This window comes from Novosphingobium sp. FW305-C-30-35 (assembly GCF_058783135.1).
Genome location: NZ_JBYSYJ010000004.1, coordinates 1 through 54733, shown reverse-complemented (window position 1 = coordinate 54733; position 54733 = coordinate 1). Strand labels below are relative to the sequence as shown.

Sequence of the window (54733 nt, the reverse complement as noted above, 5' to 3'; positions counted from 1 at the left end):
GTGTCGCGGTCGGCTGCGGCGAGGACGAGCTTGGTCCGCGCGAGCGAGGCGAGGTTCTGCGCGCCTTCCTTGCCGTAGGTCTCGGCCAGTTTGGCGAAGGAATGGATGCCGAGCACGAAGGCGCCGCCGAAGCCGCGCGCGGTCTGCAGGCCGTCCTCGATCGCCGGCAGGCGGTGCAGGGCATGGACCTCGTCGAAGAAGAACCAGGTGCGAAGATCGCGGGTGCGCGGCAGGCGCATCAGGGTGTGGACCGCAAGGTTCATCCACAGCGACAGCAGCGCCCGGTTGAGCACCAGTTCGTTGTGCGAGGAGGTGATGAACAGGATCGAGCCGGGCTTGTTCCCGGCCCGGATCCAGTCGGAGATCGAGAAGCGCTCCTTGCCTTCGGGAAGGAAGCGCAGTGCCTGTGCGTTGGTGTTGAAGACGGCGCGAATGGATTCCGCCATCTTGGCGGCTTCGGGCGCGGTCAGCGGGTCGGCGACAGTATGCTCGAGAAGTTTGTGAACCTCTTTGAGATCGGCCATCATCAGGCGGCTCGCGAGCGCCTGGTTGGTCGCCTCGCCAAGCTTGATCAGCTTGATGCAAGTCTCGACGAACAGCGTTCGCGCAGCCAGCATCCAGAACGGCTCGGCGCCTCCGCCATCGGCAGGCAGTAGAGCAGCGGCGATGCCGGTGAAATCGGCGTGGTTCGTCGCCTCAGCGAACACCGACCAGGATGGGCAGCGCTCGTCCATCGGGTTGAGGATGGTGTCGGTCTGCGGGTTGTAGAACGCCTCGACATAGGCCCCGGTGAGGTCGAACACGACGGCCCGATCGCGCCGCGCGCGCATCTGCGCAATGAGCGCGCGCATCTGGGTCGTCTTGCCCGTCCCGGTCGAGCCAATCATGATCGTGTGGGCCTGTTCGGTGCGCCAGGGGAAGGGCACCCCCGCGATCGAATAGACGTGATGGATGCCCGCCTCCTTGCGCGTCGCGAGGCTCATTTTCATGACCTCGTCGAAGCTCTTGCCGGGGAGGCGCTCGGCGATCTCTTCGCCGAGCATGTCGCGGTTATGAGCGTTGATGACATCGGCGAGTTCGGCGGCATCGACCAGCATGGCGCCGCGCTGGTGCCGCTCCTCGAGGATCGACTTTCCGCGCCGCTTGGAGAAGTCGACGAACCACACCGCGATCGGCACGGCGACGAAGAGCGAGATAAACAGCGAGCCCCAGATTGCCCGCATCAACTTGTTCCAGGCGACGACGACATCGGGGTGCGAGGCGACCATGCCAACAGGAGCCCGGACGACTTCGCCGGAAGGGAGGGTGAGGTTGAGAATCTTGGCGTGCGAGAACTCCATGAAGGTCCATCCAGCGGCGTAGATCCGCATCAGGATCATCTGGATCTCTTGGCTCTCGAGCAGCAGCGCGAGGACGATCGAAAGCGCGATGCAGAAGGTGAAGAACCACACCATCAGCGGCATCTTTGCGGAGGCGAACCACATCATGAATTCGTGGGTGATGAGTTGTGAGCCGCGGGTGAAATCGCCGGCATTGCGCGGCATGTTCCCGCGCGCGGAATGGTGCTGCAGCTTGCCCGGCCGCGCCCGGTCCGACCAGGTGTCAGGACGGCGCACAGAGCGCCTCCATCCGGCGTTCGGCTTCGGTGATCAGCGCGGTATGGGCATCGGGGTACTGGCGCTGCACGATGAGGTCAGCGACCAGGAACAGATACTCGGCCGAGAACTGCCGGCGGCGGTCCGCCTCGCTGGTGCCGGACATGACGCCCAGGAACTGCTCGAGCGCGATTCGCAAGAGGTTCGATCGGGAGACGTTTTGCGCGGTTGCGGCGGCCTGCGCCGCATCGGCCAGCGGCTGTGGAAGCCGGAGGGTAATCAGAACTGTTTCAGTCATCACCACGCCCTTCGAAAGGGCCTGGCGGAGATTGCGCGACAACAGTTTTAGGCCATCGGCGGGCCCTTGGCAAGAAAGCGGTTGGGGACCAAATGGCGTATTACATTGTAATACCGATGAAATCGCGGAATTCCGGGACTTTACCGGCAGGATACAGCAATGTAATACGATGTATTACCAAAGACCCACTCTGTACACACACGCATTTCCGCCATTTTCCGTACGGCCCTGCCGTGTAGGGTGTGCATTTCTTCCCCTCAATCCGATGCCTTGTGTCTGGTGGGTGGTTGCTGGTCTTTGATGCGCATAGAGTCGAGCCTTGACCGCTTGTCCGGGAGCCAATGAACGCCGCTGATTACAGCACGGGCAGCACGATTTATTTGCAGGACCGATGGCAAAGGGCTTGCCACTGACGGCGCAGCTTGGAATCCTCGCGCACGGGAGGTTTCAGCGCCAACCCACGAGGTATCATCATGGCCAGGAAAGGAAGTCTTGAAGCGGAACGACAGGCGATCGCAAAGGAGCGGAGTGCGCTGGAAGCGCGCGAAGCGAAGCTGCGGGATAGCGAGCAGGTTGCCATGGCCGAACTGCTGAGGAAGTCAGCACTCGGCAAGGCACCTTTCGAGCGGGTCGAAGCATTTTTCGCCGCGCTCGGAAAGCTCGGTCTGGAGGAAGCAGAAAGGCGCCTGCGGGCAAGCTGAAACCGGTCTCGGCAGAGACCAGCGCAGCCGGGGTTCCCAAAGTGCACTGCCTGCATCCGCAGGCAGTTGAGGGGGCCCCGGCTGTGCTTTATCTGGGCACGCAAAAAAGGGGGCCGGAGAGCCCCTTGTCGGTGCCCTCCGGCGCAGCGGTCGATGAACATTTCAGAACGGGCAATCCGCATCCCAGTCGGGATCCATGACGACGCTCATGAAGCTCGCGGCGCGGGCGATGTTCGCTTCGTCAAAGTCGTCGGCCATCATGCCCGGCACGGAATGGATGATCCGGTCGATAAGGTCCTGGGGCAGGGCGTTGTAGTCGCCCTCGTCGATGGCGCTGAAGGAACCGTCGTCGTTCTCGATCACGTGGCTGTCGAAGAAGCTGTGCTGGGCGCGGATAGTCGCGGCGCGGACCGCGGCGTCATAGCTGATGGGGTCGAAAGCCGGGATGTCGAGGGTCTTGGTAAGAGCGTTCATATGAGCCTCCTGTCAAAGGAATTGAAGAGGTCTCCTCCGGGATGGCCGAGCTTGGCCCGGGTCAGGAACGGGCCGCCCGCGGCCCGCCGCGCGAGCGGGGGTGGGGGAGCCGATTTTTTCGCCTTCTTCAGGCGTAAAAATTGGGGGAACCGCCCTTCTTGACGCGGGCCAATGGCGGCCATCATGCTTGGAATTCTGCGAGAGTGTTTAACCCTGTTGGGGAGCACCACTGGTGGCCTCAGGCACGGGTCTCGCCCGCCCGGTCGATGCGAAGCCTTCGCAGCGTTCTTGTTTGCCGCATCGCGGGTAGCGATGCTTAGGCGCCAGCAGGCCGGCAGACCATTACTGGCGGGGGCAAGAAGCGAGCGAGCCGGGCCATTAAAGTGTGTGTGCGGGTCGACACAAAAGAAGGGCATCCGGCGGTGAGGCCGGACACCCTTCATGCTTGATGCAATCGGAGCAGGCGCCGATCAGAACGGCGGGAGTTCATCGCCATTGACGGTGCCACATGCCGTGCGCTTCATCGCAGGCCGCTCAGCTTGCGCCGGGGTCTTGGACCGCGCCGCCGGAGCCTCGTTCTGGAGGGACGCATCGCGCACGATGTGGAGCGGCACGCGCGCTTCACGCAGCCGGTCAGCAAGGTTCGCCTGGATGCCGCCGCCGCTGCACACCACCGCCTCGACAGGCTTGAAGGCGAGCATGCGCGCATTGCGCTGATAGGGGGCGGATGCTCCCCGCGAAGCGTCGGGCTTGCACAGGATCACCGGCACATTGTGGCGCGACGCCCAGGCCGCCGCGATCACGTCCGCACCCTTGTTCTGCGCGGTCGTCGCCAGCACCATCGAGGGCACCCGGGAATGGATCGCATCGAGATAATCCTCAACGAGTGCGATCTCGGTGAACTGCTGTCCGCCCGAGAACACCACGACCGGGCCCGATGGGGCAAACTGCTCGCGCCGCTGCGCTTTCTGTGCCGCGAGATAGTCGCGTGCTTCGATCATCGAGGCATTGGTCTTGGACGAGACCCGCGAGCCCCGCACCGGCGAGAAGGGCCGACCGGTTTCCACGAGGTAGATCTTCGCGGCGTGGTCACGCATGCATTCCATCGCATCGCGGCATTCGGCAAGGCTGCGGGCCTGCATGGTGAGGTCCTCAAGATCGGTCGCATAGACCTCGCTCGGATCGTACTCGCGCAGCTTCTCCTGGAGCCGGTTCGCCATCGCGTCTTCGCGGTCGTCAAGGCGTTTGGCGACGACATGGAAGCTGTTGGCGATGCCCCAGGCGACTTCGCTTGCGAAGTCTTCCATCCGGGTGTCGCGGAACAGGTCGAAGACCGTTGCCAGCATCATCTCGATCGCCGCCTGCGCCACTTCCGGGTTGGGCATTTCAGCTGCGCTTGGCTCATGCTCGATCGAGAGCTTGGCCAGTTCGGTCTGCTCCATGAATGCCCGGGCATAATCGGGCGTGGCGATTTCGCGCGCATAGTGTTCGGCAAGGTCGGCAAAGTTCGAGAAACGGTCCGTCATGATAACCTCCAAAAGGAACTTTCTCTCATCACGCTGATGAAAGATGCCCATCGGAAGGACGCCGGAGTCAGGCAGTCAGGGACGGCGGCGCGCACGCGCTGCCGCCGCGAGTAGCGGGCGTGGGGGGAGCCGATTTTTGCTCGCAAGGCGCTAGCCGCAGCAGGCCAAAATCGGGGGGCACCCGCGATCCTTGACGGCCGCCAATCTCCCAGGCGTCATGCTATGGCGATGCTGATTTCGCTCAGCCACCGAGATGAGAGATAGATTACGGTTTTGCCCCCGAACCCCATTTGGGCGTTCGGGGTTAACCGCAAAACGCCATGTCCTCTGCGCCCCGCTTGATTGCCGTGGCCGAAGGATGTCTGTGGGTTGTCGCGGGGCGCGCTGGCTGCGCCGTGGTCGGCGGAGCCCGCAACAAATGACGGACCCCTTGTCGGAGCCAGTCAGTCGCCCCGTGGCCCGGTGCATCGCACGGGCGCGGGACGGCGACGGAGGCGAAGGCAAGAGTGCCGGCGGCCCAATGCAGGAAACCCCGCACCCGCAGGAGCGCGCCAGCAAGGCGCGCGGGACCGAGTGCGGCAATCTTGACGGGGCCGCTCCTTATTTTCGGACCCGCGATGTCTGGCACCCTGCTGATCGTCGTCATCACCGAACGCCGGTGATGGTGATGGTAATGGTGGTGATGATCAACAGGCATGCGCTGACCATGATCATGATGGCCATCGAAGGGCCTTTCGCGGTGGTATGGTTTGTTAGAAATATGTGTGCTAGTTTCTAACGAAAGGAGCATACGAATCATGTCCGCCATGGCCGACAAGATCATGAAGCGCGTTCGCGCGAAGGGGCGGGGGTGGGTATTCACCCCCAAGCATTTCATCGACTTCGGCACACGCGGCTCGGTCGACATGGCACTGTCGCGCCTGGCGAAGAATGGAGAGATACGCCGGATCGGGCGCGGCCTCTACGACTATCCGCAGTTGCACGACAAGCTGGGCGCGCTGACACCAGATGCCGAGATGATCGCGCAGGCCGTATCGGCGCAAAGCGGCGACCGGCTCGCGCCCTCGGCAGCAGCAGCGGCCAACAAGCTTGGCCTGTCGACACAAGTCCCTGCCAGGGCGAGCTATGCGACGACAGGACGAACCCGCGTGCGCCAGGCCGCTGGCCGAAGCGTCACGCTCAAGCACAGCCGCGCACCAGTGCTGGGCAATGCCTCTGAGGCTGCTAACGGCGTGGTCCAGTTCCTGGCCGGGCTCGGGCGAGACAAGGTCGATGCCGATGCGATTTCGCAGCTCGCCGCGCGGCTCGACGACAAGGACGTGCAGGCGCTGATCAAGGGCCGCGCGCAGATGCCGGGTTGGATGGGCGATGTCGTGCTGAAGATCGGGGCGGCGCACCATGGATGAATTTGCCCGGCGGCCTGCCGAGGAGCGGCGGGTGTTCTTTGCCGAAGCAGCCGCGCGCCGCGATCTCACGCCGCTCATCGTCGAGAAGGACTTCTGGGTGTGCTGGACCCTGCGCCAGCTGATGGGCGTGCCCGAGCTGGCCAAGGTCCTGACCTTCAAGGGCGGGACCTCGCTCTCGAAGGCGTTCGGGATCATCAAACGATTTTCAGAGGACATCGATCTCACCATCAATCGTGCAGCGCCGCTGCTCGGCGAGGTCGCTTCGCCGATGGCAAGCAACATCAGCGGCAAGGAACGCGAACGGCGCGCCAGGGCGCTCGGCGCTGCCGCGCAAGAATGGGTTGGGACGATCCTCCTGCCGGCACTCGCCCAAGCGATCGCGCAAGCCCTGGGCACCCGTGATGGTTGGAGCATCGAGGCGGATTCCGAAGACAAGGATCGGCAGACCGTCCTGTTCAACTACCCGGCATCCTCGGGCTACGGCCTCGACTATGGCAACGCTTATGGCGGGCGTACCGGCTACGTGCAGCCGCGGATCAAGCTCGAATTTGGGGCAAGGGGCGATCCCGAGCCATTCGAGCTACGGGACATCCTGCCCTATGTCGCCGAGGACTTCCCGGACGAAGTGCCCGATGCGGTGACCGCCGTGCCAACGCTTGCACTCGAAAGGACCTACTGGGAAAAGGCGACGATCCTGCATGCGCTGCACCACAGCGGCAAATTGCGGCCAGGTCTGTCGCGGCACTTCTATGATGTGTTCATGCTCGATGCTGCCGGCATCACGGAACGGGCGCTGGCCGAGCGTGTGCTTCTGGAGCACGTCGTCAGGAACAAGAGTCTGCTCTTCGCAGATTCCAAGGCCTCCTACGGAACGGCGCAGCTCGGCACACTGCGGCTTTCGGTCACTGACACGATGCGCGAGGAACTTGCGGCGGATTACGCAGCCATGGCGGAAATGTTCATGAAGGAGCCTCCGGCTTTCGAAGAACTCGTGTCCCGCCTTGTGGATATCGAGCGGCGGATCAATGCGGTCGACTAGCCCTCACGGGCACCGGCAACGCGATAACAGAGGTCAGGAGACGCCTCGGATGGAATTTGACGACCAGATGCTGCGCTTCTTCGGGACCGATGATCTCGGTGCGGTGTCACCTGCGGCGATGGCGAGCGGCATCGAACGGATGCAGGTCGAGCTTGGCCTTGAAACCGACAAAGGCCGCCGGTTTGCGATGTGGTCGCTGCTCTACATGTTGGGCTCTGCGCCGGACCTCGATGTTGCGTTCAAGGACGAACGCGACCGCGATGCGGCGCGCATGTTCATGGATCTGCTGGATCAGGCAAACGATACCACACAGAATTGATCGAGCCTGGGAAACGCCAGCCCCAGGCTTATCCCACATTCGGGCAATCAGCGCGATTTGTGGGAAAAGCGGCCCGCCAAAGGAGAGCGATGACATCTTTAACTTGCGGGGAGTGACATCTCTAAGTTGCGCTTACAATCGTTCGAATTGATAAGAATAATTATGTTAAATGAAATCAGAGACTTGGCGGAAATCAGCGGTTCAGCTGGCGTCTGCCGAGCCGAAGGCAACGCCGAGCTTCTTGCGTTTTGCCGGGGTCGCGGCGGCCTTGGGCTGCGCCTTGGGTGCAGCTTCGGGCGCTGCGTTGGCCTCAGCCTTCGGGCTTTGCCCTGGCTTGCGGCCAAGGCCGATCCTGACCGCCAGTTCCTTGCGCTTGGCGGCATAGTCGGGTGCGACCATCGGGTAATCGGCGGGCAGGCTCCAGCGCGTCCGGTATTCGGTCGGTGTCATGGCGTGCTCGGTGCCGAGGTGACGCTTGAGCATCTTCATCTTCTCGCCGCATTCGAGGCAGGTGACGGCGTCAGGCTTGACCGAGGCGCGGATCGAGACGGCAGGCTTCCGCTCTTCAACGGCCGGTTCCGCCGCCTGTCCAAGCGCGGCAAGCGAAGCGTAGACCGCCTGGATCAGGCCCGGCAGGTCGGCGGGCGCCACGGAGTTGTTGCTGACATGGGCCGAGACGATGTCGGCGACATGATCCAGCAGTGCTTCGTTTTCCATCCGGGCGAGACCCTTTCCAATCTACGATCGGGGGTTCCTAGGCCATCGGTCGCCACTACGCCAGTCGACGAAGGATTCAGGCCGCGAAGAGCTCGCCCTGGGGATTGGCAGCGCCCGGACCCTGACGCCGCAGCGGCGCAGGTTTGCGCAGCAGGGCAAGGACGCTCGGCTTGACCACATAGACCGCATGGCGCCCGCCGCCGCGGTTCTTGTGGTTGGTGGCGTAGCCCGCATAGTGCCGGCTCATCAGCCCGGCGCGGACCAGATCGGAAATCGCGCGGCTGACATTGGCGCGGCCCACGGCCTGCACCTGCTCCTCAACCGCGACCTCGATCCGCGCCGCGTCAAACTCCGGCTTCCCAGTCAGCTCGGCCTTCAGCCCCCCGGCAACGCGTGCGCGCAGCGCAGCGCGGCGGGCGGGCTGCGCGCTCATCGGCAGAAGCTGGGAGCAGAGCCATTCGCGCAGAAGCACGGGCACGCCACTCTGGGCGACGAAGGGCCCGGCCTGCCCGTGCCCATCGGCAATTTCGGCGACCAGTTGGAGGACGAGAAACGCGTAGCGCGGGCGGTTCGAGGCTTCGACCAGGACCGCGTAGATCCCACCGACGCCAGTGATTTCTTGGGCTCGTTCCATCGATCAGTATTGAGCACAAAAGGTGAATCCTGTGAATCCCCTATTCGCCCTGCGCTGTCGATTGTCGCCCGTGACACTTCGCCCGGTGCCCCCACCTGGCTTGCGCGGCCGAGCGTGCTGTCCTTGCCCCGCGACCACGTTAGTGATCGTGTAGGCATGATCGATGAACCGACCCGTCCCGTTATGTCACGGACGCAGCGCAACATGACACTATGCCCGAGGGCAAAGTGTCACAGATGCCATGCCCGGAGGGGCGCAAGCCGCCGATCCGGCAGGCAAAAAATGGGGCCAGCTTGCGCCGGCCCCTTGGAAAGTTTTGGGAGAGGATGCCTGAAAGGCACCCTCCATATGGGTTTGCACGCTCCATGCTGCAAGTGCGAAATAGACGCCGCGCGTTGCCTTTTTCGCAATCGGTGTTTCGCCCGTCGCAGCGTCAACATGAGTGATGGGGGGTGGTCTTGGCCCAATGGGAGGCGGCGCTGCCGCCTCCCGGGCTCGGGTTTAGAGGAAGAGGACTTCCTCGGCGACGATCTCGACCGCGTAGCGTTCGACGCCCTCGCGGTCGGTCCACTTCGAGTAGTGGAGGCGGCCCTGCACCTCGACCAGGTCGCCCTTCTTCTTGTGCTTGGCGACCGAGGTGCCGAGGCCGTTGAAAGAAGTGACGCGGTGGAACTCGGGAATCGTCTCGGTGTAGCCGGCCTCGTTCTTGACCGTCTTGCCGTCGACCAGCTTGGGGCGATCGGTGACGAGGGTGAACGAAGTGATCGCGGTCTCGCCGGCGTGGCGGGTTTCAGGAGCGGCGGCAATGCGGCCGATCAGGATGACGAGGTTCTTCATGGGGTATCTCCGTGGCTTGAACTCGGCGGAACCGCCCGCCGATGAACAGGTCAGGCGGCGCCGATAGGCCCGGGCCCGCACCGCGCGCATGCGCGGGAAACCCAAAAGCGAGGAGTGGTGCGGCAAGCCCGCAAGGGCTTCACGGTCCGCTGCTTTTGGGTTGCGGCCAGGGACTGGCGCCGCATCGGTTCATCGGCAAACGAAGGGCGGTTTCGTCAGGTCAGGCCCGCGAATCCCCGCAAAGGTCAGACCCGTCAGTCTCGGCCATTTCGCCGAAACCTGCTCCCACCCGCCAGCGCCCGCGGCAGCGGGGATTGTCGTCCTCGACTCCGCATCATGCCGGGCAGAGACGAGTGGTTCATACGAGGCCGTCCCCAGCCCTCCCCGTTCAGCGTTACGGCTACGGCCTTGCCCCCGGTCTGTTGCAAAAGGAGGCGCCCGCAGGCGGGCAAGGCTCGCCCCCTTCGATAGGGACCCTCAGCGCCAGGGCCTCGCGAGGCCTTGTGCGATCAAATAGTCGCCTGCGTCGACGCCGTTCACCGAGACCGTGGCGAGCGTCCGCCCATAGGGGTCGGTGCCGAGCCGCTCGCGGCCGCAGCGGATGGTGTCGCCGTCGTGGACGGTTGGAGAAAGACACAGGACGGCGGCGGCAAGCAAGACGGGCATGCCCGCAAGCCTAGCGCCCCTTGCCCTTCGCGCCAATGGCCCCGATCGTCACCCGCAGGGCCGGCATCCATGCCGGCGAGCTTGGGTGGGCGGCGGTGCGAAAGCGCCGACGCGCGCCCTAGCGAGTAGAGCGGGTTGCCCCCAGCCCGCGCGGGGCGCGGGCGCCGGGGTGCCCCTTTCCTTTTTCCTCTGCATTAATCGCCGTGATCAAAAGTGGACAAATCCCAGCAAACAAGTCCAGGGCCGCTGCTCCGGCAGAAGCGGACCACCGACGCTAGTGGATTCAAGGGTATTCATCGAACCGAAGCGATCATGGATTCCAATCGGGGATGAACTGTGATTCAATGACGGCGCTGATTGCTCCCCATGGAGGCTGTTGGTTGAAGAGATCGGTGACCTGAATGGCAGAACATAGTGCAATCGAGTGGACGGACGCGACATGGAACCCGGTTACGGGTTGCACGAAGATTACTGCCGGCTGTGACAATTGTTATGCGCACCGCTTTTCGGAGAGGTTCAGGGGCGTTCCCGGCCACCCCTTCGAAAATGGTTTCGATCTGACGCTCCGGCACGAGCGTGTTGACCAACCATTGCGTTGGCGCCGCGGACGAATGATTTTTGTGAACTCGATGAGCGACCTCTTCCACAAGGAAGTGCCCAAGGCGTTCATTGATTCCGTGTTCGACACTATGGAAAGTGCAGACTGGCACACCTACCAGGTGTTGACCAAACGGAGCCCACGGCTCCGCGACTATATGTCGAAGCGGTATGCCGACCGCGAGCCCCCGGCGCATATCTGGACAGGTGTTTCGGTCGAGGACCAAAACGGTGCGGCGCGGATCGCGCATCTCCGCCAGGCGCGCTCAGCTGTGCGGTTCCTGTCGGTCGAGCCGCTGATCGGTCCGGTCGGGCCAGTCGATCTTACGGACATACATTGGGTGATCGCGGGGGGGGAAAGCGGCCCTAATGCGCGCGTGATGCAGATTGAGTGGGCCCGCGAGATTCGCGACGCTTGCCGCGAACAGGGCGTGCCGTTCTTCTTCAAGCAGTGGGGAGGCTTTCGGCCGAAATCGGGCGGGCGAGAACTCGATGGCCGGGAGTGGAGTGAGTGGCCTGCCGCAAAGCGGATGGTCGGCTGAGTGCTGGATTCCCGCTGGTACGAAGGCCGCGAACAGGCACTCGTCAAGCACACGTTCCTCGACGCCTATATGCCGGCACAGATCCCCAAGATCGTCAGCTGGGCCGATACGTTCTGCTACGTCGACCTGTTCGCCGGACCGTGGCAATCGCAAAGTGGCGACTATTCCGACACCAGTTTCGGGATCGCCCTCAAGCGCATGAGCGAGGCCAAAGCCAAGCAAGCGGAATTGGGACGCTCCGTTCGCATGGTGGCGCACCTCGTGGAAAAGGATCCGAAAAATCACGCCGAGCTTGTCGAAGCGGTGAAGCGATTTCCCGCGGTCGAAGTGCATTGTTACCAGGGCATGGCCGAACAACACGCGGCCGCCATAGCTGCCGCCTTACCCGCTCGCGCCTTCCGCTTTGTCGTGATTGACCCGAAGGGTGTCCCCGACATCCGGAAATTCCAATGCCTGATCGCACCTGAGCGAACAGAGGTCCTGCTCAATTTCATGTTTCAGTTCGCGAACCGCTTTGCCGGGTCGCAGGACCGCATGCCGACGCTTGAAGGCTGGCTTGGCGACCTAGAGGGCGGAGCCGAATGGAGGTCGGAATTCGTCGAACTTCGCGGAGCCGAGCGGGAAGCTGCGATTTCGGAGCGTGCACGCCAGGTACTGAAACGGATGGGCACTTACGCCTTTGCTCCCGCATTGACCGTCGATGAGACTGAGGTCGATCGCACGCTGTACAAGCTGATCTACCTCACCCGGCACCCGGCTGGCATCAGAGTGTTTCGGGACGCTCACCGCCGAGCACTCGAAACCCAGTCGGCTTACCGGACTGCAAAGAAGGCCGAGGTTCGAAAGAATGCTACCGGCATGGATGACCTGTTTGCGCAAGTTACGGTCATGGAGCCGGGCGAACGCAGTGCCAAGGCAATCGCGGATGGCGAGGCGCAAGCGCGCGCTCTGCTATTGAAGCGCCTTGGTGACAATGCCGCGGGCCTTGAATGGAAGGCGCTTTGGCCTCCTGTACTGGATGCATGCGTCGTCACCTATGGGGCACTCGGCGACATAGCCCGCGAACTCTGGTCGTCTGGCCAAGTCGAGATCCCGGACTGGCAAAGCAAGGCCGTAAGGCGGCCGAAAGACGAATTCCATTTCAAGTTGCCTGCGGCGGGATAGGTTCATATCCGAGCACCTGCTAAGCTCTCAGTTGAGGTGAGCCATTGGATCGGGAGCCCTGAAATGAGCAACGATTACGCGATGCCAAGCGCATTGCAGGTAGCAGAAGCCATGGCGGAAGTTCTTCGCAGGAAACTTGCCGATCATATCGCTCAGGAAATCGTACTCACCCGGGACGAAGCTGCACTCTGCCTTGGCCTGGCCGAAGGAGTGGCCGAGAATCTCGGTGGCTCCCACGATCCCGGGGATCGATAGACACCTCCTTGTCGCCGATGGATTGGTGACTTAAGCTAACCCCTGCGAGCCCACCCGGGGCCGCGTAAAACGAAGGAGATGCGCGAGAGGTCGAACGGGCAGCGTCGATCGCGAGAAATTGGAGATACCCCAATGATCCAGCGATACCGTGTGCTCGGCCGCAGCGTGGTCGAAGGCGATGAACTTCAGCACGTGCTGCGCGAAGCCTACGAGCGCAAAAGCCCGGTCCATTGCGAATGCCGCAAGGGAAGCGAACTCCCCCTCTACATTTCGCACCGGCAGAATGGCTACGTGCTCGCGCGCTGGCCGGGCTCGGGCGCGCGCCATGCGACCGCCTGCGATCACTACGATGCGCCCGATTACCTCACCGGCATGGGCCAGGTAAGTGGCAGCGCCGTGCGTGACGATGAGACAAGCGGCGAGACCAGCTTGAAGCTCGGCTTCCCGCTTTCGCGCGGGGCCGCCCGGCTCGCGCCCGCGGCGCTGACCAACGACAAGCCGACGGTGAAATCAACAGGTCAGAAGCTCTCGATGCGCGGGCTGCTGCACGTCCTCTGGGACCGTGCCGAACTCACCCACTGGCATCCGAAGATGGCGGGCAAGCGGACCTGGTTCGTGGTGCGCCGCGCGCTGCTCGAGGCGGCGGCCAGCTGCCGCGCCAAGCAGGAAGCCCTGCCCCACGTCCTATTCGTGCCCGAGAGCTTCAAAGTCGAGGAGAAAGAGGAAATCCGGGTCCGCCGCCGCGCGGCGCTTGCCCGGGTCTATGCCTCACGCGATGAAATGATGGTGGTGGTGGGCGAGATCAAGGAGATCGTGGCCGCGCACGGCGCGGAAAAGATCGTCCTGCGCCATGTCGGCGACATGCCGTTCGTGATGGACCAGGACATGGCGCGGCGCTTCCACAAGCGGTTCGCGGGCGAACTCGCGTTGTGGCAGGCGCAGGACAGTCCGAACGGCAAAAGCGGCCACCTGGTTCTTGCCGGCTCGTTCGCGCGGCGCCGCGAGGGCACCTTCGATCTCATCGAGGTCGCGCTCATGCCGGTGACGGCGGAATGGCTGCCCTATGAGACCAGCGACGAACGCTATCTCGTCGGAAAGGCAGTCGCGGAAAAGCGGCGGTTCGTGAAGGGCCTGCGCGTCAATCTCGATGCCGACACTCCGATCGCCAGCCTGGTGCTCAAGGACACCGGCGAGGAAGCGATCGCCATCCACATCCACGACCGCGACAATGAGGTCGCAGAGCCGCTGGAAGCGCTGCTCGCCGGGCAAGGCGTAGCGCACCTGCTGTGGAAGGAAGGCGAGCCGCTCCCGGCCCGCGTCAGCCGGGCGCCGCGGCGAAGCTGGGACGGGCAACAGGCGGCCTGAGCGGGCCCAGTCGCCTGTGCCGGGCAGCGGCTTCGTCGGCAGCAGATCGAGACGCCGGGGCGTGTCGTGGTCCGCCCGCAAAGCTTCGAGCCGCGCCGCGACTTCGCGCTCGTGCTGGGTGATCTCGATGCAATTGAGGCCGACGATGGTCCAGACCGGCAACTCGGGCCGCTCGGTCACGTGGACCGAGTAGGCGATGGGCAGCTTGTCGGGATAGAGCCAGAGCAGCAGCACCGGCAGCGCGGCGAGGTTGGGTGTGCCGTCGATCGCGGCCAGTGTCATCACGCCTTTGTCCCGATCGTACCGGCAGGTGATCCCGAGGGGTTGCGGGTGCCCGGCAAGGCCGAGGATCGTCTCGCGTGGCCGAGCGCCGAAGATCGTGTCGAGTTCGGTGGGCGGCTCGGCCTCGGCGTTCTCAGCCACCTCGGCGAGGAACAGTTCGACCGCGGCAAAGCGCGCGGCTTCCTCGCGGGTGCAGGCAAGTTCGAGTGTGAGCGTGATCGAGGACATGGCGGGGACTTTCGTGTTGACGCGCGCCGATGCGTCCCGTTGCCAAGGCAAGAGATAGAACGGCGGACACGGGCGGAATTGAACGGGTCAGAGCACGAGGTGGCGCTCGACGTGCGAGCGTTCGCGCGGCCTCTGGAGGTTGAAGACGGGGACGCCGTGGCTGGCGGCGATGCGCAGCGCCTGGCCGGTGCCGCCCGAGGCCTCGCCGTCGGCGGTCCAGCACAGCACGAATTCCGCCGGGCTATCGAGCCCGGTCCCCAGCACCTGGAACACATTGCGGGTGTGGAGCGCCTGGACGAAAGCCGAGAGCCCGGCAAAAGCCAGGTGGTGCGCGGCAGCGATCAAGCGCGCCCTCCCCCAGAGCTCGGCCCCAAGCGTATCGGGATGGAACGCGCTTGCCGAGCCGCGCCAGCCCGCCGTCGGCAGGAAGATCTGCGCATTGCGGCCAGCCCCGCGTTCGAACGCACTGTCGGCGCCGATCGCGTGGCCCGAGCGCAGGACATAGCCGCGCTTGGTGAGCGCGAAGGCAGCGCGGGTCATCAGGTGGAGCACTTCGGGCGGCGTCGCGCGCGCACCGATCCCGGCATAGAAGCGAGGCATGGGCTTGAACTCCTTAAAGGAACGCCCAGCCTCAAGCCCCCTCCCCTTACCCGCTGTCGGCGGCAACTAGAGTGGCAGGGCCGTAGGCGGCCAGCAGGTTGCGGTGGAGCACCGCGTTCTCAGCGGGAAAGAAGCTGCCGTCGGCGCTCGCCCGGGTGATCTGGAGCGCGGCGGCGATAACCTCGCGGAACGGCCGCAGCACCGCGCGTGAACCCTCGTAGGTCACGGGCTGCGGAAAGCCCGCCGCGATCCAGGTGGCCGGTTCCACCAGGTCGTCGAGCCAGGCCTGCGCGTCTTCGGGTAGAGGCAGGTCTGCCGAGACCAGCCAGAGCGTCCGGTATGTCCCGAAATCATGGGCATTGGCTATAAGGGCGAAGCCGAGCGGCAGCGGCGGCTCGCCGTTGAGGGCAATGATCGCGGCCTTGTAGGCGAGTAGTTCGAGCGTGTTCGCCGCGGCAAAGTCCGCGCATTGCCCGAGCTGCGCGCAGGGCTCATCGGCGGGACCGGCACCGAGTTCGAGGATCCGGTGCCGGCTCATGACGCGGCGCCCTCTGGGCTATCGGGATACCAGGCGAGTTCCACCGTGTCCGGATGCGCTGCCTCGAACTCGGCGATGCGCGCATGGGTGATGAGGCCCTCTCGATCCCTCAGCCCGACATAGGCGCCGTAGAAGCGACCGCCGGCAGGAACGAACTGGGCGTGGACGTCGTCACACACCGCCTCGGTGACGAAGAAACCCGGCACACCGGCAAGGTGCGCCGGCGGCAGGACACCGAGCATGTCGTCGAAGAAGGCCTCGCTCACCCGCGATAGCGGGAAGCGGGCGAGCACTGCCTCGCGCGAGGAGGCCAGCATGGCTTCGTCAGTCGCGGTCATCGCTCGCACCTCCGGTGACTATAAAGGCCGGGATCGCCAGCTCGGCGCGGGCCATCTCGCGCTTGAGATCGCGCAGCCGGGTGAAGCTGTTGATCCACGACGGCGGGAAGAGGACGTACTCGTCCTCGCTCGCGGTGTAGTCGCGCATCGGGCCGTGCCCGTCGAACAGGACGATTTCGGGGAGATAGGCGCCAAGGCACCCGCCCGACCAGCGGCGGAACGGCAAGCCGTGCTTCGCGCAGAAGGCGTCGATCTCGGGGATTTGTCCGCCATTAAGCTCGCTGCCATAGAGCTCGAGCGGCTCGCCGCCGGGCAGTGCCGCAGGATCGAACGGTTCGCCGTCCCACTCGGTGCGCAGGTCGTAGTCGGCCGCGTGCGCGGCGAAGGCTTCGAGATGTTCGCGCGGCAGTGCGCCGCCGATGGTGATGTGGACGGGGGCTCGGTCGCCCATGGGCTTGGTCCTTTCGCTTGGGTCTGATCCGACCGGCGAAGCCCCCCTCCCCTCAGCCTGATGTCGCCGCGGACCTCCCTGCCCCCCAGCGCTCGGCTGTGCGATCGACGGCGAGTTCACTGGAACAGGTCTGGCAAAGCGCGAAGGCTTCAGCAGGTGTGCCCGCGAGCCACTGCTCCCAGTTTTCTCGGGCGAGGACGACGGGCATGCGGTCGTGTACGTCGGCCATCTGCGCGCAGCCGTCGACCATGACCATCGAATAGGCCGCGCCCCATTCCTCGGTCGGGCGCCAAAGGCCTGCGACGGCAAAGACCTCTTCGCCCGCCAGCGAATACCAGGTCCGGGTCATCTGGCCCTTGATGCCCTCGGCCTCGGCCCAGGCGGTGACGGGGATCAGGCAGCGGCGGCGCTCGAAGCTGGGCCGCCAGAGCGAAGTCCCGAGCTTGTCCGCGCGCGCGTTGTTGACGGGCTTTGGCTTCAGCGGTTGACCGTTCTTGCCTTTGAGGACGAGCGGGAAGCCCCAGGTCATCACCCGCGTCTCGCCGTCGGCAACGACGAGGCCGGGATAGCCCGGGTAGACCTCGGCGGCGAAGTTCGCGCCCGCGCCACGGCGCGCGCCGAACAGCCGGGCCACTTCCGCTGGGGCCTTAGTCATGCGGTACAAGTTGCACATGCCCGGATGCTTTGCGGACCGCCCTGCCCTGTCAATCGGGAGGAGCAGCGACACCAGCCATCTTGCAAATGTGTTCCCTCTATGTTCTTTTGTCGGCATGGAACGAATCGATACGCCTGCTGTCGCTCATGCGATCCTGGACGCCCCGGGCTGGGCGCGGGTCGGGATCACGGCCCCAAGCTCCTGCCTGCGCGAAGATGCCGCGCTCGAACTCGCGCGGGTGATTGCCGATGCGGTCGATGCGCCGGTCAGTGCGCCGTCACCGGAACAGTCCAGCCTGCCGCTCTGAAGCGCGCCTGCTCAGCCCGCCGTACTAGCCAGCAGCGCCTCGATCTGCGGGTCGAGCGGAAATCCGAAACGCCGGGCGATCTCGGCGGCGTGTTCGAAGTCGGCCGCGCTGACGTGGAGCATGCAGGCAAGATCCGCGAGCGTCTCGCCCTCGCGCGGCGCGGACAGGGCATGAAGATGCCCGTGCGTCTGCGTTACGGCGAACGGCCAGGTCATGGCGACGCCGACCACCTGCTCGGCAAGCACGACCAGCGTGTCGCCGGTGCGGATGGCCTCGTCGCACTGGACGGCGTCATAGGCATTGCCGGTACTGGCAAAGGCGTGATGGCGCCGGGTGGTGAAGGCAAAGCGTTCGCTGTCGGTCAGCATTTTGGTTCTCCGGATATCCCCATGCAAAAGAAGAGGCGGAACGCCGGGCGGGGGGCAGTGCCGGCGTTCCGCCTCAGGCCGCGCGGGGGGCTCATCCGCGGCCTTTGCACAGAGACGGGGACCCGCTTGGGGTCCCCGCTGGTTGGAGTTGGGATTGCCGATCAGGCGTCGACGAGGGGCGGCAGCGCGCCATCGTGTTCGATGCCGTCCTTGGCACCCACCCGTCCGCGCTTGGCGGGCGGGGTCGCGGTGCTGTCGCCCAGACCGTCACCGGCCTGTTCCTCGCGGCGGTCGCCGCCAGCGTCGTCGGCCGGGAACATGTCGCTCTCACCGTATTCGGCGGTGCCGAGGCGGTTGTCACGGCGGCGCGGACGCTGCCAGGCGATCGCCATGGTGCCGTCCTCGCGCGGAAAAGCGGCGATGTAGAGCGGCTGCGCCATCGACGGGTCGTCGATCTTGCCCTGGTAGAAGCTCTCGCCGGTCGCGTTCGAGGAGAGCTCGAAGAGCGCGCCGACGATCACCCAGCGGCGCTGGTCGTTGAGCGCGACGATCTCGTAGCGAGGGGCGCGGGGGTTGCTGGAGGTCACCGGCCGCAGGCCGATGGTGCGGGTGATGGTGAGCGTTTCGACAGAGCCGATCAGCTGGCCGTTGGCGTTCTTGCGGATTTCACCGATGTTCATGGACGTTCTCCTGGATGGATCGATTGCGACCGAACCCCTTGTTCGATCACTCTCTTCCCACCCCCCTTCCCTCCCGGCCGTCAGGCCGAAGCTGCGGGCGCTGCCCGCAGAGGTGTCCAGGACCGCTCAAGCGGTGTTTTCAGACAACGCTATGACCGAAGAACCAGAGACTAGGACGTTCAATGACAACGATGAGTGTAATACGGATTCTACCTTCCAAAGATCGATTTAATTTGATCAGCCAATGCCAGTGCTGCCTTCCACAGACGGGCAATCCAGGATTTTGGCTTGGCGTCGTTGGCGACATGGCGCAAAATCTGCTTCTGCATGAGCGATTTCGCCGCTTCGGTGCTAAATGCATCCAGCCATTCGACCTGTCCGGCTGAGATGACATAATGAGATTTGCAGGGACCATCGCACACTGCGATGGAAGGGCGGATCGTGGCAAACCCGTCGTCGCAATAGACTTGGTGGCTATCGGGAACGAGAAGCGTGATCCGATGGCCGCAGCCGCAAGCACAGAGAAGTCCGGCGAGCTCGAATTCCTCGCTGTGATAGACAGTTTCAGGCTCCAGCTGCTTAGGGATCCGATCTACCGCTTGATAGGCAAACTTCATTCTAACCCCCCAAAGCGATCAAGATCAAAAGATGCCGTTTCAAAAGTGTAGGCGATGGCATCGCTTAATCGGTCATAAAACTCAAAATGCTGCTTGAACCGGATCACGGCGAATATCGCGTTGAGCGCATTGAGTTCGGCGACTTGCGCCTGCTTCCGATACTCTCCATTTTCTGGATTCGTCGTTGGCAGATAGGGCGTATTTACCGATTGCTCAAATGCAGCGCGATCCGCTCCGGTAATCCGAACGACGCCATTCAACCCAATGAGCGAGCGATTGAGGCCCATGCCACAATCAACGAAGGGAATGGCATTTGCACTCAACCAGTCGACGATGGCGAGCCGCGACGGCCCGTCGTCAATCGACACAAAGACAAAATCGAACTCACGCAGGCTCTCGATATTCTCGGAGGTGATGCGCTCCGGGATCGGAACGATGCCACAATGCCAATTGGCATAATGTTGCGCCAGCGCGTCAACCTTCTTCATCCCGACCGCCCGATGGATGAAGCCGGGGATTCTAAAGAGCGTGTGAATATGAACCTTATCGTCGTCGAAAAGCCCGATCTTTTCGAGATGCGTGCGGGCGATGAAATCGAGGATGTAAGCTCCTGTGCCGCCGAGGCCAATGATTGCTACCTTTATGCCCCTCAACCGCGAAGCCACGTCGTTGAGGTGGTAGCGTGACGACATTGAGTCTGGAATGCGCAACGGACTGTTCTGCGCCGCGGCTTTGATTTCTATGCCCCGAAGCGGACTAGCATCGGGGAAAGCTGCCATCGCGGGTGCAACGATCACATCGAGATAAGTGCGCACCTTTTCTTCGAACGACCGATATGGGCGCATTGCGCCAGACTCGAGCAATTTGAACGAAAAGGAATGGTTGCAAACAAAGCCGTCAGCCACCTGGACGGTAGCCGCGCCACCGCCCAATCGCAGCGCCCGCCCGTTCTGATCGTGCGGACGGCATCCCTTGAACCAGGCCTGATGGTCGCTTGGGGCATCGATGACCCAGTTATTCAGATCGACTGGACTTGCCCAATCGCCATATTCGAGCTCACCGGCGCTGTTGAGGCACGGTAACCCGTAGATGACGAAATAGGCGTTGACGAAGTCGAGGTGATAGCCCTGTTCCACCAAGTCCCGGATGAAAGGATTATGACTCGCCAGTTCCTGAAACTCTGAAGCGCATTCCATCTTTAACCATTACCTCCTGACCTGGTGCGAGGGTGCCGCTGATGTTAGCGGAGTGGCCGCGTGAATATTTGATGAGATACTCGGTTGAAGAGGCGCCGCCGTCCTGAAGGTAGTAGGCGACGACCTCGTCATATGAGATTTTCGTCTTGACCACTTCGTGGTCGTCTTGGTTGACGATGATGGTGACGGTCTTTTCCGGCTTTTCAGACATGTTTTGAATCCAATGCAAGGGTTGGGTGTTGCGGCTTCGGAATCGGACCAAGGCTCCAAAGCACTTTGGCCGGAATGGGGATGAATCGTCGGTTCATCAGGAATTCGGGCTATCGCGCCCGTCGGGTTCACGGGCGACGCCTTTGAACGGCTTGCCGTCCTGCTTCACCTCCATGAAGTGTCCGGTGCGCTCGTTCCGTTTCTGATAGTTGCCGTCGGTCCGCTGAAATTGTGTGCGAGCGGTAACAGCGCCGCGACGGAAGTCATTTCCTGTGTTCTTGGCCATGAGATCGATTCCCTTGTTCAAGCCTGCGATTTAACCCGGCTTGAGATTGATCGCCGGATGGCGTGGATATGATAGCTAGTTTTTAGCTAGTCAAGGGCTATTTTTTGATTGACATTTGCGCAGGTGTTGTGTAGCCCTACTCCCGCTGAAGGAGGCGTAATGGCTGCCAAGAAGACGATGACGCTCAACCTTACGGATGCGGAAATGCACGCACTCGAAGGCCTTTGCGACAAGAAGGATTTGAGCAAGACGGCTGTGCTGCGTCAGGCATTACGGCTCTATCAGCTTGTTGAAGCTCGTGTTGAAAAGGGCGACAAGCTGTTTTTCGAAGACGAAAAGAGCAAAGAAAAAGCGGAAGTCATGATGCTATGACCGCCGCGATCAGTCCGATCGCACTCTTGAACGCGACAAGCGGCAAGCCTGAAGAAGCCGAGCTCTGGGATGCGATAACCGAAAAGCAGCTGGGTGACTGGGAAGCCGAATGGATCCCGGAGCTCTTCAAAGCGATCCAGAAACTGCACCGCGCCGGTGTCGAGCGGGTGCATTGGCCGCAAAGTCGGCATTGGAACTGGCGTCAGAAGACCCAGGCTTTGCAGGGCATGTTGGCGCATCCCGGCTTCAGCATCGTGTGCAACGGAACCACCCAGGGCATGATGATCGTGGACATCACAACGCATCGTTGCCGGGTTGAGAGCCAAAAAGGAAAGGACCTGGTTTATGTCGAATATGTTGAAAACGCGCCGTGGAACCGCCCCGAACTTGCCAATCCGCCGCGCTATCGCGGTATCGGCTGTGGAGCGGCGTGCAAAATTGACCCCCATAGCGGGGTGATCGGCGTCTAAAATTGACCCCTTCATTCCTGGGTGTGAGGCACCGCCGTTTGGGATTTCCAAGCGGTGGGGGATGGGGATGTTGATTGTGGAGACGACGGCGAAGATCCGACGAGAAGCGAGGCAGGGTAAACCGATCAAGGCGATCGCGCGGGATATGCATTTGTCGCGCAATACGGTGCGCAAGGCGATCCGGGCACCCGAGGCGCAGTTCAGTTATGAGCGGCGAGAGCAGCCACGTCCGCAGACCGGCCCGTTCCGGGAGCGCCTGGATGAGTTACTGGAACAGAACGAGGAACGGCCCCGCCGTGATCGGCTACGGTTGACCCGGCTTCACGATCTGCTGGAGCGGGAGGGCTTCACCGGTTCCTATGATGCGGTCCGGCGGTATGCGGCGCGCTGGAAGCGGGAACGCCGGGTGGATGCCGGGGACATGAGTAAGGTGTTCATCCCGCTGCTGTTCCGCCCCGGCGAGGCCTACCAGTTCGACTGGAGCCACGAGGACGTCGAGATTGCAGGCAAGCCGATGCGGGTGAAGGTGGCCCATATGCGGCTGTGCTGGTCGCGCGCACCGTTCGTACGGGCCTATCCGCGCGAGACGCAGGAGATGGTGTTCGATGCCCATGTGCGCGGCTTTGCCTTCTTCGGCGGTGTGCCCACCCGGGGCATCTACGACAACATGAAGACCGCGGTGACGACCGTGTTCACCGGCAAGGAGCGCATGTTCAACCGACGGTTCCTGATCATGACCGACCACTACGGCGTGGAGCCTGTGGCCTGCAGTCCGGCGGCGGGGTGGGAGAAGGGCCAGGTCGAGAACCAGGTCCAGACTGGCAGGGAGCGACTGTTCAAGCCTCGCCTGCGCTTTGCCACTATCGAGGAGTTGAACGCCTGGCTGGAGGCCGAGTGCCGGCGCTGGGCCGAGCGCTATGCCCACCCGGACCTGGAAGACACGACCATCGCTGCGGCCCTGGAGAGGGAGCGCGCCATGTTGCAGCCACTGCCCGTGCCGTTCGACGGGTTCTTCGAGAGCGAACATGTTGCCACCGCGACCTGCCTCGTCAGCTTCGATCGCAACCGCTACTCGGTCATGGCCAGTGCCGCTCGGCAGGTGGTGCAGGTACGCGCCTATGCCGACCGGATCGTGATCCGCCATGCCGGCAAGGTGGTCGCTGAGCATGCCCGCATGTTCGGACGCAACCAGACCGTGCTGGATCCCTGGCATTATCTGCCAGTGCTCGCGCGCAAGCCCGGCGCCTGGCGCAACGGCGCGCCGTTCCATGACTGGGAGCTGCCGCCTGCACTGGCACAGCTGCGTCGCAAGCTAGGCAGGAGCGACGATGCCGACCGGCGCTTTGTGCGGGTACTGGCTGCCGTGATCGACGATGGCCTTGCCGCGGTTGAGGGCGCGATACGCGAAGCCTTGGCGGCAGGCGCGGTCAACGACGAAGTGGTCCTCAATATCCTGTCGCGCCGACGCGAACCGCAGGTAGCGCAGCCCATCGACGTCGTGGTGGACCTCAAGCTCAAGCATCCGCCCATTGCCGACTGCGCGCGCTACGACACGGTGCGAGGCCTTGATGCAGCGGCATGAGATGATCAGCGCCCTGAAGGGGCTGGGCTTGAAGGGCATGGTCGCAGCCTTCGACGATGCGGTCACCCATGGCATCCGCCGCGACCGCTCCGTGATGGAGATGTTGGGCGACCTCCTGCATGCTGAAGTTGCACACCGCGAAGCAGCGTCGATCCGTTACCGCATGACCGCAGCCCGCCTGCCTGCGATCAAGGATCTGGATGGCTTCGTGTTCGACGATACACCGATCAATGAAGGGCTGGTTCGTTCTCTACACGCCGGATCGTTCCTGCCTGAACAGCGTAATATCGTGCTGGTCGGCGGCACCGGCACCGGCAAGACGCACCTGGCCCTTGCCATCGCTGCCGCCGTGGTCCGTGCCGGGGCACGAGGGCGGTTCTTTAACACCGTCGATCTGGTCAATCGGCTCGAGGAAGAGGCCCGTCAGGCCAAGGCAGGCAGCCTTGCAGCGCAACTAGCCCGGCTCGACCTCGTCGTGCTTGATGAGCTGGGATATCTGCCGTTCGCCCGATCAGGCGGCCAGATGCTGTTCCACCTGATCAGCAAGCTCTACGAAAAGACCTCGGTGATCATCACCACCAACCTGGCGTTCGGCGAATGGCCGAGCGTGTTCCACGATGCCAAAATGACGACGGCGCTGCTCGATCGCATTACCCACCATTGCGATATTATCGAGACGGGCAACGACAGCTGGCGGTTCAAACACCGCAGCTGAACCCCTTCCCCCGGACCCCCATCCCCGGCGGTTAACCCGGTGGGTCCACAGGTACCTCCCACGGACGCCGCCGCCAGCGCTCCTGACGGCGCGCGTCGTCGTCCGCGGGGCCCTCCTATGGACTACCGGGATAACCGCCAAAACAACAATCAGCTGGGGTCAATTTTGGACGCCGATAGGGGGTCAAATTTGCGCGCCGGTTGACAGTCCCCGGCCCGGGATCCCACCCGACCGCGACCTCGAAGAGGTCCGAGCGTTCCGGCAGCGGCCTCAACGAATACCGGCTCATTGGATCACCAATCGCTTGCCAGCATGATCGTCACCACGCGGAAGCTCTGCTGCGCGTCCCAAGGGGTCTCCGAACCCCAGGAAAACGTCCCGTCATTGAGGTAGACGTCGATCTTCCAGAAGATCTTGTGCCCCTGGAACTCGACCGCACCAAAATCGCGCTCGCCGTGAGGGTCGTTACCCGGCTCGATCGGGGTCTCGTTGATTAGCCTGCGCAGCGCAGCCTGGCCCAGCATCAGGCTGGCTTGGCGAGTGCCGAGGTCTTCGGCGTCGCCCGCCAGGATGTCGGCCAACGCACGCGTGAACACCGTGCGCGAAGTTGGCAGTGAGCCCGCGCGGGCCGCGTCATTGAGCCGGGCGATCTCGGCAGTGTGGTCGGCCGCGACCGGCGCGGATTGGGCAAGCTGGGTCATCGGTTCTTCCTTTCAAGATTGATCCTCAGCCGTGTGCCCCCTCCCCTCCGCTGTCCGGTTGACGGGGTCTGATCGTTCACGCTACGTTCTTTTGGAAAGGATCACGCCAAGCCCGCTCCCAGCCACCTCGACCATTTCGATCTCGACATCGGCCTGCGCGATGCGTCGTGCGACGAGAACCTGCCGCCGGTGCGCCGGGCGATCGCGGCGCTGTGCATCGGGGTCGGCGTGGATGACGCCTATCTGTCGGTCCGGGAACTGCGCGAGGCAGTGTCGCTGGTCCATGAAAACGCTCCCGGCGGGCGGGCGAAGCTCGCCGGCATCCTCAGCACCCAGTGCGACGATTTCCAGCGGGCGATCTATTATTGCCTTGCCGGGCGCGGCGTGGTCGAGATGGCTGATGCGATGGATTGGTTGTTGACGATCCTCAAGGCCCGCGGCCGCACCGCCGCCTGGCTCAGCCGACTGCGGGTGCGCCGCAAGGACCTCGTTTCGCCCTATGTCAGCGAAGCGCCCGACGGCCCGGTGGTATCGGCCAGCCCGGACTTCGAGCTCGGGCAATCGTGGTTCGTCGAGCGCCGTCCCGTGCCTTACTGATCATCGGGCTCGTCGTCGTTGCAGGTGACGACCCGCGAGACGGTGCGCCCCGGCGCCGCCTTGCTGGCCAGCACCACACGGAAGGGCTGCAACGGATTGCCGGTTTTAACCACGGCGGTGTCGCCCTGGACGTGCTCGGCAACCCGGGTGGCGATCCGGTTGGCGTTCTCGATACTGCACAGGCGCGCCCGCTTGGACGAGCGCTGCGGTGGGGGGTCGGTCATTGCGCTACTCGCTTGGGTGCCGGGTCACGAGGCTGACGGGGCTACGGGCGGCGGCACGATCGTCCAGGCCCGGCTCATCAGCTTGCTGATCTTTACTCCGACCCCGTCGCTCACCCGGCGCAGGATCGTCTTGCGGCCCGATTGGACCACCCGAAAGCTGCGCTCGCTCTGCCCATCGGTGAAGGTCAGCGGCTCGGCCAGCACCAGCATGTCGCCGGGCGCCGGCTTGCGGCGCGTGGTCAGGGCGAGCCGCTGGCGGCAATGCTCGCGCCACTGCGCGGCATATTCGTTGCCGGGTGGTCCGAGCAGATTGAGGATCGAGGCCGGACAGTCGTAATTGTACGGCCCCATCGTTTCGCTCATGTCCTTGTAGCCGAACTCCTCGCCGCTGCGCGCACCGGGGTTCCATTTGACGAGGCAGATGATCGCGAAGGTTTCGCGCGGGGCCTCAAGATCGTAGCTCTGGCAGGCGGCGTAGTAAGCGCCCGAACGGACAGTGGATTTGAGGACCCGCAGGCCCGTCACCCGGCCCTTTTCAGGGTCGGGCAGATAGGTGCACTGGTTGTCGAGATAGGCCTTCGGCGTGGCGAACGGGGCCATGCCGCCGCGTGACATGAACAGCCAACCCATGGCGGTTCTCCTAGACGAGCGCCTGTTGGCGCGGATTGATGGAAAGGCCGGTCTCGCGAACGACGAGGGCGCGGAAGCTCTGCGGCGCGGCAAGGACTGCGATGTCGCAGAAGTGGTTACGGTCGCCCAAGTAGTCCTGGCGGCCCTTGCAGCGGCGGAACATGACCTCGCGGCCCTGACGGATGCAGGGAATGGAGACCTGGACAAAGATCTCGTCGGCATGGAGGGTGATCTCACCCGAGACGGCGGGCCCCGCAAAGTTGCTGCGCAGGTCGTACTGGTCGGGCTCCAGGCCTAGATGACGGGCGGCGACCCGCAGCGCCGAACGCGCCTCGCGGTGGAAGGCGCGCTTGGCTTCGGGATCGTAGCCGATGCCGCGGCGAGCGAGCGCGACGAGCGCGGGTTTCGATTTCAGCTCGTCGATCTTGGCGAGGCACTGCCGGCGCAGCGGCAGATCTTCGGCGAAGGTTTCATCGGACGCATGGCCCAATGCGATGCGACCGACGTGGCGGGCGAGCAGGATGGTCGCCGGATCGCGCGCCGGATCGATCCCGGCGTTGCGCGCGTCCTGCATCGCATCGACAACGGCTTGGGTAGCGGTGGCAATGGTCGCGAGCGCGTCGGGCTGCAGGGCACGGCGATAGCGGAAGTCGAGATCGTAGTTCATCGGTGAAATCTCCCTTTGCGCCCCCTGGCGCATCGGGCTCCCACCCCCTCCCCTTCCCGCTCGCGCTGCGAGGGTCCGCAAGTGCCCCGGCTTTCCGGTCGCCGTCAGGCCGCCTCCTTGAGTTCGTCCGCCAAAGTCGAACTCAGCGCGGGATCGAACCGACGGAGCCACTTCACCGCCTGCTCGGCCTTGGCCGCCGCGTGAAGGATCGCGGTCTTGTCCCCGCGCAGGATCTTCATCCAGTGGTGGATGTAGGAGGCGTGGCTGTCGTGGAGTTCATTGGGGAGCCCGTATTCGGCGCAGAGGGTGGCCTGACACAGCGAGGCGACATATCCTGACAGTCCAGCCCTAATCTGACTTCGAGCGCTAATTTTCCGGACGCACGTCATGCAGCGATTTCCTGGGTCTGAGGTTGCTGGGCATGCATCCAGTCGGCGGCGGCCTGCGCCTTGCTGGCAGCGGTGAAGATGGCGCGAGGATCGTTCTTCAGCACACGCAACCACGATGCCACGTATGCCGCATGATCGGCGCGCGGATGGTGGGCGATCCCGAGGTCGGCGAGCACGAACGATGCTGTCAGTTCGGCGCAGATCTCCTCGATCGCCAGGCTGTCGCGCTTGAACCGATCGGCAAAATTGCGGTCGAGCCTGTGCTTTGCGCCCGTAGCGTGGCCGGCTTCGTGCAGAAGGGTGCCCATCTGCGCCGATGCATCCCGAAACGCGGAAAAGGTCGGCATGAAGATGTGATCGAGATCGATCCGGTAGTGCGCATCGTAGGCGCCTTCGGTGATCGGAATCTTCAGAGCCGCCACGAATGCCTCGGCATTTTCGAACCGCTCGCTCTCGGGCAATACCGCGACAGGAGCGGGCTCATAGCCCTCGACCTGTGCGAGGTTGAACACGGTGAAGGCCCGGGCGAACATGCGGCCGGGGCCGGCTTCGCCGTCGTAATGATCATCGTCGGCGCGTGATGCGGTCTGCTTCCAGAACACGACGGTAGTTCCGCGTTCACCCTTGCGGACCTGTGCGCCGAGCGCTGCCCACTGGCGATAGGTCCCCCAAAGACCACTGGAATAGCTGCTGGCCTCCGCGGCGATCCAGAGCGCGAGCACGTTGACACCGCGATAGCGCCGGCGAGAGGTGACGTTCTGCGGCCTGGTCGTGGCAGCGCCGTCATGGTGCCAGGGCATGCGCCAATCGCCGACACCGACTTCGATGGCGGAGACAATCTCGGTGGTGATGCGCGAATAGACGTCGGCCCGCGGCGTCGCGGGGTGGGATCGGGACATGGCGGGTCTCCATGGCGGGCGGAGGGAAAGTCTCTTCCGCTCCTTCAGCCCGTCACCCGCTACACGCCTCCTCTACCTCTCTCGCCCCGCCTGAGGCGGGGCGAATGCTGCTATTGGATGAACCAGCGCTCATGAATGGCGGCGCGTCAATGCCCCATCGGCATCCCGCCAATCTTCGCGGGTCGCGGGGCAAGCCAGATGAGACACGCGGCAAAGATGAGGATGGCGGTGGTCGCCCAGAAGGTATGGATGAGCGCCATGGTTGTCGCTTCGAGGTCGACCATATTGCTGAGCATCTGCCGTACCTGGTCTGGTGGGAAGCCGAGTCCCGCAAGGCTTGCCTGTGCCGCTTCCGGCTGCAGGACTGCGACCGCGTCGTTACGCGCTAGGCGTTGGGTATCACCCCAGTAGGAAAGTGTGATTGAGGTCGCCACGGCGGTGGCGATGGTTCGCATGAAGCTTTGCAGGCCGGCGGCCGATGCCACCTCGTTCTCGTCGACCGTGTTGAGCGTCAGGGTCATGAGCGGGAGCATCATGAAGGTGACGCCCAGTCCCTGAACGAACTGCGGGATGCTGAGGGTCCAGAAGTCCGAATCTGTCGTCCAGGTTGTGCGCAGGAGGGCCATCGCTGCGATCCAGGCAACGCCGCCTGAAACGAGAAGGCGCGGGTCGAGGCGGCTCATCAAAAAGGCTACCAGCGGCGCGGTGATAAGTCCGCCCATTGCTGAAAACGAAGAGGACAAACCGGCAGCGGTCGCAGGAAATCCGAGCCAGGCTTGCTGCCACTGGGGGACAACGACAAACCCCGCGAAGTATCCGGCAAATGCGAGCGACAGAACAGTCAGGCTGACGCTGAAGCCACGGTGCCGCAGAACTCGCAAATCGACGATCGGGTGATCCTCGCCCAACTCCCAGATAATGAAAACGATAAAACCCACAGCAGAGGTGATCGTCAGCGCCACGATCATCGGGTCGGCGAACCAGTCGTGGTTACGGCCAAGGTCAAGCAAGATCTGGAGGCAGCCGACCCAAAGTACCAGCAAGGCAAGGCCGACAAAGTCGATCGGCAGGATCTGCCGCTCGGTCTCGATCGGCCTGAGCAGCGCGAAACCAACCACGATGCACAGGATGGCGACGGGCACGTTGATCAGGAATATCCAGTGCCAGGAGTAGTTGTCGGTTAGATAGCCGCCAATCATCGGGCCGACCGCAGGCCCCATCAGCAGAGTGATGGCCCAGAGACCCATTGCCATGTTGCGCTTTTCCGGCGGGAACACGTTGAGAAGCAGCGTTTGCGACATGGGCATCAGGAAGGCACCAAAGATCCCCTGACCGATCCGACTGGCAACCAGCATACCCATCGTTACCGAGATCCCGCACAGGAATGAGCAGATCCCGAACCCGACCATGCTGAACAGGAAGGTGCGTACCGATCCGAAGCGACCGGCGATCCATCCGGTCAAGGGGACGCAGATCGCCTCGGCGACTGCGTAGGAGGTGATAATCCATGCGCCTTGTTCAAGCGTGATGCCGAGATTGCCCGCGACGTGCGGAATCGAGACGTTGGCGATGGTCAGGTCGAGAATGACCATGAAATTGGCAAGCGCAAGCACCAGCCCGGCAACAAGCTGCCGGGACGGGGCAATTCCAGCGCCTGATGAAGCGGTCTCGCTCATCTGGTTTCACTCACCGGAAACATCGATCTCGACTTCCATCGACAGCCCGACGCGCAACGGGTGCTTGCGCAGTTCGGCAGGATCGAGTTCGATCCGCACCGGCAGGCGCTGAACAGTCTTGATCCAGTTGCCGGTGGCGTTCTGGGCGGGGATGATTGCCATCGATGATCCCGTACCGCCGGCCAGCCCGGTGACCTTGCCGTGGTAGACGACATCGCCGCCGTAAAGATCCGACTTGAGGGTTACAGCCATGCCAGGACGGACACGGCCGAGTTGGCCTTCCTTGAAGTTGGCATCGACGTAGAGCTTGTCGATCGGGACGATGGTCATGATGGTCTGACCGGGGCTCAGGCGCTGCCCCACCTGAATCTGCAGGCGGCTCACCACCCCGGAAACCGGCGCGCGAATTTCGGTACGCTGGAGGTCGAGCAAGGCGGCATCGAGCCGGGCCTTGGCCGCCTGAACCGCTGGGTCGGTATCTACGCTGGAGCCGCGCACCAGGGCATCGTTGGCGGCAAGTTGCCCTTGCGCGACCCGGCGGGCTGAAGTGACTTCGGAGATGCCCCCGCGGGCCGCCTCGAGCGCCGCGTTGGCGGAGGCATAGGCCTTGCGCGCCTGGGTCAGTTCCTCACCCGAGATCGCGCCGCTGGCAATGACGGCCTCACGGCGCTGCAAGTCGATCCGCGCCTTTTCGAACTCGGCCTCTGCAGTGCGAAGTCGCGCCCGGGCCTGTACGAGACCGGCGCTTGAGGTGTCGATCTGGGCCGACAGCGCGCTGTTGGTCGCAACCGCCTGCCCGAATTTGCGGCGGGCGGCGGCAAGATCGGCTTCGGCCTGCGCAACGGCGATTTTGGCGTTGGCCTGGTCGAGCCGGACCAGGACATCACCCGCCTTCACCTGCTGCGTATCTTCGACCAGCACCTCGATGGCCGATCCGGCAACCAGCGGCGTGACCTGCGCCATTCGCGCATTCACGTAGGCATTGTCGGTGCTGACATAGTTGCGGGCGACCAGCACGTACCAGGCACCCCATGCGAGAGCCGCCACTGCGAGCACGATGGCCAGGCGCTTGAGCCACATCGTCCGGCGTGCCTTGCGAAAGGCGGACAGTTCCGGATCGACTTCGGCAGCTTGTGTCGCAGTATCGCTCATTGCTCGGTCTGTCCTGATGGTTGGGTAGTGCCCGCGTCGAACCCGCCGCCCAGTGCACGGATCATCGCCAGCGTCGCGCCGCGTTCGTATGTCTCAAGGCCGATGACTGCGACGCGAAGGTCCTGCACACCGCGTTCGCTGGCGAGGACGTCGAGGTAACTGGCAAGCCCGGCCTCGTAGCGTGTGCGCACCAGGCCTAGCGCTTCCTCGCTTGCGGCCAGCGCCGTGCGGGTTGCGCCAAGCCGCTTGTCCGCTGCGTCGCGCTGGGTCACCGCGTCGGCAACCTGCTGGTACGCGGTGACAACGGTCTGGTTGTAGTTTGCGACGGCCTCGTCATAGGCGGCCTCGGCACTGCCATATTGCGCTTTGAGCGCGCCGCCCTGAAAGATCGGCAGGCTGATGGCCGGACCGACGCTTCCGAACAAGGAGCCGGAATCGACGAGATTGCCGAGACCGAGGGCCTGAAGGCCAATCAGCGCCCTGAGGTTGATCGACGGGAAGAACCCGGCCCGCGCCACTTTGACGCGGCTCGCCGCCGCTTCCACGCGCTCGCGCGCGGCGACGATATCGGGCCGCCTGCCAAGCAGGTCGGTGGTGACACCGGCGGGAACCCCGCCGGGTGTCGAGGGTGCAAGCGGCGGACGGGTAATCGACGTTCCCCGATCCGGGCCAGCACCCAGGAGCGCGGCAAGCTGGTTGCGGCGCATGCCGATGTTCTCATCGACGGCTGCCAGATCCTGCTCCGCCAAGGCAACTTCGGCATCGGCGCGGCGCAGGCTGGCGAGGTTGTCGAGCCCGTTGCGCTGGCGCTGGGCGACAAGATCGCGCATCGAGCGGCGGTTGGCGAGCGTGGCCGCTGCATTGTCGCGCTCGCGGTAATGGCGCCCGAGCTCTGCGTAGGCGGCGGTTATCGCGACCGAGAGCACGAGGCGAGCCTGCGCCGCATCGACAACCGCCGCGCGGGCTTCCGACGTTGCGGCAGCATAGGCGGCTCGATTGCGCCCCCACAGGTCGAGGTCGAAGCCGAAGCTGAGCGAGGTCTGCCCGTAATCCTTCCACCCATCGGGCAGGAACTGCGCGGGGATACCGTTGTTGCCACTCTGGCGGCGCAGACCGCCTTCGGCCTCGGCACCGATCGAGGGGAGCCGTGCGGCTCCGACGCGCTGCGCCTCGGCTTCGGCGCGCCTGACCCGCGCCACCGCCACCGCAACCTGCGGCGAATTGGAAAGGCCCTCCTCGATCAGCGCGGTCAGTTGCGGATCGCCCGCCAGGCGCCACCATTGGTCTGGCGGCCAGGCCGTATTGCCGCGCGCGGCCAAGGTCTGCGCAGCCTCGATTGTGTCGGCGGTTTCCATGACCGGACGAACTCCGGCGTCGGGGACCGCAACGCAACCCGCCAGCGCAAGCACTGCCAAGGCTCCCGGAGCAGCTAAGGGCTTAGCCGACATAGGCACCCCGTCCGCTGGCCAGCAGCCTGCCCTCGGCATCTTCGATCCGGGTTTCGGCAACGCTCAATTGCTTGCCCAGCTTGACCACCCGCCCGATCGCGCGCAGCGGCCCCGAAGTGGCGGGTCGGTGGAAATCGACCCGCATGTCAGCCGTCGCACGCGCCGATCCGCCGAGCGCGTTGATGGTGTAAAGCCCGGTCAGGTCGATCAGCGCCGAGAGGACACCGCCATGGGCCGATCCGATCATCGGGTTGGAGACGATTTCCTCGCGCCACGGCATCTCGAGGATCAGCGCCTCGTCTGTCAGTTCGGCGATATCCAGCCCCAGCCATTGGTGGAACGGCGCGATGAGCAGCATCGCACGGAGCTGTTCGAGGTCGACCTTCGCTGCAGGTTCACTCATGCCGCGATCTCCGTTCCGTGTGTCCGCATCAGGAAGTCGAGGATCGCATCGCCAAAGGCGTCGTTCTGGTCGCCGACTACCATATGCGTCGCATCGGCGATGTCGCTGTAGGCGGCGTGGGGAACCAGCGCGCGGAAATGCGCGACGGCTTCGGGCGAGACCAGATCGCTCGATCCGCCCCGGATGAGGTGGACCGGCAGCGCAAGCCGCGCGGCGGCTTCGCCCAGTTCGCCGCGTCCATAGTCGCTGCCATCGCCGCGCTCGGCGTTGCGACGCATGATGCCATCGATGAAGGCTGGGTCCCAATGCCAGTAATAGCGCCCATCGCTCTTCTGCCGCAAATAATGGGCGAGACCGGACGACGCCTTGCGGCTTGGGCGATGGGGGAGATATTCCGAAATCACCCGCGCCGCTTCTTCCGGCGAGGCAAAGCCTTCGCGCGCGTGCGCCGCCATGAAACCAACCACGCGCGTCACGCCGCCCGCCTCCATTTGCGGGGTGATGTCCACAAGGGTCAGCGAGGCGAAGCTGCCGGGGGCGACCTCGCCTTCGGCCATGATCCCGGCCAGCCCGCCAAGTGATGCTCCGATCAGCGCGGGCTTGCGGTCGAGCGACCCGGCGATGGCGACCAGATCGCCAGCGAAATCGACAATGTCATAGGCTCCGTCATCGGCCCAGGCGCTGTCGCCATGCCCGCGCAGATCGAGCGCGATGGCGCGAAAGCTGTGATCAGCCAGCATCGTCGTCACCCGCTTCCACGCCCGCTTGGTCTGCCCGCCGCCGTGGGCGAGCAGCACCGGCATACCCTGCTCAGGGCCTTCAATCAGGGCGGCGATGGCATGGCCGGAATGGCCGGACAGGGTGACGGGCGGATTCGACATGCTTTTATCTTACTGTATGATGCCTTACAGTAAAGGCTGTCCTTTTGGCCAATCGGAAGCTATGAGCCGTGGCATGGCGAACACGTCCGACCAGCAGAGCTACCTCACCGAGGCCGATGGGCTGGTGTTCCTGGTTGAGGAGGTTCCGCGCAAGCTGCGCCGCGTGTTCGATTCCTCAACCGCCAAGTTCGGGCTGACCCGAACCCAATGGCGCGCTCTCGCCTATATCTTCCGCACCCCCGGTCTGACCCAGACCGAGCTCGCCAAATGCCTCGAACTGGAGCGCGCCAGCGTCGGTCACGTCATCGACCAACTCGAAAAGGCGGACTACGTCGAACGCCGGGCGGTGGAAGGCAACCGCCGGGTGTGGACCTTGCACCTGCTCCCTAAGGCCATCGCCATCCTGCCCGCGCTCAGAGCGGAAGCCGATGTGGTCTATGAGCGGTTGCTCATGGGCATATCGGACGATGAAGTTGCCATCTTCAAGCGACTTCTGGCCACCATGTCCGCCAATCTGTAGCCTTCTAGCCGGGCTGCGGCCGATAGCTGAAATGTCGACGCCGCAAGACCAGGTCGGCTTCCTTTTATGCTTGCGGGGGGTATCAGACTTGCCTCGCTTCGGGATCGATCTGCGACAAGATCCTCTCGATACGCGTTACCTCGGCCTCAAGCGTTACCCGCTGCGGTTCAGGAAGCCGCTTCTCGCGCAGCAACAGCCGCGCCTCGTCAGCTCCGCGCTGCCAGACCGGGCGATGCCGCTCGACAATACAGGCATTGGGGCAGCGGACCGGCTCGCACATGGCGATCATTGGTCCGGTCGCACCCGGTTCCGAAATGCGGTTAAGGCACAGGGCAGTTGCCGGATCAAAGAAGCAATCGGCCAGCGGTCCGACATGCAATGTCCGCGCGAGACTGCCGAGCATCGTGCGCAGGCGTGGCCGGTCGGCAATCATGGCGGGTAACGGCGCCAACTCGTGGGCGGCAGTATCGAGTGCGGCTCCGATCCTGTTCGCGGCAGGTCCGCCAAGGCGCGCGCCACCTTGCCGCTCGTCGAAGTAGACGAGGATATCGTCGATCTGGCCAAGCGCGCGCTGGGCTTCGATCTCTCCGCGAAATCCGGACCGGCTGCTGCCGGCATAGCCTTCGAACGCCGCAACGCTGGCGTGCTTGTACTGGATCATGCCGGCAATCGTCCCAAAGGGCCGGTTGGCGATGTGCCAGGCGATGGTCCGGCGAAACTGGCGTGTGGTCAGACGCCAGGGCGCGCCATTGGGGCCGGCAGGAATGATCGGTGCCTGCGCCGTTCCGAACCGGTCGTTGAGATGATCGCGAAACCGGTTGAGTTGCCGGACGATCTCTGCAGAAACGTGTGTCTTGGTATTGGCCCGAAGCGCGAGGACCGGCCACAAGGTCGTTGTCCCGCGCGCTAGGCTCGCCCGCGCGGAAAGCCGTTCGAGGACGGCGATGGCTTCGGCAACCGGTGCGATCGTGACCCACTCGGCCTCCTCGCCGCCTCCGCGCTTGCCCTTGTAAGCGGTGGACTTGATGCGATGCCGCAAGATCGCACCGTCTTCTGCTCTGGTGATGGACAGGCATCCCCGCTTCATCGCCTGGATCTCGCTGTCCCGCATACCTGAGAGATAGGCACAAACGACGTAGGCTGCCGACTGCAGCATGACCTCTTCGAGAGCCAGGACCTTGGCATCGAAGCGGGTGCGCCAGGGCAGGCCAGTATCGGGATCGGCCGAAATGGGCGTATCCATCCCGCCGATCTCGGTGCCGAGTTCTGCGATGGCGGCGGCGATGAGGTCCGGCGCGCCGGTGGTGAGGCCAAGGTGCATGGCAGGTTCAACCTGCGCGTCGATGCCAGCGTGAAGGTGGATCAGATGATAGTTGATCGGCGGCGTGACATCGCCGCTTTGCGGATCTGTCCGCGTTGTGCCGTTGTGTGGCGTGGTCCAGATCGGAATCCCGCGCCCTTGTCGCCGCAAGGCGGCAATATGGGTGTTGAGGCGGTGGCGTTGTCGCGACCGTCGATCCGGATGATCAAGACCTGCCTCAGCGGCAACCAGACGGTCGCGTTTTGCTTCAAGGCGATCGAGTTCCGCCCGCGCGGCGAGGATGTCATCTGCATAGCAGGTCACGTAGCGCAGCGACCAGGCGAGCAGCGGGGTGATGATCGCTTCCGGAATGCGCGGCGTCCGGTTCTCTCCGGCGATATGCTTTGCTCCCGCCACCGAAAACGGGCTGCGGCCGGGCCATGGCTCAAAGGACAGGCGTGCGGTCGTCAGATGGTGGCGCAACTCGTGCAGGTCGAAGATCACGCGCAGCCGGGTAGCGACTGCAGCCGGACGCAGCCCGGCAAGGCGCAAAGAGCGGGCGTAGCGATCGGCCAAAGGCTGATCGACCCGGCCGAGATCGAAACGACCCAGCTCCGCCTTCACGAAGTCGAAAAAGCGCAAGGTCCGGTTGGCCTCGCCGCGCACTCCCGCCGGCTCAAGCCGTGAACGGTGGCCGGGTAGATCGACATTGAGCCGCGCATGCAGAATCTGGCGCAGGGCATCGGCGATAGATGGGTCTTCGATGCCGTCGAAATGTACCGTGACATGACACCGCCGGGCATTGTCGCGAAACACGCCGGGAGCCAGATCCCAGACCGGATCGCCATATCGCGAGATATGCGCGCGATCGACCCCAGGGCGGAGCGGTGCGGAGATGAGCACCGGGAAGGCGTCACGTCCATTGCAGCTGTCGGCCAGAAGCTCGAGAGCGGTCATGCGCGGGCCTCGGGTGGCAGGTAAACCATGGGAGGTTCGGCCGCGGCCTGCGCCCGGGCCCTTGCCACGACATCGTCGCCGAAGGCGGGCAGGATCTGCTGAACAATGCGGTCACGGGCATGGCCGAACTTGGCTGCCCACTCGGCCGCGCTCAAACGGGCTCGCTGATCATCAACGAAGGTGAGGAACGCGAGGATGGCGGGCAGCTTGCGCGCGGTGATGACCGCGTTGCGACAATCTAGGCAACCCCAGAATGGCGTGGGGCACGCGGTCCCGGCAGATGCAAAGGGACTGGAATAGAAGTTGCCGCAGCTGGCAAGCCAGACGTCCTGTTCGCCGTCGAGAAGTGCGCGCGAGATGCCTTCATCATCCGGAGCGGGGCTCGCCAACTCGCCGCGCAGTCGCTCTTCCTCTGGAGGAAGAAGGACCCTTGGACCGGTCAGCGCTTCTTCGAGGGCATCCGCCACGGCCTGCTCGTGCAGCGGTCTGAGTGCCGGAATATCGGCGTAGTGCCGTGCCGCGATCTCGGCGGTATGGCCGACGGCGAAGCGGGCCATGTGCCCTTCAGTCTTGAGGTACCACAGGGCCTTGTGCGTCTTGCGTAGCTGCGAGAGGCGCAGGAATAGTGGTCGACCGGCGTCATCGACAATGCCGTGACGCTGCGTCCAGGCGTCGATCGTCATGCGCGGATGGCGGATACCAGCGGTGATCTCGTTGGTCTGATAATAGACCCAAAGGTTGTCGCTGGGGTTATGCACTCTGGCCTTGGCGGAGAGTGCGATGATCCGCCGGATCAGGCCGCCCGGTGTCGACGAGCCGCCATCGCGGACCCGGATGGTCTTGTGTTCGGCACCGTGGGCGCGAAGCTTGGTATAGGCGACATCGACGGTGCCGCCCGAAGCGTTGCGCAAGCAGTCGATGGTGAGTGACTTGCAACACTCCAGCTCAAGCCCCGTGTCCAGCGAGAGCAGAACGAGAAGCGGCACGACGTCGTGTGCGGTAAGGTAGTGGGCAGCATGGAGGCTCAGGTTGAACCTTGCGCCGCTCAGTTCGCGGATCCACCGCAGCTTATACAGGCTCTGACATGCCGGATCACGGTGGTGCAGCACGCCGCGCTCTTCGATGGCAGCGTGGGCTTGGCGGTATGCGCCTTCGATCTCCGGCACCTCATCGAAACGCGGCCCCGCCCGCAAGCGCGCCTCGATCGCAACGAGATCGGCGCGTGCCGCATCGCGGAGTTGGCGAGCGACATACGGACTGTAGGCATCGCGTGGACGGGGGCGAACGTGGGGGTGTGAGCTGACGTAGCGCAGCCGTTCCCGCAAGCCAGGATCGACAAGCTCGGGACTATCGGCCGCAATGCGGCGAAGGACAGAGACAACCTTGGCAACATAGGTCGGCGCGTGCCCGCGCGACTTGCCCTGCGCGGCGAGCCATCGCTCGAACCCGTCGATGTGGTCGGCGCGAAGGTCTGCCGGGCCGTTGATCCGGTCGCCTGTCCTGGCAAGATAGGCAAAGAAGCTCGGTAACTGCGTCACGTATGTCTTGATCGACGAACGCACCAAGATGGGGCCGCGCGGGGCAACGAGCATGAACAGGCCGCGGGCAAAGGCGAGAGCCAGGCCACGGGGCCGCAAGCTGGTGAAATCCACGAGCAACTCGCCGCCGTATGGCGGATCGATCATGAAGCGCAGCGTGCTGATCCGCGACCATGGATCGGCCTCGGGCGCAGTCGCGGCGGCCCCGAAACTGACCTTGCGCCCTTTGCGTGGAGCAGCGGTCATGATGGAAGATAGCCCGGTACGAGTGCCAACAGCTCTTCGACCGCCGCATCGACGGTATCGGCACGCGTGGCAAGGTGATCGAGATAGATCGAGGTCGTGGCGAGGCTTGAGTGGCCAAGCAATCGCTGCACCTGCTGAAGCGGATCTCCGACCAACTGGCGATAACCTTCCATAGCGCCCACCGGTGCCGCCGCCTCGGCAAGGCGGCGCTGGATCAGCATGGCCAGCATGTGGACCGCGAACGAATGCCTGAGCTGATGGGGGCTGACCCGGACCGGGATGCCGGCATCCGTGCAACGGCGGCTCGCCCGTGCGAAGATCGCTTCCCACGAGTTGGGGAGCACAGGATGCCCGACCTCGGTCAACCAGAGCACCGCTGCTTCGCAGGGCGTTCCGTCGCCATCGCAAATGACGAGCCTCCCGCGTTCATCCGGTGTGACGACCTCCAAGTCCATTGTCCCACCGCCAACGAGATGCAATGCGCGCGGCCCGAATGAGGGGCGGTGGATGAAGATCGGGCGGTCGATGGCTTCCCAGCCACGGCGTCTTGCGAACTTGGCGACGGCTTCGGCTCGCTCCACGGCGAGATAGGCGTCAAACACCGGTAACAAGCGGCGCGGCAGCAACATGCTACGCCCCCTGTCCCCCTTGGTGAGTGCCGCCGGAAGCTCTACCCGCCGCTGACGTTCCGCGCGGGCGCCGCCAACCGGAATCTCGGAGGCGAGCAGAAAGGATGCCTCTTCGAGGCGCAGGCCGGTGGTGACCAGCAGGTCCGCGAACAGCGCGTTGCGCGCGCCATTGCGGTCACGTGCTCCAGGGCGCTCGGTTCCCTCTACGGTCAGGCCGCGCAGGCCGACCTCGCGGAAGGCGCGGTAATCGGTGAGATCGATGAAGCGGACATCGGACCGACGGGCCGCGCGTTCATAGGCGTCGTTGCGGCCCGTGACGGCCCCTCGACGCCCTCCGTGCGAACTTCGCCAGACCTGACGGTGGGTAAATGGTGTGCGCTCGATCAGACCCTCCCGCTCGGCCCATCGATAAAGCTTGTCGAGCGAGGCAATCGCCCGGTTCCACGTCGACGCCGAAACCCGGAACTCAGCGTCACTACGCCGACGTGCCCGATGATAAGCACTGACATCATCGGTATCGGCTTGCCAGACGGACTTGCCACAGACTGAGGCGAGGAAGCGAGCCCAGACCAGGACATCATAGCCGTGGGCGCGTAGCGAATGGCGAGACCGCGCCCCGTTCAACGGCAGATCAAGAAAGTAGCGGTCGAGGTCTGGATCGTAGATCTCTCCACCTCGCAGGATCACCGGAACGTAGGAATCCAAGCCATCCGCCGCCCGGCGTTCCTGAATGACGATCGACGTGTCTGAAGTATCCACAGCTTGCCAGTCCCTCCCCCGGACCCCCTCCCGACTCCAGATCGCGCATGTTGCGCGGCTGCGGGACGGTGGCCATCAGGCCGGACTACGCCAGCTTATGGATAGCGCTTCATCCGGCCTGATGCCCCCCTGCGTTGTACCAAGAACATACCGTTCAATGGCGCGTCAGGCACGGTGCAGACTGTCCAGATAAGGCGACGATTTCTTCGAAGGCATAGGCATCGTCCCCGAAGCGCTTGCCGAACTGGCGGTTGAGCCGCTTGGCCGCCCCCGTGGCGTGGCCGAGCTCGTGGCACCGGGTCGAGAAGTAAGCCTCGATTGAATGGAACGCGTTTGGCGTCGGCAAGGTGACTGTGTCGGTGGCCGGCGAGTAGTGCGCGCTATCACCGCCGTGGACAACGCGGATCGGGATCGCGTCGAGGAAGGCTTGCACCCCGGCCGAGAGTTCACCGATCGCCTTGGGGTCCAGCGGCTCAGGGTAGTAGTGCGCCGGCAGCCCCTCGATCTGCGAGGGTAGGGTAGGCCCGCAATGTCTCGGAGAGAACATCGCTAGGCCCCCCTCCGAACCGAACGTGCACCTTTCAGCGCATTCGGCTCTCCACGACTGCGTGCTGTCCGCCGTTGGCGGTCGGTCGGCTGTCCGGCATGGACATCGTTGTGGCAGCGGGAGCACAAGACCATGCGTATACGCTGACGGGCGGCCGCCATATGGCGACTGAACCCGGCATGCTGCAATTCGCCGATCCTGCGGACGTGATGAACCTCACAAGGTTGGTCATTGCTACCGCAACGCTCGCATTCGCGGGCGTTGAGCCGCTCGACCAGCTCTGTCCTGCTGAACACGAACTTTGCTGAGGAAGGGATATCGATCCCGCCCCAGGTGCGCGTGTGTCGCTGGAGGTCCTTCAACTGCCACAGTTTTATTGTCCGGGTGGTGTCTCCCACCTCGTAGCTGATATAGAAGTCCGTACCGCGACGCAGTTTGGCGAAGACTCTGCGAGCCGATGTCCTGTGCTTTCCGGCGATGGTTTTCACGCATGAGAGCAAGGCGAAGTAACCTGCCTTGTTCAGCTTGCGTTTCACGTCGTCAGCAATGGCATAATAGTTCGCAAAGCCGCGCCATTCGGCGTTATAGGCTAGGACGATTTCCACATCGCTTGCGAAGCGCAAGGCCGCCCTCCCAACAGGTCTGAAGCTGTCGTAGTCGCCCCATTCCTTTGAGTTGACGAACCGCACGACGCGGTCCCTTGGCACCAGAAGTTTCATCCGGTCGGCCAAGCCTCGCCGCACTGCCGGACGACCATCGAAGATCGCCTTGTGCGGATTGGGATTGGTCATGGTCCGGACTTCGTATCCGAGGAACCGTGCCCCATCCGAAGCCTTGTGGATTCCGCTTTTCTCGGCGGACACGGCCAACTTCAGGTGATCGGACAGGTAGGTCCTGACCTCCTCCATGATTTGTCGTGCTTCCGATTTGCTACCAGTGACGCCGATGAGGAAGTCGTCGGCGTATCGGCAGTAGCGCAGTCTCCTGTAGTTCGGATCAAAGGCGTCGCTGGCCGGAACGGCAAGCCGTTCCGCCTTGAGCCGACCGATCTCTTCCAAGAAGGAAGTGACTCTGGGATCGTCGCCGCGCCCTTTGGCGCGAAGTTGATCCACTGTGCGGCGGACATAGGACAGGCGGTTCCTGATGCGCCGGGCATCAGGGGATGGTGATCGCTGCTTCCCTTTGTCGAAGCCAGCCATCTTGGCCTGCATGAACATATCCAGTTCATGCAGGTAGATGTTCGCCAGCATCGGGGAGACGACCCCGCCTTGGGGCGTTCCGCTGTAGGTCTTGTGAAAGACCCAGTCTTCGACATACCCGGCCTTGAGTAGACCCCGGATGAGCCGCACGAAGCGACGATCCGCAATCCGTTTTTCGAGCAGGGATACGAGGACATCATGATCGATGTTGTCGAAGAACCCGACAACATCGACGTCGATCAGCCATTTCACCCCGGTCCAGATGGCGCGGATCGATTCCAACGCCGTGTGGCATGAACGTTTCGGGCGGAACCCATGAGAGTGTCTGGAAAACAGCGGCTCATAGATTTGCTCGAGGATCGTCCGCACCACTTCCTGGACCAACTTGTCTTCCGTGGTCGGCACGCCAAGTGGCCGTTTCTGGCCATTGGCTTTCGGGATATACACCCGTCTTGCCGGTTGAGGTCGATAGGTCCCGTTCGCAAGCCGTTCGATGATGGACCTGACCTTGTCGGGCGAGAAGCCGTCGAATGTCTGACCATCAACTCCGGGCGTCATCGCCCCTTTATTCGGGGCGATCCGCTGGTAGGCATGCTCCCAGAGGAGCGGGCTTTTCAGCAGGCGATAGAGGCCATTGACCTTCCGACCCGACCTGATGACGGTCGGGAGTGATCTGACGGCCCTCTCAATGGTATCTGGCAGCATTAGCACACCTCCTTTCGAGGTCGTCTGATCGCAGTCGCTGCCGCCCTTCCCCCGGTCGGTTAGGCTTTCGCCCGGGTCACCCCGAGCTTATACTGCCGACCGTCCGCCGATTGCTCGGCGGCTGTCCCGGCCATTACACCGGGCATTTGAGTAATATGGCGGCTCCGTGCCCATACAGGTCGCTGGTCTTCCCAGCGCCTGCTTCAGGGCATCCCGTAATTACGGAAATTGGAGATACGACGTGGTTAGGTGCCCCGTTCGTTCACTTACCCCTCCCTATAGAGGGTGCGTCAGAGAGGCTGGCGCGCTCGCGGAAGTCCCGCTCGCTGTGGAGGAACTCAACGCCCTTTCCTCCGTCTCTCCGATATGCCGCGTCAACCATTCTGCGACATCGCCACGTTATCAGCCGCTGCAAACTGGGGTTCAGGCAGTATAGCTTTCACCATACACGTCTTGCCCTGATCCCTCGCGCCTCAAATGGCTTTGGCGTTTCGGGACCTTTTCTGAACATGCTATTGTTCCCCGTCCCTTTCGGGATCGCAGCCATTTCTGGCCGAGGTTAGTCCAGTGGGCATGATCTATAGCCAGCAAGATCAACTATCCATGATAGCACTCCTTAATTTCCGCCGTTACGGCGCACCGTTAAAGACGTGGTTCCACTTCATGAACCGGATCGTCTTCTCGCTCGTTTCACCGGTCTCGCGATCGGTGTCGGTCTTGCGCGCCGAGCTGTAGAACACGCTGAACGAGCCGCTCTCGCCCTTGCGGACATGGGCGCCGAGTTCGAGCGCCTGGCGGAAGGTCATCCAGTAGGGGCTAGCATAGCCCCGGCTCTCGGCGACCGCCCAAAGGAAGAACGTGTTTATCCCCGAGTAGGGAACCCCGTTGTGGCGGAGCGGCCGCGTGCTCGTCGAGGTCCAGAGCTTGAGCCACGGAGCGGTGCCGGCGGCGATCTTTTCGAGGATCAGGTCGGTGATGACCTGCGCGACGTCGGGTTTGGGATGACGGGTCATTGTGCCGGGCCCTCCTGGGCAGGATCGAGCGAGAGGTCGGAAGCGGCGCTCGACCAGCAGAGGCGCAGCGTGCGCCCATGCGGGATGCGCCAGGCGACCCGGTCGGCGAAGGCCATGCGGATGCCGGCTAGGATTGCCTCGTCCTCGCCCTCAAGGATGGCGTGCGCGCGCACCGCCGCGTCGTGACGGAAACGGGTCTCCTGGGTGTCGTAGCTGTCGGCATCGGAATCGTCTGATGGCGAGAACACCGCATCGATGATGAGGTCTGTGAGATCGTCGGGGCCCAGCGCGGTGGTCCGGGTCAGAGCAATGCGCGCGCCGTCGGGATCGCCCCAGGAGTCAGCATCTTCCAGAATCGCAAAGTCGGTCTCGAGATCGAGCCGCCGGTCGTGCTGGTCGGTCAGTTCGATCGTGATCGCGTCTGGGCGCAGGGTGACGGCACCCTCTCCATTGGTGGGCGTTCCGTCATCGAAGGTGAAGCATTCGCCGGTACGGACGAAGGCTGGGAGGGCATCGTACCAGGGATAGCCGATGAAATTTGTGATCGGCTCGTAGAAGGCGCGCGGTTCTGGGCCGCCCAGACAATGCATCTCGCCGCCGTTCGAGCGCCGCAAGGCCCGGCCGAAGGTGACCGCGTCAAAGGAGTCGGTGTCATCGTAGATCGCCGCACCCGCCTCGAGGTCGGCAAAGCGCGGCACCTCACGGTAGCTGTCGCGGGCGAGCGTCGGGTACCACAGCGGCAATTGCCGCGCCGCCTGCGGGAAGTCGTCGCGATACAAGCTCGCTTCGATCCAGTTCTCGAAGCTCAGGCGGTGGAACGGTTCCTCGCGGATGACCGAGAAGATCGCCTCGCGGCACAGCGCCACGAGACAGTCGAGCGCGGCGTTGCGGTAGATTTCCTTGCGGGCGGGCAGCACCAGGACGAGATCGGGCGCGTCGACGACATCGACCTTCACGGACCACTGGGTGTGGTGGACTTCCTTCACGACCGGGAAGGCGTGTTTGAGCGTGACCCCGTGGAAATTGAGCGTCGCGATATGCGGTGAATACCGGTCGCGGAACACGCCGATGCGGAAGCCGTCACGCTCGATGACCTTGTGCGCATCGGCGAGGAAATCGGCGCGGGCGAGATCCTTGCCATTGTAGCTGACCGCAAGCGGCAGAAACCGCGCCGCCGCCTCGACGCAGCGTTCGAGCTTGCCGTCAGGCTGCGGATCGAACCGGAACGCGATTGCCGTGCCGTCCGGCCCGTCGAAGGGCAGCACGTCAATGTCGGCCTCGCCGGTCCAGGCGTCGCCCGAGATCGCGAGCGAGAATGCGCTTTGTGCGCTCCGCGAACTGACCACGGTGTCGAGGCCAGCAAGGCTGAAGAACCCCATGCCCGCCGGATCTTCGCGGGCGCGGCATTCGTCGGACCAGTCGGATTGGCCGAGCGAGAGGAGGTCGACCGGGTCGGCGATCCCGGCGCCGTCATCGCTCACCGTGATGAGGCAGGCATCGCCCATGTGCTCGGCGGTAACGGAGATGCGGGTCGCGCCCGCGCGGCGGGCGTTCTGGAAGAGCTCGTTGAAGATGTCGTCGAGGGTCCCGTTGAAGATCCGAGTGACCTTGGAAATCGCCTCGGGGGAGACCCGGGCGCGCAGCTTGGTGATCATGGTCATGGGGTGGTTCCTGGATGGACCGGCACGCTGCCACTGGCCGCAAAGGGTGCGCGGGCAGCGTGCCGGCAAGGCTGCTCAGGCGTCGACTGTTTCGCCGGCTTGGGCATCCTGCTCCTCGGCAGGTTCGACCTCATCGGCATCGCTCTCGGGTTCGTGCTCGACTGGCGCTTCATCTTCGGGGTCGCTCGCGGCGAGGACGCGGAAGCGCATGGCCTCGGGCACCCAGGCGAGCGCAGCCTCCTTGACCTCGGGCGCGACGATAGTCTCACCGGCGAACAGCTTCTCGCAGGAGGCCGAGAGGTCGCCCTTCTTCGAACCCATGAAGCTCGCCGCCATGGTCGGTCCGCCGACTTCGCTGACGTGGGCAAGCAGCGCCTGCTTGCTGACCCGGTCGAAGTAGTTGGCCGAGGTCGGCCGCCAGTGGCTGGCGACGTTGATCCCCATCAGAGCGGCGAGATGATCGTGGAGGTCGATCGGCTCAGGGCCGGACTGGCCCGCCTTCCTGTCGATCCCCATGCTGGCCTCCAGCGTCTTTGCCATGCACCAGGCCAGCCAGCTTGCCTTGGCATCGTCGTCGAGCGCGCTGAACGCCGAGAACCGGTCGACGGTGCGGCGGTGCTCGGTCCACGACAGGTCGAGCGTCTCGCGCATGTCGGCCATCAGCGTGTGCGCGGGGCTTTCGGGGTAGTTGGCGAGGTAGAGCGAGGGCGAGGGCGCGCGGAGTGTCGTGCCCAAGGCCTGCGCACTGTAGAGCGCGCGGGAGTCGGCGATGGCGAAGATCAGGTAGTCGAGCGCGATCGCCGGGTTCGAGGCGAGGTTGATCGCGAGGATGTCGCGGCGCTGGACGGCGAGTTCCTCGACCAGCTTCTGCGACAGTGGCTTGGGCGCGGACGAGGCGCTACCGCCCTCCCCTGCCGCCCCGCTGGCACCCTCGCCCGCGTCACCGCCGCGCACCTTGCGGCGTTCGAGCGGCTTGTCGCTGTAGAGGCCGCTTGCAACCGCAGGCTGGCCGTCGGCGCCGATGATCACGAAGCAGCCGACGTTCGCCTTCATTTCCTCCGGGATCACCGGGGGTTTGTCGTGGAGCGCATCGTAGGCGCTGCTCGCGGCATCCCAGCGTTCCTGAAACTCGGCAGCGGCAGCCTCGTCGTCCTCGTCGAGGGTCTCGCTTTCGGCTTCAAGCACCGAGATAGTCTCGAGCAGCTTGTCGGCCTCGACCTGCTCCTCCTCGGTGAGCGGTGCCGGTTCGAGATGGATCTGGTAGAGGTCTTCGGTTGCGTTGTAGGTGACGCGGGTCTCGAGGATCGGGCGCACCCAGGCATAGCCGGAGGTTTCGGCAATTTCGGCCGCGAAGGCCTGGAGCTTCTCGCCGGCGATGCGCTGGGCGATCTCCGCATCGATCCACGTCTCGCCGCCGTCCTCGGTGAAAAGGTCGCGCTCAATCTTGCCGCCGGCGGCGAGGTAGTCGGCCTCGCTGGCAAGCTTGGCCATCGGCGAGGACGAACGGATCGCGCTGTGCGTGACCATACGGCGGATCGAATCCGGATTGTTGCCCTGCCAGGAGTTCGACAGCTCGTTCCAGACCATCATCTGGCGGTCGTGGTTGGGCGTCGTCGCATAGGCCTTGGCAACATCGAGCGTGATCTTGCCCTCCTCGAGCGCGGCGAAGATCGGATCGGCGAGGTCGGCGAGCCGTAGGCGGCCTTCGATGAACCGGCGGGTGCGGCCGAACCGCTTGGCGATCGCATCAAGATCGCTGCCCTCGTTGACGAAGTGCTTGTAGGCCCGAATCTCGTCGGTCGGCGTCATGTCGAGCCGGATGACGTTCTCGATCAGCGAGAGTTCGGACTGCTCGGCGGCGTCGATGTCGAGCACCCGACAGGCGACGGGGTGGTCCTTGGGGAGCTTGCCTGTGCCGAGGAGATAGTTCAGCGCGCGCAGGCGGCGTCCGCCCGCGGTCACGTCGAACATGCCCCGCTTCTTGGCGGGCACGACGATCAGGTTCTGGAGGAGGCCTTTGGCCTCGATATTGGCGGCCAGTTCCTCGATGAAGAGGTTGCTGTCGTTTTTGCGGACGTTGGCTTCGGACAGCCGTAGCTTGCCGAGCGGGATCAACTCGATGTCGTTCATGGGAGTGCTCCTGAAGGCCGGATTTGGCCGAGCCCTTCGGCTCACCCCTTCCAGCCCCCCTCCCCTCATGGTTTCAGGATTGCCCGAACTCCCGGGGCGCAACGGCGCGTCTCCAGGCGGTCCGATTGGGTCCGTGAGGCATAAATCGATCATTTATGCCTCACGGACCGGACCTGCGCCGGAACCTGAGGCGCATAACTTGGTTGCGTTTATTGCGAATATGCGCTAGGGCATATGGCCATCAGCGGAGAGATACGATGACACTGCCAGCCAATGCCTTGCCCTTCGGCAACAGGCTGCCCTCTGCCGACGATCGCCAGATCGCCAACCAGCTTCGGCGCATCCTTGCCTCGCAGAAGGCCGGCGAGGCCAAGCTGCACATACCGGATCCCAAGACCAGGAAACCGGTAGAAATCTCGCTGACACCGGCGATGTCGGACCTGTTCCTCGAGTTGCTGCGTCACATCGGGAGCGGGGATGCCGTCACGCTCGTGCCGATCCAGCAGATGCTGACGACGCAGCAGGCAGCAGATCTGCTCAACATTTCCCGCCCTTACCTGATCAGGTTGATCGAGAAGGGTGACATCCCGCACAGCATGGTAGGACGGCATCGACGGCTCAAGGCCGAGGACGTGTTTGCGTACAAGGCAGCGCGCGACAAGATTCGTTCGAAGGCGATGGACGAACTGATTGCGGACGGCTCGGACCTGTATTGATCTGACCCTGCCATGTTCGCAAATCGCTACACCGCTCTGGTCGATGCCTGCACACTGGTGAGCGTTCCTCGCCGAGATCTGCTGCTCACCCTCGCCGAGGCGGAATTCTTTCGTGTGCGCTGGTCGCAGCGCATCCTTGATGAGGCTGGCGCGGCCTTGAACAAGATTTTTGCCGAGCGCGGGTTCGAGGACGCGTCCGCAAGGGCTGCCCGAGCAGTCGAGGCCATGCACCGGGCCTTCCCCGAAGCCCTCGTTGAGGCGCACGCTTCGGTCGCGGCCCTGACGTTCGGACTTCCCGACGCCGATGACGAGCACGTCCTCGCCGCCGCGGTCCAGACGCAAGCCCAGGCTGTCGTGACTGAAAACATCAACGATTTCCCGGCGGCAATTCTCGCACCGCTCAACATCGAAGCGCGGACCGCAGACGAGTTCATCGCCGACACCATTGCGCTCGATGAAGGCAAGGCGGTCGCAGCAATCCGCACTCTGCGCATTCGGCTCAAGCGGCCGGAAATGTCCGCTGAGGATTACCTGCGATCACTTGAGGCGCATGGCCTGTTCGTCACCGCCTCGATCCTCAGTGGCCACGCCGAATCCATCTGACCGGCAATGACGCAAGCAGAGGCCTAGGCGATGATCCTCGAAAGGATTTCGCTTGCTCCGTCCACCGGCACGAACACGCGCGTCTTGTAGGCGATGATCTCGGTGAAGCAGCCCTTGGCCTTGAGCTCGGGGATGCGCGCAGCTTCGGCATCGACGATCTCGATCCTTCGGGAGCCGTTCACGCGGGCCGTGCGGATCGTGAAATTGAGGGGATGCGGCGCCTTCCATGTCCCACCGGCGAGAATGGCGGCGGCGATCTTGGCCGGATCGGTCTGCGCCTTGCGAGCAACCCCGAGCTTCTCAAGGGTCGCATCCACATAGAGGTCGTGGACATGGCGGCCTAGCCAGGAAGCGCCAGACTTGTCGACAATGCGGTTGACCGTGAGGTCCTCCTTGGGAAGCGCGCCCCAGATCGGCAGGAGCAGCCCGGTCGCGAGATAGACGGTCTCGGTGACAAGCTGGCTTTCGTCGGCAGCATATTCCTCCTCCCACAGCGCAGAGAACCGGGATTTGGTGACGGGCACCCAGGCGGACTCATCGAGCCGATCGGCGCGCAGGTATTCGCTGCGCAGCGGCCGCACGAGCTCGTAGCGGCGGATCATGTGGCCTTCATCGTCCATGTGCGAGGGCGCCGGAACCGCGAGCGCTACCTTGCCGGACTTGTCATTGCGCAGGAACAGCGGCTGTTCCTCATAGGATGCCATTTTGATGACCCGTTCGAGCGAGAGGACCTTGCGCCGCTGGGTCAGCGACAGCTCGAGCAGGTGCGAAGTCGCGCCGGTCACGGGATCGGTTCGGATCACGGTGTCCGACAGCACCTCGCACGCTTCCACCGCTACGGTCTCGACGCCGATGTCGAAGGTCCCGGCTTCCCTGGCGGCCGAGACGCGGGTTTCAACGAGGGTGAGGAACTCGTCGAAGATCGCGTTCTGGACGGCGATCTTCATCGCGAGGATGCGGTTGAGCCAGCGCTGGATCGGCGGCAGGTCTTCGCGCAGCACCCCGTCCTGGTCGGTGAGCTCGAGCCCGCTCATGCGCTGGAACTCGGACAATGTCGTGCTCTTGAGCTTGGCCATAGCGAGCAGGCCGTACCAGTCGTGGAGCGCGTGCCTGGCGTAGATGCTCTCGAGGTTGTCGGATGCATCGAACATGCCCTGCCCGCCGGTCTGGCGCTGGCCGCGGGTCAGCGCGCCCAAGGCGTCGAGGCGCCGGGCGATCGTGCTGGTGAAGCGCGCTTCGCCCTTGCAGTCGGTGGTCACGGGGCGGAACAGCGGCGGGCAGGCCTGATGCGTCCGGTGGGTGCGGCCTAGCCCCTGGATTGCGCGGTCCGCGCGCCATCCAGGCTCGAGCAGGAAATGGACCCGGCGCTGCTGGTTCCTGGCATCAAGACTGGCGTGATAGCTGCGGCCTGTGCCGCCAGCATCGGAGAACACGAGGATGCGCTTGGCCTCGGTCATAAATGCAGTGGTTTCGGCAAGATTGGTCCGAGGTGAGCGGCTTTCGAGGCGGTGCTGCCCCGATCCGTCACGGACGAGGCGCTTGCTACGCCCGGTAACCTCGGCGACGGCCGTCACGCCGTAGTGTTCGAGCAGCGCATCGAGCGCGGTCGGGATCGGCGGCATGGCGCAGATGTGCTCGATCAGGTCGGCGCGGGCAGCCTCAGCCTGCGGGTTGTGGACCGGATTGCCCGCCTCGTCCCACATCGGCCGCGAGCGCACGTCGCCGAGTTCGTCCGTGTATTCCTCCATTTGCCGGGTCGGGAAGGCCCGGGTCAAGTAGTCGACGACGTACTCTTTACAGTCGTAGGCAATGTCGAGAGCCTCTCGCTCAGCCGGTTCCAGCTCATCGAGTCGCCGGTTGAGGATCGATTCGGCGGTGCTCACCAGTTGGACCACGACACTGTCACCCTCGGCCAGATGCTCGTCGATCGCGGGGTAAATCGAGGGCAGCTTAAGCGAGAGCAGGACCTGCGCAAAGAAGCGCTGCTTGGTCCCCTCGAACCGACTGCGGGCCGCCGCCTTGGCGCCGCTATTGAGGGTCTTGTTCTCAAGCCCATCGACGATGCCAGTAAGTTCGAGCGCGGCTTCGAGGTTCTGATGGATGATTGTCCAAGCCTCGCAATAGGTGTCGTAGACCGCGATCTGCTCTGGGGTCAGATCGTGGCGCAGGATATCGTACTCGATCCCTGCGAAGCTGAGCGCGCGGGCGAGGTAGAGCCCGGAGGCCTTGAGGTCGCGGGCGACGAGTTCCATCGCGGCAATGCCGCCGTCCCGAATCTCGCTGATGAACTGCTCGCGGTTGGCAAAGGCGGTGCCGGGGCCCCACAGCCCGAGCCGCACCGCATATGCGAGGTTGTTGACTTCCGATGCGCCGGTTGCCGAGGCATAGAGCACCCGGGCGCGGGGCAGTGTGTTCTGGAGCAGGACCCCGGCGATGCCCTGCAGCGATCCCTGCTTTTGGCCAAGCGCCCCTTCCCCGCCCGCAACGCCGCCCATTTCGTGGGCCTCGTCGAAGACGATGACCCCTTCGAAGTCTTCACCGGCCCAGCGGACGATCTGGTCGAACCTGGTATCCTCCACCCGCGAACTGCGCAGCGTGCCATAGGGAACGAACAGGATGCCTTCTGGCGCCGTGATCTCCTCGCCGATCTTCCAGCGGGCGAGATCGAGAATGTCGGACGGCAGCCCGCCAATCGCGGTCCAGTCGCGCTGCGCGTCCTCGAGGAGCGGCGCATTCTTCGAGATCCAGATGTGACGGCGATTGCCCTTGAGCCATTGGTCGAGGATGCAGGCCGCCGCCTGCCTCCCCTTCCCCGCCCCGGTGCCGTCGCCAAGGAAGAAGCCAGTGCGGTAGAGCTGACCCTCGGGATCCTCCTTGAGCGCAACCTCGCCGGCAGGATGGCTGAAGCGGCCGTGGAGATCGCGGCTCCAGGCCTCGCCTGCGTAGATCACGGTTTCGAGCTGGGCGGCGGACAGCAGTCGTGCGGTCACGGTGCGTTCGGGTAATGAGGGCACGTAGCCGGGCTTGGGCGCGGCGATAGAGGCCATGGCGGCGGATTCGACAAGGTGCGTCGGGTGTTCGCCAGCTTCTGCGATCACCACGCGTGAAGGCCGGTAATCGGCATAGACCCCGCGCTGCTCGCCCATCGCGGCAGGTTCGGCCAGCACCTTGTAGGCGACGAGGCGGACGTCGTTGGTCTGGGGAGCTCGCACGATCACGGGCCGGGCTGGACCGGTCTTCACCGAGCGGAACAGGCTGAGCTTGGGTCGGGGCGCTGCCGACGGCGTCGGGTCACGCAACGGCGCCCGGAGCGGCACCGCTGGCAGCGCAGCGAAGAGTTCGCCGACCGAACCGCGATTGATCGTGGATACGCCGATCTCGCCTGGCACCTTGTCGATCACCAGCACGCGAACGGCGATCCCGGTGCCGTGCTTGGCATAGCCTCCCTTGTCCAGACGGAGCGACAGGACGACCCGCGCGCCTTCAAGGGTGCGCCGGAATGTTTCTTCGTACCTGGCCGAGGGTGAGAACCAGTCCGGCATGATCGCAACGATCCGGCCACCCGGCAGCAAATGGTCGAGCGCGGCCCGCAGGTGCCTGGCGGCGGTGTTCTGATCTTCTCCCCGCGATTGCGACACCGAGAACGGCGGATTCATCAGCACGACGCTCGGCCGCGCGGTTCCCGACAGCAGCGCGCTGAGTTTCGCACCGTCCTGGCGGTAGACCTTCGTGCCCGGAAACACGGCCTCGAGCAGGTCCGCGCGGGTGGGTTCGAGTTCGTTGAGGATTAGGTCCTTGACCGCGCCCTTGGCAAGCGAAGCGATGATCCCGGTGCCCGCACTTGGCTCCAGCACCATGTCATCGTCGGAAAGCCGCGCCAGATGGACCGCGAACCTGGCTAGCGCCGGCGGCGTCGAGAACTGCTGGAACTGGATCTGGTCCTCGCTGCGCACCGTGTGGGTCGGCAGTTCGCGCGTCAGCGCCTCGAGCGTGCCGATCGCGGATCCCACCTCCATCCGACCGACTAGCTCGGGAATTGCGAGGGACAGGGCGACTTCCAGGGCCTCGAAGCTGTCGCGCTGCTGCCAGGCACCTGCGGCGTCACTTCCGCCAGCACTCTCGGTCATGGCCTGGCTCAGAGCAGCGCGGTCGATCGGAACAGCGAGGAGCAGCTTGGCGGCAAGTGTGCGCGCAGCGCCGAGAATGGCGCTGGCGCGCGGAATCGTTGTTGTCATGCGGAGAACTCCTGAGCTCGTGCCGATCAGCGGCACGCCCGCTCCAGCCCCCCTCCCCTCACCGCTTCAGGAGCTGCGCCCAGTCGTTCATGCGGCCCGGCGGCCATTCGGTCTCGATTGCGAGGCCGGGGCGTTGGTAGGATTCGGCTGCGCGATCGCGGGCCCGCCTGCCCTCGGCGTCGTTGTCGGCCAGCAGGATCACGGTTTCCACTGAGGCCGGGATGTCAACCTGGTGGAAGCGTTTGGCACCCATCGTCGCCCAGGCCTGGATGCCCGTGAGCGACGTATAGGCAGCCGCAGTCTCGAACCCCTCGCAGATGCCGATGGTCTTGCCGGGCGGACCGTTGGTCCATGCAGCGCCGATAGCCTGGCCGAGGACGCGCTTCTCGGTGTAGGTCGATGTCGCAGGATCGAGGAAAATCCGCTGGATCGCGGCGATCGCGCCCGACTTGCGCATCGCAACGAGGAGTGCCGGTTCGAAGCGGACGAGGCTGCCCTGCCCTCGTGGACACCGGGGGTGAAAGCGCAGGTCGTCGAGTGGTGCCCAGATCTGGCGCACCCCGCGCACATATCGCTCCGCCAAAGTCCCTTCGATTGGCCGACCGGCTTGCCAGATTGTGAGGTGGGGTTTGACGCGGTGCTCGATTCTGGGAAGCACATCTGAGGCATCGAAAGTCGGCAGGTCCGCGATGCGGCGGAGGGCCCTAAGGACGTCCCGGCTGTCGCAACCTGCGTGGCATGTTACGAGGATGGCTCGATCACCCTGACGAATGGAGAGCGACGGGGTCCTGTCAGGATGGCAGGGGCAACGGCACATGGCAGTTTCACCCGACCATTTGCCTTTCAGATGTTCGACGAGCCTTCGGAGCTCTACAGTTGGTCTGTTTCGGGCCAAGGACATGACTGCCCCATCAGCCCCACTCCCCTCCCCGGTTTGCGTTTCAGCCTAACCGAAGTGCTCGGAAATCATCGGTCAGCTCGCATCCGAGTTTGCTCGTCGCTCGGCATAGCGAACGACAAAGGACTCCCAGACTCTCAGCCACTCCGCGTCTGTGCGCTCTTGCTTGATACCGGGAAAGCCAGTGCGGAATGCGTTCGCCATGGTGTCGACGCACCAGGGCTTACCCTTCTCAAGGCCGATTGCTCGGAACTTCGTTTCGCGCTCGCCATAGGTCAAGCTGCCACCCGGGAACGGAAACAACGGTTCGGCGACTTTGACCTCCCGGACAGGCGCACGTGACGCTTTGCCGACCGATGATCTCGGTGCAGTTTCTTGGGCCGGGGCACCCAGTAGCCGCAAATGCGGTCCAACCAGCTTGCGCTCCAAAGGCGCTGGCGAAGGCCGGAGGATCACCTTCCTGCCACTGAAATCGACGTCGGCGTTCGGGTAGACCGCAGAGACCAGCTGCATCGTTTCACGCACAGTTTGACGAAAACGCTTGCTGTCTGCATCGTTGCCGAGGTGTTTAGCCAGTTGATCCCACGAGATCACTTGACCTCGATCGCTGCTGATCCGCGGAAGCCGGTACGCGAGGTAGGTGTAGAGATCGAGAGCAGTGGGCGTGCCCTTAAGTTCACGAATGGCAATCTCGTTCAACGGGACAGCATGATCGACTAGGTGACTGTAGAATGCCTCGGACATCCGGATTTCGCGCGCAAACGCGCCATTCTTCTCGAGGGATCCTGCGTATTCGTTGGAGATTTTCACGTCTCGAACGGCAAATGCATTGTCGCCGGCGTCGTTGCCTTCCCACCGGATTTGCCATTCACAAGCCAACAGTCGATCGACTTGCTCGCGCATCAAATTGGCGGTGCCGCGAGGTCCATAAGAAACGGTCTGGTAGCCAAGCCGGCGCATCCATTCCGTGAAGTTGCGCCCAAGATAAACGTCCCGGGATCGCTTCGTCACCGCCTGAGAAAGCAGATAGATCAGCGCAACACGTGGATAAGCTCCATAAGGCACACCAACGCTTCGTAGCACTGGCTTACCGTCCACCGTCTGGAGAACCGGTCGTGGATTGATGGCCAGTGCATATTTTCCGTCTTCGCGAAGAATCGGTAGAGTATCGTCCTTCGGACGTTTTGTCGGAAGCGACATGGCGCACAATGCGGAATGCAGAAATGCCGGAACGGGTTCTTCGTCCTGGACGCGAAGGAAGGCATCCATCGTGAGCTGAGTGCCGGCAGACTGTGCTAGGGAGCGGACACGCTCTTCACCGCCGCCTAGCATTGCTAGGGCGTATTGATGTCCGATTGGCCGCAGTGTGTCTCCGCTCAT

59 protein-coding genes (1 of these 59 cut by a window edge) are annotated in these 54733 nt (G+C 63.8%); 18 read left to right on the top strand and 41 right to left on the bottom strand.

Annotated features, from left to right (window positions below; all coding sequences use genetic code 11):
• On the bottom strand, positions 1-1616 hold the 5' portion of the coding sequence (locus tag AC3WLM_RS21395; protein WP_492478709.1) for a type IV secretion system DNA-binding domain-containing protein. 715 nt of this gene lie to the left of the window's left edge; 1616 of the gene's 2331 nt are visible here — the first part of the coding sequence; it begins with the start codon at positions 1614-1616; its stop codon lies off the left edge, out of view.
• Positions 1603-1893, bottom strand: coding sequence for a ribbon-helix-helix protein, CopG family (locus tag AC3WLM_RS21390; RefSeq protein WP_118076041.1), 291 nt, complete (start codon positions 1891-1893; stop codon positions 1603-1605). Before AC3WLM_RS21390 ends, AC3WLM_RS21395 begins: the two co-directional genes overlap by 14 nt.
• Positions 1894-2366: 473 nt before the next feature.
• Between AC3WLM_RS21390 and AC3WLM_RS21385 the strand changes: the two genes are divergently transcribed.
• The gene (locus AC3WLM_RS21385) at positions 2367-2594 is read left to right on the top strand and encodes a hypothetical protein (RefSeq protein WP_492478708.1); all 228 of its coding nucleotides are present in this window, start codon (positions 2367-2369) and stop codon (positions 2592-2594) included.
• A 162-nt stretch (positions 2595-2756) separates the two neighbouring features.
• Here the strand turns inward: AC3WLM_RS21385 and AC3WLM_RS21380 are convergent, their stop codons facing one another.
• Both AC3WLM_RS21380 and AC3WLM_RS21375 read right to left on the bottom strand, forming a co-directional pair.
• Entirely contained in the window at positions 2757-3068 is a 312-nt protein-coding gene (locus AC3WLM_RS21380; protein WP_492478707.1) for a hypothetical protein, read from the bottom strand.
• A 470-nt stretch (positions 3069-3538) separates the two neighbouring features.
• Positions 3539-4594, bottom strand: a complete 1056-nt coding sequence (locus AC3WLM_RS21375) for a DUF2493 domain-containing protein (protein ID WP_492478706.1) — start codon at positions 4592-4594, stop codon at positions 3539-3541.
• A gap of 520 nt (positions 4595-5114) precedes the next feature.
• On the opposite strand from AC3WLM_RS21375, the gene AC3WLM_RS21370 reads away from it, so the two are divergent.
• The 4 genes from AC3WLM_RS21370 to AC3WLM_RS21355 are packed head-to-tail and all read left to right on the top strand — an operon-like array spanning position 5115 to position 7358.
• Positions 5115-5372, top strand: a complete 258-nt coding sequence (locus tag AC3WLM_RS21370) for a hypothetical protein (protein WP_492478705.1) — start codon at positions 5115-5117, stop codon at positions 5370-5372.
• Between the two features lie 19 nt (positions 5373-5391).
• Positions 5392-6000: a DUF6088 family protein gene (locus AC3WLM_RS21365; RefSeq protein ID WP_492478704.1), complete on the top strand. Its 609-nt coding sequence runs from the start codon at positions 5392-5394 to the stop codon at positions 5998-6000.
• Positions 5993-7039 (top strand): nucleotidyl transferase AbiEii/AbiGii toxin family protein, encoded by a 1047-nt coding sequence (locus tag AC3WLM_RS21360; RefSeq protein WP_492478703.1) that lies wholly within the window; start codon positions 5993-5995, stop codon positions 7037-7039. The genes AC3WLM_RS21365 and AC3WLM_RS21360 overlap by 8 nt, the downstream gene beginning before the upstream one ends.
• A 49-nt stretch (positions 7040-7088) precedes the next feature.
• Positions 7089-7358, top strand: a complete 270-nt coding sequence (locus AC3WLM_RS21355) for a hypothetical protein (protein WP_492478702.1) — start codon at positions 7089-7091, stop codon at positions 7356-7358.
• Between the two features lie 201 nt (positions 7359-7559).
• Here AC3WLM_RS21355 and AC3WLM_RS21350 read toward each other — a convergent pair whose 3' ends face one another.
• The 4 genes from AC3WLM_RS21350 to AC3WLM_RS21335 form a co-directional block, all read right to left on the bottom strand.
• Entirely contained in the window at positions 7560-8075 is a 516-nt protein-coding gene (locus AC3WLM_RS21350) for a Ros/MucR family transcriptional regulator (RefSeq protein ID WP_492478701.1), read from the bottom strand.
• Between the two features lie 76 nt (positions 8076-8151).
• Positions 8152-8709, bottom strand: coding sequence for a hypothetical protein (locus AC3WLM_RS21345; RefSeq protein WP_492478700.1), 558 nt, complete (start codon positions 8707-8709; stop codon positions 8152-8154).
• Positions 8710-9210: 501 nt separating this feature from the next.
• A complete protein-coding gene (locus AC3WLM_RS21340; RefSeq protein ID WP_492478699.1) occupies positions 9211-9546 on the bottom strand; it encodes a single-stranded DNA-binding protein in 336 nt (111 codons plus the stop codon).
• 477 nt (positions 9547-10023) lie between these two features.
• A complete protein-coding gene (locus AC3WLM_RS21335; protein WP_492478698.1) occupies positions 10024-10212 on the bottom strand; it encodes a thermonuclease family protein in 189 nt (62 codons plus the stop codon).
• A gap of 401 nt (positions 10213-10613) precedes the next feature.
• Between AC3WLM_RS21335 and AC3WLM_RS21330 the strand changes: the two genes are divergently transcribed.
• The 4 genes from AC3WLM_RS21330 to AC3WLM_RS21315 all read left to right on the top strand — a co-directional run bounded on the left by AC3WLM_RS21330 (position 10614) and on the right by AC3WLM_RS21315 (position 14135).
• Positions 10614-11351 (top strand): DUF5131 family protein, encoded by a 738-nt coding sequence (locus AC3WLM_RS21330; RefSeq protein ID WP_492478697.1) that lies wholly within the window; start codon positions 10614-10616, stop codon positions 11349-11351.
• Positions 11352-12515, top strand: a complete 1164-nt coding sequence (gene tcmP, locus AC3WLM_RS21325; protein ID WP_492478696.1) for a three-Cys-motif partner protein TcmP — start codon at positions 11352-11354, stop codon at positions 12513-12515. It begins immediately after the preceding gene.
• Between the two features lie 63 nt (positions 12516-12578).
• A complete protein-coding gene (locus AC3WLM_RS21320) occupies positions 12579-12770 on the top strand; it encodes a hypothetical protein (RefSeq protein WP_492478695.1) in 192 nt (63 codons plus the stop codon).
• A 132-nt stretch (positions 12771-12902) separates the two neighbouring features.
• Entirely contained in the window at positions 12903-14135 is a 1233-nt protein-coding gene (locus AC3WLM_RS21315) for a DUF1173 domain-containing protein (protein ID WP_492478642.1), read from the top strand.
• 597 nt (positions 14136-14732) lie between these two features.
• Here the strand turns inward: AC3WLM_RS21315 and AC3WLM_RS21310 are convergent.
• From AC3WLM_RS21310 to AC3WLM_RS21290, 5 genes are read right to left on the bottom strand one after another with little or no spacing between them, the layout of a single operon-like run.
• The gene (locus AC3WLM_RS21310) at positions 14733-15245 is read right to left on the bottom strand and encodes a hypothetical protein (RefSeq protein ID WP_492478694.1); all 513 of its coding nucleotides are present in this window, start codon (positions 15243-15245) and stop codon (positions 14733-14735) included.
• 46 nt (positions 15246-15291) lie between these two features.
• On the bottom strand, positions 15292-15783 hold the full coding sequence (locus AC3WLM_RS21305) for a hypothetical protein (protein ID WP_492478693.1): 492 nt from the start codon (positions 15781-15783) through the stop codon (positions 15292-15294).
• On the bottom strand, positions 15780-16121 hold the full coding sequence (locus AC3WLM_RS21300; RefSeq protein ID WP_492478692.1) for a hypothetical protein: 342 nt from the start codon (positions 16119-16121) through the stop codon (positions 15780-15782). The genes AC3WLM_RS21305 and AC3WLM_RS21300 overlap by 4 nt, the downstream gene beginning before the upstream one ends.
• Entirely contained in the window at positions 16108-16572 is a 465-nt protein-coding gene (locus AC3WLM_RS21295) for a hypothetical protein (RefSeq protein ID WP_492478691.1), read from the bottom strand. Before AC3WLM_RS21295 ends, AC3WLM_RS21300 begins: the two co-directional genes overlap by 14 nt.
• 52 nt (positions 16573-16624) lie before the next feature.
• Positions 16625-17245, bottom strand: a complete 621-nt coding sequence (locus AC3WLM_RS21290) for an SOS response-associated peptidase (protein WP_492478690.1) — start codon at positions 17243-17245, stop codon at positions 16625-16627.
• A 97-nt stretch (positions 17246-17342) separates the two neighbouring features.
• Here AC3WLM_RS21290 and AC3WLM_RS21285 point away from each other — a divergent pair, with 97 nt between their 5' ends.
• Positions 17343-17534 carry a DUF6771 family protein gene (locus AC3WLM_RS21285; protein ID WP_492478689.1) on the top strand — a complete coding sequence of 64 codons (192 nt, stop codon included), beginning with the start codon at positions 17343-17345 and terminating at the stop codon, positions 17532-17534.
• Between the two features lie 11 nt (positions 17535-17545).
• Here the strand turns inward: AC3WLM_RS21285 and AC3WLM_RS21280 are convergent, their stop codons facing one another.
• From AC3WLM_RS21280 to AC3WLM_RS21255, 6 genes are all read right to left on the bottom strand, one after another.
• A complete protein-coding gene (locus AC3WLM_RS21280; protein WP_492478688.1) occupies positions 17546-17902 on the bottom strand; it encodes a hypothetical protein in 357 nt (118 codons plus the stop codon).
• A gap of 161 nt (positions 17903-18063) precedes the next feature.
• Positions 18064-18582 (bottom strand): DUF736 domain-containing protein, encoded by a 519-nt coding sequence (locus tag AC3WLM_RS21275; protein ID WP_492478687.1) that lies wholly within the window; start codon positions 18580-18582, stop codon positions 18064-18066.
• 209 nt (positions 18583-18791) lie between these two features.
• Positions 18792-19199 carry a ubiquitination-like system serine protease family protein gene (locus AC3WLM_RS21270; RefSeq protein ID WP_011608070.1) on the bottom strand — a complete coding sequence of 136 codons (408 nt, stop codon included), beginning with the start codon at positions 19197-19199 and terminating at the stop codon, positions 18792-18794.
• On the bottom strand, positions 19196-20335 hold the full coding sequence (locus AC3WLM_RS21265) for a ThiF family adenylyltransferase (protein ID WP_492478686.1): 1140 nt from the start codon (positions 20333-20335) through the stop codon (positions 19196-19198). The genes AC3WLM_RS21270 and AC3WLM_RS21265 overlap by 4 nt, the downstream gene beginning before the upstream one ends.
• Positions 20336-20354: 19 nt before the next feature.
• The gene (locus tag AC3WLM_RS21260; protein ID WP_492478685.1) at positions 20355-20606 is read right to left on the bottom strand and encodes a multiubiquitin domain-containing protein; all 252 of its coding nucleotides are present in this window, start codon (positions 20604-20606) and stop codon (positions 20355-20357) included.
• 96 nt (positions 20607-20702) lie between these two features.
• Positions 20703-20891: a hypothetical protein gene (locus AC3WLM_RS21255; RefSeq protein WP_092959994.1), complete on the bottom strand. Its 189-nt coding sequence runs from the start codon at positions 20889-20891 to the stop codon at positions 20703-20705.
• 159 nt (positions 20892-21050) lie between these two features.
• Between AC3WLM_RS21255 and AC3WLM_RS21250 the strand changes: the two genes are divergently transcribed.
• The 4 genes from AC3WLM_RS21250 to istB all read left to right on the top strand — a co-directional run bounded on the left by AC3WLM_RS21250 (position 21051) and on the right by istB (position 24030).
• Positions 21051-21263: a transcriptional regulator gene (locus AC3WLM_RS21250; protein ID WP_020818060.1), complete on the top strand. Its 213-nt coding sequence runs from the start codon at positions 21051-21053 to the stop codon at positions 21261-21263.
• Complete coding sequence (locus tag AC3WLM_RS21245) at positions 21260-21733, top strand: hypothetical protein (RefSeq protein ID WP_492478684.1); 474 nt, start codon at positions 21260-21262, stop codon at positions 21731-21733. The genes AC3WLM_RS21250 and AC3WLM_RS21245 overlap by 4 nt, the downstream gene beginning before the upstream one ends.
• 67 nt (positions 21734-21800) lie before the next feature.
• Positions 21801-23315 carry an IS21 family transposase gene (istA, locus tag AC3WLM_RS21240; protein WP_492478074.1) on the top strand — a complete coding sequence of 505 codons (1515 nt, stop codon included), beginning with the start codon at positions 21801-21803 and terminating at the stop codon, positions 23313-23315.
• Positions 23302-24030 (top strand): IS21-like element helper ATPase IstB, encoded by a 729-nt coding sequence (gene istB / locus AC3WLM_RS21235; protein WP_492478075.1) that lies wholly within the window; start codon positions 23302-23304, stop codon positions 24028-24030. Before istA ends, istB begins: the two co-directional genes overlap by 14 nt.
• 293 nt (positions 24031-24323) lie before the next feature.
• On the opposite strand, the gene AC3WLM_RS21230 is transcribed toward istB, so the two are convergent.
• Entirely contained in the window at positions 24324-24731 is a 408-nt protein-coding gene (locus AC3WLM_RS21230; protein WP_492478683.1) for a DUF3768 domain-containing protein, read from the bottom strand.
• Positions 24732-24878: 147 nt separating this feature from the next.
• On the opposite strand from AC3WLM_RS21230, the gene AC3WLM_RS21225 reads away from it, so the two are divergent.
• Positions 24879-25328: a hypothetical protein gene (locus tag AC3WLM_RS21225; protein ID WP_492478755.1), complete on the top strand. Its 450-nt coding sequence runs from the start codon at positions 24879-24881 to the stop codon at positions 25326-25328.
• Here the strand turns inward: AC3WLM_RS21225 and AC3WLM_RS21220 are convergent.
• From AC3WLM_RS21220 to AC3WLM_RS21175, 10 genes are all read right to left on the bottom strand, one after another.
• On the bottom strand, positions 25322-25552 hold the full coding sequence (locus AC3WLM_RS21220; RefSeq protein WP_492478682.1) for a hypothetical protein: 231 nt from the start codon (positions 25550-25552) through the stop codon (positions 25322-25324). The genes AC3WLM_RS21225 and AC3WLM_RS21220 overlap by 7 nt on opposite strands.
• 24 nt (positions 25553-25576) lie before the next feature.
• On the bottom strand, positions 25577-26182 hold the full coding sequence (locus AC3WLM_RS21215) for a DUF6927 domain-containing protein (RefSeq protein WP_492478681.1): 606 nt from the start codon (positions 26180-26182) through the stop codon (positions 25577-25579).
• A 10-nt stretch (positions 26183-26192) separates the two neighbouring features.
• Positions 26193-26849 (bottom strand): hypothetical protein, encoded by a 657-nt coding sequence (locus AC3WLM_RS21210; RefSeq protein WP_492478680.1) that lies wholly within the window; start codon positions 26847-26849, stop codon positions 26193-26195.
• 104 nt (positions 26850-26953) lie between these two features.
• Positions 26954-27238, bottom strand: coding sequence for a zincin-like metallopeptidase domain-containing protein (locus AC3WLM_RS21205; RefSeq protein ID WP_492478679.1), 285 nt, complete (start codon positions 27236-27238; stop codon positions 26954-26956).
• Positions 27235-28137, bottom strand: a complete 903-nt coding sequence (locus AC3WLM_RS21200) for an ArdC family protein (protein ID WP_492478678.1) — start codon at positions 28135-28137, stop codon at positions 27235-27237. Before AC3WLM_RS21200 ends, AC3WLM_RS21205 begins: the two co-directional genes overlap by 4 nt.
• A gap of 146 nt (positions 28138-28283) precedes the next feature.
• Positions 28284-29813 carry a DHA2 family efflux MFS transporter permease subunit gene (locus AC3WLM_RS21195; protein ID WP_492478677.1) on the bottom strand — a complete coding sequence of 510 codons (1530 nt, stop codon included), beginning with the start codon at positions 29811-29813 and terminating at the stop codon, positions 28284-28286.
• A gap of 6 nt (positions 29814-29819) precedes the next feature.
• Positions 29820-30965: an EmrA/EmrK family multidrug efflux transporter periplasmic adaptor subunit gene (locus AC3WLM_RS21190; protein WP_492478676.1), complete on the bottom strand. Its 1146-nt coding sequence runs from the start codon at positions 30963-30965 to the stop codon at positions 29820-29822.
• Positions 30962-32413 carry an efflux transporter outer membrane subunit gene (locus AC3WLM_RS21185; protein WP_492478675.1) on the bottom strand — a complete coding sequence of 484 codons (1452 nt, stop codon included), beginning with the start codon at positions 32411-32413 and terminating at the stop codon, positions 30962-30964. Before AC3WLM_RS21185 ends, AC3WLM_RS21190 begins: the two co-directional genes overlap by 4 nt.
• On the bottom strand, positions 32403-32816 hold the full coding sequence (locus tag AC3WLM_RS21180; protein ID WP_169494313.1) for a hotdog fold thioesterase: 414 nt from the start codon (positions 32814-32816) through the stop codon (positions 32403-32405). Before AC3WLM_RS21180 ends, AC3WLM_RS21185 begins: the two co-directional genes overlap by 11 nt.
• Entirely contained in the window at positions 32813-33697 is an 885-nt protein-coding gene (locus AC3WLM_RS21175) for an alpha/beta fold hydrolase (protein ID WP_492478674.1), read from the bottom strand. Before AC3WLM_RS21175 ends, AC3WLM_RS21180 begins: the two co-directional genes overlap by 4 nt.
• Positions 33698-33770: 73 nt before the next feature.
• Between AC3WLM_RS21175 and AC3WLM_RS21170 the strand changes: the two genes are divergently transcribed.
• Complete coding sequence (locus tag AC3WLM_RS21170) at positions 33771-34217, top strand: MarR family winged helix-turn-helix transcriptional regulator (RefSeq protein WP_492478673.1); 447 nt, start codon at positions 33771-33773, stop codon at positions 34215-34217.
• Positions 34218-34299: 82 nt separating this feature from the next.
• On the opposite strand, the gene AC3WLM_RS21165 is transcribed toward AC3WLM_RS21170, so the two are convergent.
• The 8 genes from AC3WLM_RS21165 to AC3WLM_RS21130 form a co-directional block, all read right to left on the bottom strand.
• Entirely contained in the window at positions 34300-36474 is a 2175-nt protein-coding gene (locus AC3WLM_RS21165) for a site-specific integrase (RefSeq protein ID WP_492478672.1), read from the bottom strand.
• Positions 36471-38258 (bottom strand): site-specific integrase, encoded by a 1788-nt coding sequence (locus AC3WLM_RS21160; protein ID WP_492478671.1) that lies wholly within the window; start codon positions 38256-38258, stop codon positions 36471-36473. The genes AC3WLM_RS21165 and AC3WLM_RS21160 overlap by 4 nt, the downstream gene beginning before the upstream one ends.
• Positions 38255-39646, bottom strand: coding sequence for a tyrosine-type recombinase/integrase (locus AC3WLM_RS21155; RefSeq protein WP_492478670.1), 1392 nt, complete (start codon positions 39644-39646; stop codon positions 38255-38257). The genes AC3WLM_RS21160 and AC3WLM_RS21155 overlap by 4 nt, the downstream gene beginning before the upstream one ends.
• A gap of 154 nt (positions 39647-39800) precedes the next feature.
• The gene (locus AC3WLM_RS21150) at positions 39801-40193 is read right to left on the bottom strand and encodes a zincin-like metallopeptidase domain-containing protein (RefSeq protein ID WP_492478669.1); all 393 of its coding nucleotides are present in this window, start codon (positions 40191-40193) and stop codon (positions 39801-39803) included.
• A 2-nt stretch (positions 40194-40195) separates the two neighbouring features.
• Positions 40196-42097: a reverse transcriptase domain-containing protein gene (locus AC3WLM_RS21145; protein ID WP_492478668.1), complete on the bottom strand. Its 1902-nt coding sequence runs from the start codon at positions 42095-42097 to the stop codon at positions 40196-40198.
• Positions 42098-42726: 629 nt separating this feature from the next.
• Entirely contained in the window at positions 42727-43110 is a 384-nt protein-coding gene (locus tag AC3WLM_RS21140) for an ArdC-like ssDNA-binding domain-containing protein (RefSeq protein WP_492478667.1), read from the bottom strand.
• The gene (locus tag AC3WLM_RS21135) at positions 43107-44771 is read right to left on the bottom strand and encodes an ATP-binding protein (RefSeq protein ID WP_492478666.1); all 1665 of its coding nucleotides are present in this window, start codon (positions 44769-44771) and stop codon (positions 43107-43109) included. Before AC3WLM_RS21135 ends, AC3WLM_RS21140 begins: the two co-directional genes overlap by 4 nt.
• A gap of 75 nt (positions 44772-44846) precedes the next feature.
• Positions 44847-46901 carry a ParB/RepB/Spo0J family partition protein gene (locus AC3WLM_RS21130; protein ID WP_492478665.1) on the bottom strand — a complete coding sequence of 685 codons (2055 nt, stop codon included), beginning with the start codon at positions 46899-46901 and terminating at the stop codon, positions 44847-44849.
• A 257-nt stretch (positions 46902-47158) separates the two neighbouring features.
• On the opposite strand from AC3WLM_RS21130, the gene AC3WLM_RS21125 reads away from it, so the two are divergent.
• Both AC3WLM_RS21125 and AC3WLM_RS21120 read left to right on the top strand, forming a co-directional pair.
• A complete protein-coding gene (locus AC3WLM_RS21125; RefSeq protein WP_079731422.1) occupies positions 47159-47617 on the top strand; it encodes a helix-turn-helix domain-containing protein in 459 nt (152 codons plus the stop codon).
• 12 nt (positions 47618-47629) lie between these two features.
• Positions 47630-48220 (top strand): VapC50 family PIN domain-containing toxin, encoded by a 591-nt coding sequence (locus AC3WLM_RS21120; protein WP_492478664.1) that lies wholly within the window; start codon positions 47630-47632, stop codon positions 48218-48220.
• A gap of 23 nt (positions 48221-48243) precedes the next feature.
• Here AC3WLM_RS21120 and AC3WLM_RS21115 read toward each other — a convergent pair whose 3' ends face one another.
• From AC3WLM_RS21115 to AC3WLM_RS21105, 3 genes are all read right to left on the bottom strand, one after another.
• On the bottom strand, positions 48244-52455 hold the full coding sequence (locus AC3WLM_RS21115; RefSeq protein ID WP_492478663.1) for a strawberry notch-like NTP hydrolase domain-containing protein: 4212 nt from the start codon (positions 52453-52455) through the stop codon (positions 48244-48246).
• A 58-nt stretch (positions 52456-52513) separates the two neighbouring features.
• A complete protein-coding gene (locus AC3WLM_RS21110) occupies positions 52514-53272 on the bottom strand; it encodes a DUF7146 domain-containing protein (RefSeq protein ID WP_492478662.1) in 759 nt (252 codons plus the stop codon).
• 156 nt (positions 53273-53428) lie between these two features.
• The coding region (locus AC3WLM_RS21105; RefSeq protein ID WP_492478661.1) for a replication protein RepA at positions 53429-54733 on the bottom strand (1305 nt) is incomplete at its 5' end.

Bases quoted from the DNA above. Each gene is read 5' to 3' on its own strand.
- AC3WLM_RS21390 (WP_118076041.1), bottom strand. From the start codon at position 1,893: ATGACTGAAACAGTTCTGATTACCCTCCGGCTTCCACAGCCGCTGGCC.
- AC3WLM_RS21385 (WP_492478708.1), top strand. From the start codon at position 2,367: ATGGCCAGGAAAGGAAGTCTTGAAGCGGAACGACAGGCGATCGCAAAG.
- AC3WLM_RS21380 (WP_492478707.1), bottom strand. From the start codon at position 3,068: ATGAACGCTCTTACCAAGACCCTCGACATCCCGGCTTTCGACCCCATC.
- AC3WLM_RS21375 (WP_492478706.1), bottom strand. From the start codon at position 4,594: ATGACGGACCGTTTCTCGAACTTTGCCGACCTTGCCGAACACTATGCG.
- AC3WLM_RS21370 (WP_492478705.1), top strand. From the start codon at position 5,115: ATGCAGGAAACCCCGCACCCGCAGGAGCGCGCCAGCAAGGCGCGCGGG.
- AC3WLM_RS21365 (WP_492478704.1), top strand. From the start codon at position 5,392: ATGTCCGCCATGGCCGACAAGATCATGAAGCGCGTTCGCGCGAAGGGG.
- AC3WLM_RS21360 (WP_492478703.1), top strand. From the start codon at position 5,993: ATGGATGAATTTGCCCGGCGGCCTGCCGAGGAGCGGCGGGTGTTCTTT.
- AC3WLM_RS21355 (WP_492478702.1), top strand. From the start codon at position 7,089: ATGGAATTTGACGACCAGATGCTGCGCTTCTTCGGGACCGATGATCTC.
- AC3WLM_RS21350 (WP_492478701.1), bottom strand. From the start codon at position 8,075: ATGGAAAACGAAGCACTGCTGGATCATGTCGCCGACATCGTCTCGGCC.
- AC3WLM_RS21345 (WP_492478700.1), bottom strand. From the start codon at position 8,709: ATGGAACGAGCCCAAGAAATCACTGGCGTCGGTGGGATCTACGCGGTC.
- AC3WLM_RS21340 (WP_492478699.1), bottom strand. From the start codon at position 9,546: ATGAAGAACCTCGTCATCCTGATCGGCCGCATTGCCGCCGCTCCTGAA.
- AC3WLM_RS21335 (WP_492478698.1), bottom strand. From the start codon at position 10,212: ATGCCCGTCTTGCTTGCCGCCGCCGTCCTGTGTCTTTCTCCAACCGTC.
- AC3WLM_RS21330 (WP_492478697.1), top strand. From the start codon at position 10,614: ATGGCAGAACATAGTGCAATCGAGTGGACGGACGCGACATGGAACCCG.
- AC3WLM_RS21320 (WP_492478695.1), top strand. From the start codon at position 12,579: ATGAGCAACGATTACGCGATGCCAAGCGCATTGCAGGTAGCAGAAGCC.
- AC3WLM_RS21315 (WP_492478642.1), top strand. From the start codon at position 12,903: ATGATCCAGCGATACCGTGTGCTCGGCCGCAGCGTGGTCGAAGGCGAT.
- AC3WLM_RS21310 (WP_492478694.1), bottom strand. From the start codon at position 15,245: ATGCCTCGCTTCTATGCCGGGATCGGTGCGCGCGCGACGCCGCCCGAA.
- AC3WLM_RS21305 (WP_492478693.1), bottom strand. From the start codon at position 15,783: ATGAGCCGGCACCGGATCCTCGAACTCGGTGCCGGTCCCGCCGATGAG.
- AC3WLM_RS21300 (WP_492478692.1), bottom strand. From the start codon at position 16,121: ATGACCGCGACTGACGAAGCCATGCTGGCCTCCTCGCGCGAGGCAGTG.
- AC3WLM_RS21295 (WP_492478691.1), bottom strand. From the start codon at position 16,572: ATGGGCGACCGAGCCCCCGTCCACATCACCATCGGCGGCGCACTGCCG.
- AC3WLM_RS21290 (WP_492478690.1), bottom strand. From the start codon at position 17,245: ATGTGCAACTTGTACCGCATGACTAAGGCCCCAGCGGAAGTGGCCCGG.
- AC3WLM_RS21285 (WP_492478689.1), top strand. From the start codon at position 17,343: ATGGAACGAATCGATACGCCTGCTGTCGCTCATGCGATCCTGGACGCC.
- AC3WLM_RS21280 (WP_492478688.1), bottom strand. From the start codon at position 17,902: ATGCTGACCGACAGCGAACGCTTTGCCTTCACCACCCGGCGCCATCAC.
- AC3WLM_RS21275 (WP_492478687.1), bottom strand. From the start codon at position 18,582: ATGAACATCGGTGAAATCCGCAAGAACGCCAACGGCCAGCTGATCGGC.
- AC3WLM_RS21270 (WP_011608070.1), bottom strand. From the start codon at position 19,199: ATGAAGTTTGCCTATCAAGCGGTAGATCGGATCCCTAAGCAGCTGGAG.
- AC3WLM_RS21260 (WP_492478685.1), bottom strand. From the start codon at position 20,606: ATGTCTGAAAAGCCGGAAAAGACCGTCACCATCATCGTCAACCAAGAC.
- AC3WLM_RS21255 (WP_092959994.1), bottom strand. From the start codon at position 20,891: ATGGCCAAGAACACAGGAAATGACTTCCGTCGCGGCGCTGTTACCGCT.
- AC3WLM_RS21250 (WP_020818060.1), top strand. From the start codon at position 21,051: ATGGCTGCCAAGAAGACGATGACGCTCAACCTTACGGATGCGGAAATG.
- AC3WLM_RS21245 (WP_492478684.1), top strand. From the start codon at position 21,260: ATGACCGCCGCGATCAGTCCGATCGCACTCTTGAACGCGACAAGCGGC.
- istA (WP_492478074.1), top strand. From the start codon at position 21,801: ATGTTGATTGTGGAGACGACGGCGAAGATCCGACGAGAAGCGAGGCAG.
- istB (WP_492478075.1), top strand. From the start codon at position 23,302: ATGCAGCGGCATGAGATGATCAGCGCCCTGAAGGGGCTGGGCTTGAAG.
- AC3WLM_RS21230 (WP_492478683.1), bottom strand. From the start codon at position 24,731: ATGACCCAGCTTGCCCAATCCGCGCCGGTCGCGGCCGACCACACTGCC.
- AC3WLM_RS21220 (WP_492478682.1), bottom strand. From the start codon at position 25,552: ATGACCGACCCCCCACCGCAGCGCTCGTCCAAGCGGGCGCGCCTGTGC.
- AC3WLM_RS21215 (WP_492478681.1), bottom strand. From the start codon at position 26,182: ATGGGTTGGCTGTTCATGTCACGCGGCGGCATGGCCCCGTTCGCCACG.
- AC3WLM_RS21210 (WP_492478680.1), bottom strand. From the start codon at position 26,849: ATGAACTACGATCTCGACTTCCGCTATCGCCGTGCCCTGCAGCCCGAC.
- AC3WLM_RS21205 (WP_492478679.1), bottom strand. From the start codon at position 27,238: ATGACGTGCGTCCGGAAAATTAGCGCTCGAAGTCAGATTAGGGCTGGA.
- AC3WLM_RS21200 (WP_492478678.1), bottom strand. From the start codon at position 28,137: ATGTCCCGATCCCACCCCGCGACGCCGCGGGCCGACGTCTATTCGCGC.
- AC3WLM_RS21195 (WP_492478677.1), bottom strand. From the start codon at position 29,813: ATGAGCGAGACCGCTTCATCAGGCGCTGGAATTGCCCCGTCCCGGCAG.
- AC3WLM_RS21190 (WP_492478676.1), bottom strand. From the start codon at position 30,965: ATGAGCGATACTGCGACACAAGCTGCCGAAGTCGATCCGGAACTGTCC.
- AC3WLM_RS21185 (WP_492478675.1), bottom strand. From the start codon at position 32,413: ATGTCGGCTAAGCCCTTAGCTGCTCCGGGAGCCTTGGCAGTGCTTGCG.
- AC3WLM_RS21180 (WP_169494313.1), bottom strand. From the start codon at position 32,816: ATGAGTGAACCTGCAGCGAAGGTCGACCTCGAACAGCTCCGTGCGATG.
- AC3WLM_RS21175 (WP_492478674.1), bottom strand. From the start codon at position 33,697: ATGTCGAATCCGCCCGTCACCCTGTCCGGCCATTCCGGCCATGCCATC.
- AC3WLM_RS21170 (WP_492478673.1), top strand. From the start codon at position 33,771: ATGGCGAACACGTCCGACCAGCAGAGCTACCTCACCGAGGCCGATGGG.
- AC3WLM_RS21165 (WP_492478672.1), bottom strand. From the start codon at position 36,474: ATGACCGCTCTCGAGCTTCTGGCCGACAGCTGCAATGGACGTGACGCC.
- AC3WLM_RS21160 (WP_492478671.1), bottom strand. From the start codon at position 38,258: ATGACCGCTGCTCCACGCAAAGGGCGCAAGGTCAGTTTCGGGGCCGCC.
- AC3WLM_RS21150 (WP_492478669.1), bottom strand. From the start codon at position 40,193: ATGTTCTCTCCGAGACATTGCGGGCCTACCCTACCCTCGCAGATCGAG.
- AC3WLM_RS21145 (WP_492478668.1), bottom strand. From the start codon at position 42,097: ATGCTGCCAGATACCATTGAGAGGGCCGTCAGATCACTCCCGACCGTC.
- AC3WLM_RS21140 (WP_492478667.1), bottom strand. From the start codon at position 43,110: ATGACCCGTCATCCCAAACCCGACGTCGCGCAGGTCATCACCGACCTG.
- AC3WLM_RS21135 (WP_492478666.1), bottom strand. From the start codon at position 44,771: ATGACCATGATCACCAAGCTGCGCGCCCGGGTCTCCCCCGAGGCGATT.
- AC3WLM_RS21130 (WP_492478665.1), bottom strand. From the start codon at position 46,901: ATGAACGACATCGAGTTGATCCCGCTCGGCAAGCTACGGCTGTCCGAA.
- AC3WLM_RS21125 (WP_079731422.1), top strand. From the start codon at position 47,159: ATGACACTGCCAGCCAATGCCTTGCCCTTCGGCAACAGGCTGCCCTCT.
- AC3WLM_RS21120 (WP_492478664.1), top strand. From the start codon at position 47,630: ATGTTCGCAAATCGCTACACCGCTCTGGTCGATGCCTGCACACTGGTG.
- AC3WLM_RS21115 (WP_492478663.1), bottom strand. From the start codon at position 52,455: ATGACAACAACGATTCCGCGCGCCAGCGCCATTCTCGGCGCTGCGCGC.
- AC3WLM_RS21110 (WP_492478662.1), bottom strand. From the start codon at position 53,272: ATGTGCCGTTGCCCCTGCCATCCTGACAGGACCCCGTCGCTCTCCATT.